The organism is Trichlorobacter sp. (genome assembly GCF_030247655.1).
In the GTDB taxonomy this organism is placed as follows: domain Bacteria; phylum Desulfobacterota; class Desulfuromonadia; order Geobacterales; family Pseudopelobacteraceae; genus Trichlorobacter.
The window spans coordinates 1-41,949 of record NZ_JAOTRZ010000006.1; the positions used below are offsets into that span (position 1 = coordinate 1).

Genomic DNA, 41,949 nt, shown 5'->3' on the forward strand with positions numbered 1-41,949 from the left:
CTGTTGGCGAGGGCCCGAATCTTCACCATTGGCTGACGATTCATTTGCAGGTGATGCGATTACAGGTTTTTGGGGCTGTTCAATGATCGTTTTAGTTTGGGATGTTGTGGTTACACCGGCAGCATTGGTCCTGTTGGTTACGGAGGCGGTTTCTACTTTGCCGGACTGTGTTTCTGGTTTGCCGATCATTCCTTGCAGGGACTTTTCCAGGGATTCCCAGAAGTCAAATGCCTTGGTATCGCTTTTGGTTGTCTGGGTGATCGTTCCTTTGATATTTGAAGAACCGCCGCCTGAACCGCCAGCAGATAGTGCTGCACCGCTACCTAGAATATCGCCGCCCACTTCAACGTTAAAACCTTGCACCATGGCCGGGTGCCCCAGTTCAAACGACTTGGTTCCGGTTGCATCTACCGTGATAGTGTTGTCTTTGATCGTGTAATAGTAGTCTGCCGAGTTTAGCAGGATTGCCAGGGCATCATCAGCAGTAACTTTCTTGAGTGTAAGGGTGACGGGACGGTCCTGATGCACGCCGTCGTTAATAATCAGGTTCAGTCCGGCAGCATCGGCAATGACATGCAGGATATCTCCCAATGCGCTGTTCCGGGCCTGAATGTTAACCAAACGGGATTTAGCCGGGGATACATCGTCACTTACCGGCTGGTAATCTGGTGTCTTGATTGGAGTCAGTGCTTGCTGGCTCTGAAGTTCCCTGATGTTTTGCTGAATAAACGGATCATGCTTACCCGCAGGGGCAGACAGGGTCGTGTCAAGGGCAGAACGCGCTGGTGTGGCCTGTTTGATGCTACTGGATGCACAGCCGGTTAGTAGTGCCAGGGTAACCAACAGTGCTAACCGTGCAATCGAGGATGCTATTCCATGCTGAGCCATTGTGTTCCTATCCTGCCTGTTAACTGTACCCGCTTTTGTTCGATTTTCGAGACTTTCCATCCGTTAAAACTATTCCCCTGTCGTAGCAGACGCCCATCCAGAATGGCAGTATCCTTCTTAGGATTTCCTTCGTACAGAATAAACGTCAGTTGGGGGAGCTGTGCCGGGTCTGTACCTGCTTGTTTAAGTGCGTGATCTGCCGGGGATGCCGCTATAGCCTGCCTTTCAATCGTCAGTGCTTTAAGCGCTACCGGGCAGGTGCTGGATGCCTCCCGCCAGATCCGGGGGCTAAGCGTGACTGGTGTTGGAGAAAAAGTGACTAATGACCGCTCGTCAGGAGTCTGTTTGAGCGGGAATTTGACCGTCAAAAAGATGAGTGCTGGTACAATCAGGGCGGCAAGCGTGCAGCATACTGCAATGATAGCCTCTTTTGAGAGTTTGACCATCATTGGCTGTCTTCCTGTGGCGCCGGCATCTGCACAATCCCCTCCACAACAAGTTTTAAACCTTGCAGTGTCTCGCTACCGGACTGGTCAACCTGGATGCTGCGAATATTGACAAAGGGAAAGGCCAGCGTTTCCTGGTAGCCAAGCAGGTTGACGATTCTGCTATAGGAGCTCACATCCCGCAATGGCAGAGTAGCAGAAAAATCAACAACTATCATGTTTTCTCTATTTTCAATGGCTTTCACCGTCAGTTCAGTTGTCTGTAGCCGAGACTTCAGGTTATCAATTCTGCTGTAGACCAGCCATTCGGGGGTGCGTGTCCCGTAGGCAGGGGGCAGAAGGGATTTGAAGTCGGCTACTGTCTTGTCCGTATCTTTTACAGCAAGGCGCATTCTACCCACGTTTTGAAAAATGGTTTTCTGGTTGGTAATCGTGCGTGAGGGCATCTCTTTATAGCGAATAACACCACTTAACAGTGATGCTAAGAGCGTAAAACAGGTGAGTATAATCCCTAGTTGGATGAGCTTTCGGCGGGTTTGTCGTTGCATGGCGGCAATCATGGTTTGTGAGTGGCCTCCACGCTGAATTTGTTGTTTTGGGGGTCAAGGGTACGGTTACCCAGGGTAACCCCTTTGGTGTTGGAAAGCTGGGTGGAAAGCGCCTCAAGTTGCGATTGCGCACCTGCAAGAGACGGTTTGAGGATTGCACCGGTTAAAGATAGCACGATAGCGTCTTTATCCCTTTTTGCTGTCATGCCACTGATCGTTACATCCGTGAGAGGTGCAAGGGCAAGCGTGGCCAGTAAGCCGGGGACCGAAGGTTCAGCATGCTGACTGTTGAGTATGCTGATCAACGGCTCAACTGCAGCTCGCTTTTCCATGGCTTTTTGATGCGTTGTAATGACGTTGTGCAGCAAGGCAGGCGGTTGACGCAGGCTATCCAGATCTGCTTGCATTGCGGTAATTAAAAATCCTTGTACCAGTAGCAGAAGGATTACGCAGGCTGTCGCAATAATAAAGCCCAAGCTGGTGTTTTTTATCAGGTCCTGTTCCCGCAGGGCGGAGCAATAGGCCGCGGGTCGCAGGTTTTGAGATGCAGGCAGAGGATACGTCAGTAATGCCAACTGAGCCGGATATTCGGTGATAATGTTGGCAGGAAAACCTGAGGCAATAATCGGTTCAAATGCGACAAAGGGAGGCGGTGGATCTTCACTGTTAATAGCTATGGCACCGCCAGGTCTGACCCGTAGCGTTTGAAAACAGTAATCGATAGTCATGGTAACGTTCTGACGGTCAAGGGTGTTCCAACCACGGCATTCCGAAGGCACCTGGCGGGTAAACAGTACAGCGCCGTTCTCCAGCACAAGCAACGTCTTACGCTCTCCTTCATCGTATGCGCAGAGCAATGTTTCGGGTAGATCTGATGGCGTGTTGATAACCAGTCCGGCGAGAGCATGAGGGGTTGCTGCAATCATCCGTACAGATTTATTATGCCGAATGAATGGCTCAAGCAGCATATCCAGTAATTCATTGGGCATTAAGCAGCAGGCAACTCTGCGGATGGTTCTGCCATCCTGTATGCTGTCGCCAATTACCTGTTAGGCTATGCTGAATGGAGGTAATTCCGGGTGCATCCGTTTGAGTTCTGCATCAACAATGCGAGCAATAAGTTTGTCGTCGACAGGGGGGATGGAAATGGTTTCGTACAGTGCGTCGGGCGGGTTGACGGTTAACAGGTAGGCTTTGCTTTGATCTTGAGAAAGAAATCCCTCAAGCTCATCGTCGGCTAGCGTCAGAGCTTGTTTACAGATCAAGCTGTCTCGTGTCTTTTGAGCAGTGACGATCCGGATAGCATCGGCGTCGTAGCTGACGACCGCGAGGAGTGACATTAAGCCCCCATAAACTGAAATTGATTGACTTTTTTACCTTATGCGGGGTGTTTCTGTCTAGATAAAACCACTTATCCGGGGCCGTGTTTACGAGGTTTAACAAAAAACGGGCAGAGAAACTCTCTGCCCGTTCTGGTTGCAACAATGACAACTGGGTACGCTGGCTTAGTAATCCATGCCGCCCATACCACCCATGCCGCCCATACCGCCGGGCATAGCAGGCATACCGCCATCCTTCTTGGGCTTCTCGGCGATCATGCACTCGGTGGTCAGCATCAGTCCGGCCACGGAAGAGGCATTCTGCAGAGCACAGCGGGATACCTTGGTGGGGTCGATGATGCCGGCTTCCAGCATATCAACATAGGTGTCGTCAGCGGCGTTGTAACCGAAGGCGTCCTTGCCGTTCTTAACCTTGTCAACCACGATGGATGCGTCGATACCGGCGTTGTCGGCGATCTGACGGATCGGAGCTTCCAGGGCGCTCTTGATGATGGTCACACCGAACTGCTGCTCAGCAGGCAGAGCCACGCTGTTCAGGGCGTTCAGGGCACGGATGTAAGCTACGCCGCCACCAGGGACGATGCCCTCGTCAACAGCTGCGCGGGTTGCGTGCAGTGCGTCTTCAACGCGAGCTTTTTTCTCTTTCATCTCGGTCTCGGTTGCAGCACCAACCTTGATCACCGCTACGCCGCCAACCAGCTTGGCCAGACGCTCTTGCAGCTTCTCGCGGTCATAATCAGAAGAAGTTTCTTCAATCTGGGCGCGGATCATCTTGACGCGACCCTGGATATCAGACTCGGCACCGTCGCCATCGATGATGGTGGTGTTGTCCTTGTCAACCACGATCCGCTTGGCACGGCCCAGCATCTCCATGGTAGCGTTCTCAAGTTTGAAGCCCATATCTTCAGAAATAACGGTACCGCCGGTCAGTACAGCGATATCTTCCAGCATCGCCTTGCGACGATCGCCGAAGCCGGGAGCTTTAACAGCGCAGACGTTCAGCACGCCACGCAGCTTGTTGACCACCAGGGTAGCCAGTGCTTCGCCTTCGATGTCTTCAGCAATGATCATCAACGGACGGCCTGTTTTAGCGGTCTGCTCCAGTACCGGCAGCATATCCTTCATGTTGGAGATTTTCTTGTCGTAGATCAGGATGGTGGCGTTCTCAAGGGTTGCTTCCATCCGCTCTGGATCAGACACAAAGTAGGGGGAGAGGTAGCCGCGGTCAAACTGCATCCCTTCCACGGTCTCAAGGCTGGTTTCCATTGCTTTTGCTTCTTCAACGGTGATCACGCCTTCCTTGCCGACTTTTTCCATGGCCTCGGCAATGATGTCACCGATGGTCTTGTCGTTGTTGGCAGAGATGGTACCAACCTGGGCGATCTCTTTGTGGTCCTTGATCGGCTTGGAGATTTTGACCAGTTCGGACACGATGGCTTCAACAGCCTTATCAATGCCGCGCTTGATTTCCATCGGATTGTGACCGGCAGCAACCAGCTTGGAACCCTGCTTGTAGATGGCTTGCGCCAGTACGGTTGCAGTGGTGGTGCCGTCACCGGCAACGTCGGAGGTCTTGGAAGCAACTTCCTTAACCAGCTGAGCGCCCATGTTCTCGAACTTGTTTTCCAGTTCGATCTCTTTGGCAACGGAAACGCCGTCCTTGGTGATCAGCGGGGAGCCGAAGGACTTCTCGATGATGACGTTACGGCCTTTGGGGCCCAGGGTTACCTTGACAGCGTCAGCCAGTGCATTAACACCACGCAGGATGGCGTTACGGCCTTCCTCATTGAAACGGATCTCTTTTGCAGACATGTACTATTCCTCCAGATTTTAGTTTATTACGAGTGTGTTTTTAGATTCATATTAAAGCGAGGTTTTTTCGTTCCGGGTTTGGTTCGTAAGCAACTGCGCGGAGGCGTACTCTATTAGTACGTCGCACAAGCAGTTGTGAAACGAGACGAAGCCGGGGCGGAAAAAGACCGCTTTACTTCTCGATAACGGCCAGAACGTCGTCCTCACGCATCATCAGGAACTCATCGCCGTCAACCTTTACTTCAGTACCGGCATATTTGCCGAACAGGATTGAATCACCAACTTTTACATCCAGGGGAGCACACTTGCCTTCATCGTTCTTCTTGCCATTGCCCACGGCAACCACTTCACCTTTTTGGGGTTTTTCCTTGGCGGTGTCGGGGATAAACAGGCCGCCTGCGGTCTTCTCTTCGCCCTCAAGGCGCTTAACGATGATACGGTCATGCAGTGGTCTCAGTTTCATTGGTACTTCTCCTTTCGTTGCTATGGTGTGTGGTGTTGTGTGTTGTGTCTGCTAGCACTCTATTGTGGTGAGTGCTAACGAGAGGGAATATAGCGACCGGCTGGTTAAAAATCAAGGGGCAGTTTGAAATTTTTGCTATAGTGTCGTGACAAGGAGCAGGTATGGAACAACTTTCCCTTTTAGATGACGTTGTTGCGAAGAGTGAGGCAGGGTTACGGGCATCGGAGCTGACAGTGCTGATTCGACATCATAACGACTGTTACCATAAATTGGATGCCCCCGAGATTAGCGATGCTGAATTCGATGCCATGATGCGGGAGCTGCTGGAGTTGGAAGAAAAATGGCCGGAACTTGCTACGCCTGATTCGCCAACCCAGCGAGTGGGAGGGAATCCGTTGGAGCGCTTTGCCCAAGTGTTCCATCGATTGCCGATGCTCTCACTTGAGAACGCCATGCAGGAAGACGAGATTCGTGCCTTTGAACAACGGGTTCGCAGCCTGTTGGCCTTGCCGGATGAAATGGTGATTGCGTACCAGTGCGAACCGAAGATGGATGGTTTGGCAATTGAGCTGGTCTATCGTGACGGTTTGTTGGAGCAGGCTTCTACCCGTGGTAATGGTGTTGTGGGTGAGGATGTGACGGCAAATATCCGTACCATTCGCACGATACCACTGCGTCTTTCTGGTAGTGGTTTTCCGGAGTTGCTTGAGGTGCGTGGCGAGGTCTACCTGCCGCTGCAGGCCTTTCAGCAGCTGAATCAGCAGCGGGAAGAAGAGGGGGAGCCGCCCTTTGCCAACCCCCGTAATGCCGCAGCCGGTTCTATCCGTCAGCTTGATCCCGCAGTGGTGGCCAGACGTCCGCTGGCCATGGTCTGCTATGGCGTGGGGATGATAGAAACAGAGTCAAGGACACAAACCGGGCTGATGAGCCAGCTGGCCGCTTGGGGGCTACCGGTCAGTGATCAGGCCAGACAGGTCACAGGTATTGAAGAAGCGGTTGCCTGCTTTCTGGATCTGCAGGAACAACGTGATTCCCTCCCCTATGAGATTGACGGCATGGTGATTAAGGTGGATGACCTGCGTCTGCAGCAGGAACTGGGTGAAAAAAGCCGTTCACCCCGTTGGGCTATTGCCTGCAAATTTCCTCCCCGGCAGGCAACCACCCGGATTAACGAGATTATTCTTTCGGTGGGCAGAACCGGCGTGATCACACCGGTGGCCAATCTGGAACCGGTGGAGCTGTCCGGTGTCACAGTATCGCGTGCCACCCTGCACAACTGGGATGAGATCCGGCGCAAGGATATCCGGGTAGGTGACAAGGTGATTGTGGAGCGGGCAGGGGATGTGATCCCGGCAGTGGTCAAGGTACTGCTTGATCAGCGCAGCGGTGCAGAGCAGGAACTGCCGGAGCCGGAGGTCTGTCCGGTCTGCGGTTCAAAGGCTGCTCGTGAGGCCGGTGAGGTGGCGGTGCGCTGTCAGGGCGGACTGGCCTGTCCGCCTCAGCTGGCAGAATCGATCATCCACTTTGCTTCCCGCGATGCCATGGATATTGACGGTCTGGGGAGCAAGTATATTGAACAGCTGATCAGTCTTGGGCTGGTCAAAGATATTGCTGATCTCTACCAACTGACCCGTGAAGAGTTCATGCAGTTTGAACGGATGGGGGACAAACTGGCGGAAAATCTGCTGGCTGCCATTGCTGCCAGTAAACAGCAGGAACTGTCTCGCTTCATCTTCGCGCTGGGTATCCGCCATGTGGGGGAGCGGACCGCCAAGACCCTGGCAGAGCGGTTTGGCAGTATTGATAACCTGCAGGCCGCCACATTGGAAGAGCTGACCAGCATCCGTGATGTCGGCCCGGCTGTGGCGGTCAGTATCCGTTCCTTTTTTGATGCCCCGGCCAACCAGGCGGTGTTGCAACGGCTGAAAGAGGCCGGCGTTGCACCCACGGTTGAAGAAAAACGGGTTGGTGGTCGGCTGGCCGGTCTGACTTTTGTCTTTACCGGCACACTGACCACACTGGGACGTGATGAGGCAAAAAGGCTGGTTGAGTCTGAAGGTGGCAATGTGACTGGCTCAGTCTCAAAAAAGACCGATTACGTGGTGGCGGGCAGTGAAGCGGGCAGTAAACTGGAAAAGGCCAGGGCTCTGGGAATAAGTGTACTTTCTGAGGATGAATTGCTTGCCATGTTGGCGAAGGATGTTAAAATAAACAAATGATCGCTTTCCCCATGTCCCAACTTGCCCTGTATCTTCTACTGTTTATCTGTGGCGTTTTCGCCTGCCTGTTGTATCGCCGCTATTTCTGTGTACGGATAGAGCACTATCGTAATCTGGCTGAAGCCACGTTTGAAGGAATCCTGCTCTCCAGAGACGGTATCATCTGTGACTGCAATCAGCGAGCAGCTGATATATGCGGTTATACCCGTCAAGAGCTTTTAGGGCGTTCTCTCTACGATCTTTTTGCAGAGCCGTATCATGCCACTATTCGTGAAAAAATAAGCACCGGGTATGATCGTCCCTATGAGGTTGAGGGGGTCTGCAGGAACCGGCATACCTGCTTGTTTGAGGTGCGCGGCAAAACGTTTCAGGTTGGCAGGCATACCATGCGGGCCTCAAGCATCCGGGATATTACGGCACGTAAGGAGGAGGAGGTACAGTTACGCAAGTTGTCAGCCGCTGTAGAGCATAGTCCGGCTTCTATTGTGATTACCGACACTAGCGGAATAATTGAATATGTTAATCCGGCTTTCAGCCGCTTGACCGGTTACAGCTTTGAAGAGGCGATAGGTCAGAACCCTCGAATTCTCAAAGCGGGGGATCAGACGGAAGAGTTTTTTAAAGAGTTGTGGGATACACTTACACGGGGTGAAGAATGGCGTGGTGAATTTCATAATAAGCGTAAGGACGGGTCACTGTTTTGGGAAATGGCATCTATCTCGCCGGTTTTTGACGAACAGGGGCGGGCAACCCATTATGTCGCCCTTAAAGAGGACGTTACTGAACGCAAAGAGTTACTGGATCGTCTGGAGCAGATGGCCCAGTTTGATATGTTGACCGGCCTGCCCAATCGCAGGATGTTCCTGGACCGGCTTGCCCAGACTGTGGCAGTTGCCAAGCGTAGCAGTCATCGCTTTGGCCTTCTGTTTATCGATCTGGATGGCTTTAAACGGATTAATGATCTCTATGGCCATGAGGCCGGTGACCGGGTGCTGAAGACGGTTTCAGCCCGGTTGTCTGCCTGCATCCGTATCTCTGACGCGGCCGGCAGGATCGGTGGTGATGAGTTTACGGTGATTTTGGGAGCACTTACACACTATAGCGATGCCGGGCAGGTGGCGGAAAAGATTTTACTGGCATTACAACGTCCGATTACCCTGCCAAATGGTCAGCAGGACAGTATTGGATCAAGCATCGGCATCAGCGTCTTTCCTGAAGACGCTGAAGATGGCGATGGCTTGCTGGCCACCGCCGATGATGCCATGTACGAGGTTAAACGATCCGGAAAAAACAACTTCCGTTTTTATCGGGAACGGGAAGATATCTAGTCCGCCAGCTTCTTCAGCAACCAGGCCATGTTGCTGCCCAGATCCCGCATGGTCTTGATCCCTTCGTCATCGCCATCCACATCACCGATATTCCTGCCCACCCCGATGTTCCAGTAGCTTGAGCTGACGATGATCATCTGACCAATGGTGAAGAAGTGATTGATGGTGTCAAAGACGTGGATCGCGCCGGCCCGCCGTACCGAAACCACGGCAGCACCAACTTTGCGTTTGTACATGTCTCCATTGGCCCGTGAGACCATGCCGCAACGATCAATCAGCGCCTTCGCCTCCGGCGTAATCGCGGCAAAGTAGGTGGGTGAGCCGATAATAATGGCGTCAGCTGCATCCATCTTTTCTATACACTCATTGGCGCAGTCATCGGTTACGGCGCAGCGACGGTCCTTGCTCGCAAAGCATTTGTAGCAGGCGATACAGCCATGGATCGGTCTGCCGGACAGTTGCATCAGCTCTGTCTCGATTCCCTCTTTTACCAGTTCTTCAAAGGCGTAGTTGATCAACTTGGCGGTGTTGCCATCCTTGCGAGCGGAGCCGTTAAATGCGATGACCTTCATGTGAAACCCCCAGATGTTTTTTAACGCAGAGACGCAGAGATACAGAGAAAAGCATATAAACCCAATTAAACCTAAAAACGGCAGTTACTCACGCGGCGCGGAGCTCGCGGAGAAAATTAAGTAGTTACCCGAAAACAAGGAACAGCCTTACAGGCGAAACCGTTACATGACGTAACCACACGGTTCTACTCTTTGCGCCTCTGTGTCTTGCTTTCAAACTTTGCGTTAGAGCTTGTGTGCAATCCGTTTCAGCAACAGTGAGTTCAGCACCACCGAGACCGATGAAAAGGCCATGGCCAGTCCAGCAAACTCTGCCTTCAGGAAGATACCGTAACCTGCAAACAGACCTGCTGCCACCGGGATGCCGGTCACATTGTAAAACAGCGCCCAGAACAGGTTCTGTTTTACCTTGGCCAAGGTGGCACGACCTACCTTGATGGCTCGTACCACATCCAGCAGGTCATCCTTGATCAACACAATATCGCCGGTCTCCTTGGCCACATCGGTACCACCGCCAATGGCGATGCCAACATCAGCAGCAGCCAAGGCAGGGGCATCGTTAATGCCGTCACCGGTCATTCCCACCACCAGCCCCTTCTGTTGCCATTCTTTAACCAGCTCTTGCTTGCGCCCCGGCAGTACCTGGGCCTCAAAGCTGTCTACGCCAGCCTGGGCAGCAACTGTCGCAGCTACTGCGGCATGGTCTCCGGTAATCATTACGGTGCGGATACCCAGCTGCCTTAATTCTGCAACAGCCTGGCAGGAGGTTGCCTTAATGGTGTCACTGAAGGCGGCAATTCCCACCAAAACCTGATCTGCAGCAACATACATCAGCGAATTGCCCTCTGCTGCCAGCTGTTCAGCTTCCTCTTCAAGGTGGGCGGTCTTCACCTTTTCTGAATCCATCAGACGCAGGTTGCCAACTGCCAGACGGATGCCGTTGTAGCTGCAGGTGACACCATGTCCTTCTAACTCGTGAAAGTCCCCCACTTCGCCGGGAACGTAGCCCCGTTCTTTTGCCGCAGCCACGGCAGCTTGAGCCAGGGGGTGGCTGGATGATGCCTCTGCAGCAGCAAGGCATTCAAGCAGCCGTTGTTCATCAACGCCAGGTGCGGTCACCAGTCTACTCATGGCCAGCTTGCCGCTGGTCAGGGTGCCGGTCTTGTCCAACAGCATGACCTGAAGTTTGGCGATAGTCTCAAGGGCAGAGCCCTTCTTAACCAGAATGCCACGGGAAAGGGCAACCCCGCTGCCCACCATGATGGCGGTTGGGGTGGCCAGACCCATGGCGCAGGGGCAGGCTATTACCACCACCGCAACGCCGAACTTGAAGGCCATCAGGAATGGTGCTTTCAGAATCACCAGCCAGACCACAAAGGTGAGCAGGGCCAGGCCGATCACGGCCGGTACAAACCAGGCCGAGACCGCATCAGCAAAACGCTGGATCGGGGCTTTGTCCCCCTGGGCATCCCGCACCATCCTGACGATCTGGGCCAACAGGGTCTCTTCGCCGATCCGGGTCGCCTTGACGATCAGGCGACCGTTTTTGTTGATGGTGGCACCGGTGACTGTATCACCGACCTGTTTAGACACCGGAAGGGATTCGCCGGTAACCATCGCCTCATCAACACTGGATGCACCTTCCATCACCTGGCCATCCACCGGAATGGTTTCACCGGGGCGGACCGCCACCAGATCGCCCACCCGGATCACCGAGGCTGGCACCTCTTTTTCTCCTTCAGCAGTAACCAGTCGGGCCTTGTCTGCCTGCAGGTGCAGCAGTTTCTTTAACGCCTCACCAGCCTTGCCGCGAGCCCGAGCTTCCAGATATTTACCCAGCCTGATAAAGGTGATCAGCCAGGCCGAGGTCTCAAAAAAGACCTCATGACTATCCCCCAGCAGGCCAAAGAAGGCCAGCAGCGAGTAGCCCCAGGCGGCGCTGGTTCCCAAGGCCACCAGTACATCCATGTTGCTGCTCTTGCTCTTCAGGGCAGACCAGGCGCCACGGTAAAAAGCCAAACCGGCGCTGAACTGGATGATGGTGGCCAGGATCAGGTTCAGCCAGCCCACACTCCGCAGATCATGCAGCGTCATGGTGGCCATGATCGGCATAGACAGCGCCAGTGAGAACAGGAACCAGTTGCGCTGAGTAGCCAGTTCTCCTGCTTCTGCCTCTTCACCGGCTTCTGCCTCGGCTGGCGTGTAACCGGCATCAATCACAATTCTGAAGATTGTACTTTTGTCCAGCAGGGCAGGGTCAAAACGGACAAATCCGCTGGCTGCCGCCAGGTTAACCACGGCAGTGCTGATTCCCGGCTGCTCTTGTAGAATTTTTTCAAGGCGGGCCACGCAGTTGGCGCAGTGCAGGCCGGTGATGGAGAAGGTCAGTTCGCCCGGTGGTTCGGGCTTGAGCACGCCGTAGCCCAGCGATTGCACCTTTTCCATGATACTGTCAACGCTGATGGTGTTTTCATCAAACGCAGCGGTCAACTGGGCAATGGCAAAGTTAACCACGGCTGATTCCACGCCGGGCAGGGCGCTGATCTCCCGTTCAATACGGGCAGCGCAGTTGGCACAGGACATGCCGGTTATTGGGATTGATAGTTTTTTAATGAACCGCTCCTTTAGTGGACTGCGTTCAGGGAAGTGCTCAGGGAAAATAGCTCGTTTTCCTCCAGCCAGTGCTTGACGCGGTTGCTCAGGAAGGTGTCACGCAGTTCTGACAGTTGCAGCTCCTCTTCCGGGAAGAACGACAGAATATCAGCGGTTTTGGCGTAGGGAGGGTGTCCTGAAAGGGCATGATCCAGCAGGCCGCGTAGTTCCAGGTTGGCCTGCTTTGCAAGAAAACCGTTGATGAGTGTACGTTCTGCAGCTGTATCCAGGGCGGGGATCTCCAAAAAACGTCCCTGCTGCTGTTCAATCTGGTCCCAGAAATCATCCTCACTGTCTGATCTGACAGAGAAGATCTCACCGGTCATCCGGTCAAAAAAGTAGACCCGGTCCTGCTCCATATTTGAGAACGCCCTCAGGAGTTCATCCCAGGCGATGGCTACACTGTGTATCATGAAAAGTACTCCCCGTTCTTCTAGCTGTTGACAGTCGGCCCCGGCAACGGCACAATCTGCCCACTATGCGTACTATCTTTCTTGCCGACGCCCATCTGCATCACCCTGATGATGCCAACTACCGTCTGCTGCTGCGTTTCATTCAGTCTCTGCAGGGTACCGCGGACACGCTCTGCATCCTGGGTGATCTGTTTGATTTTCGGGTTGGTCTGCCTGCGCTGGCTTTTGATGAACAGGAGCCGTTGCTGGAAGTCCTGGAGCAGTTGCATGCAGCCGGTACCCGGCTGATCTGGCTGGAAGGCAATCACGACTTCCAGCTTGGCGCTGATCTGGCTGCACGGCTGGGGGCCGAGATTCACCCCGGACCGGTGCTGCTTGAGCTACAGGGCAAGCAGGTCTTTCTCTGTCATGGTGATCTGATCAACAAGGCTGACTGGCGCTATCGTCTGCTCTATCGAACCCTGCGTAGCCGTGTAACCCTGCAGATCGGTCGTATGCTCCCGGCAAAAGCGGTGCAGGGGTTGCGCAGCAGGCTGCAGCGTTCCAGCAAGGGGCGCTACAGCGGAAATCGGAAACGCTGGGATTATAGTAGCATGATTCGCAGCTATGCTGCATCAATTCGTACAGAAGGGGCTGATGCCCTGGTGCTGGGACATTTCCATCAGCCGTTTATCGACCAACAGCAGGACTTTACCCTGGTTTCCCTGGGTGACTGGATCTCCCACTACTCCTATGCCGAGCTGCTTGATGGCAGCTTCCGTCTGCTTACTTACCCTGCCTGAAAAACTCTGCCAAGGCCTGTTCACCCAGCTGTGAGGCCTTGATCTTCCACTTATCACCGTTAATCACCAGTGCCACCAATGCAATTTGCGGTTGATCTGCCGGTGCATAGGCGGCAAACCAGGAATAGTGCCCCTTGGGGTTGTCGCCATCAATGGAACCGGTCTTGGCCGCGATCTTCATATCGCTGGTCAGCCTGCGTCCTTCATAGGTGTGAAACGCCTTGCGAGATGTGCCGCTGGTGACTGTGGTCAGTAACATGCGAGTCAGGCTGTCGGCAGTCTCCGGGCTGATAACCTTTGTCACCTCGCGGCTGGCCGGTACCTTCAGCTCCTTACCGTTACGGGTCGCCTGATCAACCAGCCGGGGTGCCATCATGGTGCCACGGTTGGCAATGGCAGCGGTAATGGCTGCAGCATGTATCGGAGAAACCTGCAGGCCGTGATCCAGACCGCAGCCCTGTAGACGCAGATCGTGGGTGGTTGCAACGGCGGGAGCCGGGCTGGGAGCCGCCGGAACGCCGGGCAATAACAGGCTGCGGTTAAAACCGAAGCGGTCACAGGTCTGTTTGAGCTGCTCTTTGCCAAGCAGATCACTGGCGATCATGCCGTAAACCGGGTTGACTGACTTTCCCATCGCCTCAGTTACATCCATCTTGTTGTTGCGGCCTCTGGGGGATGGGTCCCAATTCTTGGGGGTTTCAGAGACCAGACGCCCCCGGAATTCCAGCACGCTGGCCGGGTTTATCTTGTTGTTTTCCAAGGCAGATGCAGCCGTTACCATCTTGAACAGTGAGGCCATCGGGTAGACCTGATAGGCGGCCTGTTGTTGCCAATTCGGGTCAACAGCTGAATAACCCGTAAGGGATAACACCCTGCCGGTGGTTGGTTCTATGGCAACAAAAACCGCGTAGTTGGGACGGGTTGCGGCAAGAAACCTCTGTAGCCGTTGTTGCAGTTCCGGCTTGATTGAAAGCCGGAGCGACGTGCCGTAGGGGGCGGTGTCGGTCAGGGTCTCTCCCGAGCTAACGGCAGCAGGAAGCAGGCCGCTGGCGGTGGCAAACAGATCATCTCCCAGTGAAACCGGTTGCGGTTTCAGTTCTGTTTTTGCTCTAAAACCTTGCCAGTAGGAAATCGCCTGAGCGCCTTTACGAACCGCTACAACCGTTAGAGGGATTATCAGCAGGGCAAGGGCAGTACAGAGGGCCAGATTTTTCCAGTAACGCTGGAAAAACGTCTTTTGGGGTCGGATCAGATGTTTGAAATCTTGCATTTAAAAACTATAGGCTAATCGTAGGGGTGGTGTCAATCCGTGTCAGGTGCTATTTGAGGGTTCTCCCGATACGATTGGCATCGCCTCCCTCGCCAATCACCCCGCCATATTTTTGCCTTTGTCCGGGATTCCCCGGACAGACAAACCGGTGTGCCTCCTGTATAGGAAGATACGACCCTTCCTAAACCAGACAGAGCAGGAGAACCATGTGGCACGCCTATTTCTGATTGATAACCATCCTGCGGTCCGACAGGGGCTGCAGCTGTTGCTGCAGGAGTCCCACCACGTCATCTGCGGCGAAGCTGGCTGCAGCGCCGAGGCGCAGAAACAGCTGGCGGAGTCCGGCGCTGATCTGGTGCTGCTTGATCTTGTGCTGGGCGCAGAAAACGGGCTTGAGCTGATACCGGCGGCACGCCAACACGGTATCAGTGTGCTGGTTTACTCCATGCTGGAAGATGCAGAGAGTATTTCCGGGGCCTTTGCCGCTGGCGCCACCGGTTATGTAACCAAATGTGAGCCTGATGAGGCCCTGCTTGCCGCTGTAACAGACCTGCTGAGCGGGAAGCGTCACATCAGCCCACGGGCTGCCCAGAGTCTGGCAAACCGGACCTTGTCAGCCGCTAAAAACGATCAGATCTGATTTTTGCATTTTTAAGTTAAAGCCGGGGAGGATGGTATGGTGCGACAATTGAAACTGATGTTGGTGCTGCTGGCTGTATTCTTTGTAAGCTTGATTACTGTTCCGGCACAGGCGGGCATCCCTGCGCTTACAGTTCCGGCCACCAGCAACCTTGGGGCCAACCAGGTCACCCTGACCGTGCAGGCCAGTGAAAACGGCACCGGCTATATTACGCTGCTGCCCGGAAGTAGCACAGCGTGCGGCACCGGCGCGCAGGTGAAAGACGGCCTTGACAGCAACGGCAGTCCGGCTTTTCGACGTGGATCTTTAAAGCTTTCTGCCAATTCCTCCGGCAGCTACACCATAGCTAACCTGATCCAGACGACAAATTACACCGCCTGCTTTACCGCCGATGACGGCACATCCCTGCAGTCGACCCCGGCGACGGCAAATCTGACCACAGTTGCCGCCGCAACCTACAGCAATCCGGTATGGGGGCTGCTGGGTAATCCCGGTTTTACAAGCAGTAGCGACTATCATGCACTTGCTTATGCACCGGATGGCACACCGTATCTGGCGTATTCGTACAATACATCCGGTACGGTGCTGAAGTGGGATGGCGCTGGCTGGGTTACCGTGGGGAGTCCGGGATTTTTCACGAGTGATTATCCCATGTCTCTGGTTTTTGCTCCGAATGGAACCCCCTATATTGCGTATGAAGATTCCGTAAACGGCATGAAAGCCACCGTAAAGAAATTTGACGGCAACGACTGGGCTCCTGTGGGAGATGCCGGGTTTTCATCTGGTACCATGGATTTTATGGCTTTGGCGATTGCCCCGGACGGGACCCCATATACTGCTTTTACTGAATTTGAAAGTAACATTACCAGGGTAATGAGATATGACGGCAGCAGTTGGACTCCCGTGGGTGGGATTGCATTTTCAGATGCGACAAGAGCGGCTCTCGTATTTTCACTGAAATTCAGCCCGGCCGGAGTTCCATATATCTCGTATCTCAACTATGTCCCAGGTGAAGCTTCTGGTATGACAATCGGTGTAAAAAGGTTAAACAGCGATAGTTGGGAGCTGGTGGGAAACCCGGCGTTTCCATATTTCCCCGAAGGGGGGATTGCGTTCCCGTTGGCCTTTGCTCCTGACGGCACCCCCTATCTGGTCTATCCGGATGCAGCAAACGCTAGTAAAGCCACGGTGATGAAGTTTAACGGCAGCAGCTGGGATCTGGTGGGAAGCGCCGGATTTACACCTGTAGCAGGCTGGGATTTCTCCCTGGCATTCGCACCTGATGGCGCCCCCTATCTGGCATATGCAGGTAGCGGCCCCCAAAGCGGTGTAATGAAATATACCGGCGGCAGTTGGATTACGGTCGGGGACGCCGGGATCATGAAAGCTAGATACACATCCCTGGCATTTGCTCCTGATGGCACTCCCACTGTGGCCTTTAGGGACCTTCAATTTGGCAATAAAATTACCGTAATGCGTTTTGCAAACCCTCCTGTCCCGCCGGTGCTCACCTCCATCTCTCCATCCAGCGGCCTTGCTGATGTCAATACAAACGTAACCATAACCGGTGTCGGTTTTAGCAATGCATTGCGTGTGATGTTTGGCAGCAAAAATGCCATAAGTTTTGTCGTCAACTCAGACAGCCAGATCACCGCCGTGGCTCCTACGGCGGCAACTGGTGATGTGGTAGATGTTACGGTTACAACCTACAACGGTACCAGCGCCACCAGCAGCGCCGATCTGTTTACCTACGGCAAGCATGCCCAGAACGCTATCTTTACTGCAGCCCCTGTCATTTTTATTGGGGGAACCGGCGTTGTCAGCGCACATTCTTCGCTTGATGACGCATTGTTACACCTTCCTGCAACCTACAGCTCACTGACCCCGGAAACCTGTACCATAACAAGTTCATACACAATCGATACCCCCTTTACTGGTTCCCCCTTTGAGTACGTTAGTATGTCTCTTCATAAAATTACGGATTACGCAGTGATCAAAGCTGATAAAGAAGGTACCTGCACTATTGCGGTCGATTTTCCTGAAACTACGGATCATGCCGCGGTACGGGGGACTCAATCTATCACCATAATCCCTGCTGTAGCGCCACCCCTCACAGCTCCGACACTATCCAATCTGGGGGCCAACCAGGCTACCCTTACCTTCCAGGCCAGCTATGACAGCATCGGCTGGTTTACCCTGCTCGCCGGCAGCAACGTCCCCTGCGGCAGCGCTAATCAGGTGAAGGCCGGCCTTGACTCCGCCAACAATACGGCCTACAGACGTGGCTCGCTCTCACTTATCGGAAGCACTCCCGGTCACTACACGGTCAGAAACCTGTCAGGTAATACGCAGTACACAATCTGTTTCATAGCAGACAACAGCATGATTCAGCCGACACCGGTAGCCGTCAATTTTACAACCAATGCAGCAAAGAGCTTTGCCCTTCCTGTATGGGTAGTTTCAACGTACCAAGCCGAGTATCAGTTCCCCAGTGTTGGCGGCATCAGCTTCGCTCCGGACGGCGCCCTCTACGTGGCGTATAATAAGGATGATTCAAATACGGTTTATTCTAAGACTCACCAACAAGTAGATCGAATTGTCGGCAACAATGCATATCATCTAAATAAGTTTAATTTGTTAACATGGACAGGGTATATCGGTACTGTCACTCCTGTATTCGCTCCGGATGGAACACTGTCCATCATAGATGCTCGCTCAGTGCAATCATTTATCTCTTACGGCGGGGGCAAGGGATGGAATAAAAAACAGTTAACCACGGAAGATATTTTTAGTGGGAGCGTCGCCTTTGCTCCCAACGGAGAATTATACGTGGGGGCAAAGGTAGTTCCTCATGAGTTTGGTGGTATAGATTTGGATCTGGTGCGCAGATTTGATGGTACAAACTGGGTTGATGTCGGCACGCAGTCGCTATTGCAGAATCCAGGGAAGTATCCTTATAACTTCATTGCTTTTGCCCCGGATGGCAGTCTCTATCTGGCAGGTAACCAAAAAATTCTGAGGTTTGACGGCAGCGACTGGGTCACCGTGGGGGAGTTGTCTGCTGATATTACTGCATTTGCCTTTGCTCCTGACGGAACACTCTGGGTGGCTGCAGGATCACCAAGTAAAATCTACAAATTTAATGGCAGTAACTGGTTCGATATGGGTTCCGATGGTACCACGAGCGGACGTGGGGGGGGCACTTCCATAGCCATTGCTCCCGATGGTACTCCGGTTATTGCCGGAAGCGATGGTATTTGGCCGGAAAAAGTATATGTAAAGAAATTGAGCGGCAGTAGTTGGGTGTCGCTGGCAGATCTGGATTTACCGGATAATATGTCTAGATTGAATAACTCCAGGACTGTTGCTGTTACCTTTAGCCCGGATGGCACCCCGTATGTGGCATACGCTCCTTTTTCTCCTGATACCTACAAAGTACTGCGTCTGGTTGATACCGCACAGTATGTCACCTACAACGGCAATGGCAACAGCAGCGGCACGGTGCCGGTTGACACTACCGGCTATGCCCTGAACGCCACAGCAACGGTTTTGGGTAATAGCGGCGCACTGGCAAAAAACGGTTATGTCTTTAACGGTTGGAACACTGCTGCTGACGGCAGCGGCACCAGCTACCAGCCTGGCGCAACCTTTGTCATGGCTGCCAGCAGCACCCTCTACGCCCAGTGGGCTGCCCCGGTTGCGCCGCCGTCAGGGCTGGTCTCCTGGTGGCGAGGTGAGGGAAACGGGCTGGATGTTCTGGGAACAAACAACGCCACGCTCCATAGTACCACCAACTTTAGCTTTGCATCCGGCAAGGTTGGTCAGGCCTTCAGCTTCAGCGGTGCGATCTCTGAATACCTTGATGCGCCCAGCAGTGCTTCACTCAACTTCGGCACGGGTGGCTTTGCCATCGCCACCTGGATCAAGTCCAACGACAACGACAGCTACCGGCGGCTTGTTACCAAACGTACCGGTGGTACCTGGTACTCTTTAGCTCTTAACGGTGGCAAGGCCTTCTTTGAAATTGCCGCTGGGGTTAATTGTACCTCTTCCACCACTGTTGCCGATGGTAAGTGGCATCATATCGTGGTCAGCAGGGATCAGGCCGGTACTTCTCCCCGCAAATACCACCTGTACATCGACGGTGTTGAGAACACGTCTCTGGCCGACAGCGGCCTGAACCTGGATAACAGTGCCCCACTTGAGTTGGGTAAATGGTATACGGAGTCCCATGGTGGCACCTACGCCGGCCTGATGGATGAGGTGCAGATCTTTAACCGTTCCCTGACCGCCGCAGAAATCCATGGTATCTACAATGCCGGCAGCGCCGGGCTGGCATTAACGCCAACCGTCACCAACATCTCTCCATCCAGCGGCTTTGCATCTGGCGGAACCAGTGTCACCATTACCGGAACCGGCCTGAGCGGGGCTACTGCCGTCAACTTCGGCGCAACGGATGCCACCGGATTTTCTGTCACCTCCGACATCCAGGCAACCGCCACCTCTCCAGCCGGTGTAATCGGCCAGACCGTAGATGTCACCGTCACCACCCCCGGCGGCACCAGCGCCACCAACAGTGCGGATCAGTTCACTTACACCCTGCAGTACCAGGCCAAAAACCAGACTACCGGCAACTCCTACACCACCCTGGCCGAGGCGATCACTGCTGAATCAACATCAATTGCTGAGGATATCCGGGCCTATGGCGGCCAGTTTGATGGCGCCATTACTCTGGCGACATCGCTTAACCTGTACGGTGGTTATGATGACCTGTTTAGCGTTAAGGGCAGCCTGCCCACTACCCTGAACGGCAGCCTGACGTTGAGCGGAGGAACGGCAAAGGTTGATAGCGTCACGGTGAAAGGTGTCTTGACCATCAAGGGCGGCAGCCTGCAGGTGAACGGGGTAACAGTGCAGTAGGGGATAGAAACCTGGAAAAGGTTTCACCGCAGAGGGCGCAAAGATCGCAAAGGACTGAAAGTGCTAACTGACTGCTTTTCTTTTGTTTCCTTGCGTTCTTTTGCGGCTGGACTACCGTGTTCAGATTTATGGGATTACACATTCTTCAGGGAGTTTAGGTATGAAACAATTTAAACTGATGCTGGTGCTGCTGCTTTCCATGCTGCTGTTCTGCAACAGCCAAGCCTGGGCGCTACCCCGCTTTGTGGATCTGAACGACGGGACCGTACTGGACACCAGCAGCAGCCTGCGCTGGCTGCAGAATGCCAACTGTTTCAATCTACAGAACCTGGCTACTGCCATGTCATCTGCTTCCAATCTGTCATCACCTTCCTGTGGATTAACGGATGGCTCAATCTCAGGAGACTGGCGCCTGCCAACCCTTGATGAACTGCGTACGTTCACGAACGCCGGATATTTTGCTGCCTCCCTCAATGCAGCAGGATTTAGCAATGTCCAGGCTGCCACGTACTGGTCTTCCAGTGAGAGTGTCTATGGTGCAGCCTATGGTCAGGTTCTTTACATGAACGACGGCAGTATCACCAATACGTTAAAGACATCTCTTAGTTCCGTGTGGCCCGTTCGTGGCGGACAGTATTGGGCATTAGATCCTTTGGTTGTTTGGGGTGCGGTTGATTTTGGTAGCCAGATTGTCGGCCTTACGTCATCCGGCCATCCGTTTACGCTGAAAAACAGCGGTACAAACCAACTGTCTGTTACCTCAATCAGCCTGAACGGTAGCGATGCCGGACAGTTTACCCTTGCCACCGGTGGAACAACCCCCTGTAGCAGCCTCACGTCCTTCACCCTGACTGGCGGTGCAAGCTGTACTGTGCTGGTCAGCGCCAAACCTACGAGCGCAGGCAGCAAGAACGCCAATCTAACCGTTACCGTAAATGGCGCTAGTACGGATGCCGCACTGAGCGTTACGGCTGTTGCCGCTGTTACTTACAACGATAACGGTAGCACCTCAGGCGTTGTACCAACTGATAGCCAGGGATATCTTTCCGATGCAACCGTTACCGTACTTGCTAACGGCGGCGGGTTGGCAAAAAGCGGCTACATCTTTAACGGCTGGAACACGGCAGCCGATGGCAGCGGCACCAGCTACCAGCCCGGCGCAACCTTCAGCTATGCCGCGCCAGTTGTTTTATATGCCAAGTGGTCTGTGCCCACGGCTCCGCCAAACGGGCTGGTCAGTTGGTGGCGGGGAGAAGGCAACGCTACCGACACCCAGGGGAGAAATAACGGCACATTACAGGGTGGCGCTACCTATGTCCCCGGATTGGTGGGGCAAGCCTTCAATTTTGACAACGCCACAGCCCAGTATGTCAGCGTACCTTCCTCTTCATTCCTGAATATCTACGGCACCCATTCGGTCTCCTTCTGGGTCAAGCTCACCACGCTGCCGCCTGCCGGTAAAGCGTACTATGTGGTCAGTAAGTGGACCAATGCGGCAGAACATAAGCAGATCAACATCAACGCCGACGGAAAGGTTTTTTACCATCTGTTTGGCACAACCGCAGGTTCCGGTGTCACCTCAACCGCTGCCCTGCAAACCGGCGTCTGGACCCACGTAGCCGCAACCTATGATGGCGCAAATATGAAGATCTATATCAATGGGGCGCTAAGTGCCAGTACACCTGCCAATAATGATGTTGGTGACAGCAACGGCACCTTGTATTTGGGCAACAATCCCCAGATTGCAGCCGGCTATTCCGGCGCCAACTTCAACGGGCAGCTTGATGAAGTTGGCTGGTTCAACAGCGCCCTGTCCGCCTCGGACATAGCAAACATCTACAATGCCGGCAGCGCCGGTTGGGCTTTGCCCCGTTTTATTGACCTGAACGACGGCACCATGCTGGATACCAGCAGCAGCCTGCGCTGGCTGAAGAATGCCAGTTGTTTGGGGAAACAGAAATGGGATGCGGCTATCTCCACAGCAGCCGGTCTGGCAGCGCCTGCGCCTGCATGCAGCCTGACGGATGGATCGTTGGCAGGTGACTGGCACCTGCCAACCATTGACGAGCTGCAAACCCTGGTTGCGCCCCCGGACAACCACCGTTATGACACACTCAATGCAGCAGGCTTTGCTGATGTTCAGGCTTACTGGTATTGGTCCTCCAGTCCCTACATAGATATCTCAAATGTTGCCTGGGACGTAAAATTGACCGACGGCAACTCGTATGTCGACGGCACGTTCAATGCTAGCTATGTTTGGCCCGTTCGAGGCGGACAGTACTGGTCATTGGATGCTTTGATTGTTTCAGGAACTGCTGATTTTGGGAGTGTGCCTGTCGGTTCTACATCATCCGGCCATTCATTTACCTTGAAAAATAGCTCGGCAAGCTCACAGTTGATCAGTTCCGTTACCCTGAGTGGCACTGATGCCAGCCAGTTTGCAGTGGCTACAGGAGGAGCCAACCCCTGCGGCAGCCTCACCTCGCTCAGCCTGGCTGGCGGCGCAAGCTGTACCGTGCTGGTCAGCGCCAAACCGACAATCATCGGTAGCAAAAGCGCCAACCTGACCGCTACTGTAGGTGGATTGAGTCTGAACGTCCCGTTGACCGCCACTGGCGCAGCGCTGTCAGTCACCTATAACGGCAATGGCAACAGCAGCGGCACTGTACCGGTTGACAGCACCGGCTATGCCCTGAGTGCCACAGCCACGGTTCTGGATAACAGCGGCGCACTGGCAAAGAGCGGCTACGCCTTTAATGGCTGGAACACGGCAGCCGATGGCAGTGGCACTACCTATCAGCCCGGCGCAAGCTTTAGCATTGCCGCGCCAACCACGCTGTATGCCAGGTGGATTGCCCCCATTGCGCCACCATCTGGGCTGGTCTCCTGGTGGCGAGGGGAAGGAAATGGTCTGGATACGCGTGGAACAAACAACGCCACACTCCATAGCGCCACCAACTTTGCCTTTGCACTCGGCAAGGTTGGCCAGGCCTTCAGCTTTAGCGGTGCCACAACCGAATATGTTGATGCGCCGGACAGCGCCTCCCTCAACTTCGGCATGGGTGACTTTGCCGTCGCCACCTGGATCAAGACAACGCTCCCCTCCGTTGCATATACCTGGAAGCGTCTGGTCACCAAGCGTGGAACCAGCGGTAACTGGTATTCACTGACACTTAACGGCCCTGTTGCCGGTGCAGTAACCTTTGAAATAGCCGCCAACGTCAGCATGTCGTCCAGTGTTGCCGTAAATGACGGGAAATGGCACCATATTGCCGTCAGCAGAGACCCGGCAGGCGCTTCGCCCCGCAAATACCGGCTCTACGTCGATGGGGTTGAGAACAGCTCCATGATAGATAGCGGCTTGAGTCTGGATAACAGCGCCCTGATCGAGCTGGGCAGGTGGTCCACCGAAACAAGCGGCGGCACCATCTACTCCGGGCTGATGGATGAGGTGCAGATCTTTAACCGTTCCCTGAGCGCCGCAGAAATCCAAGGTGTCTACAATGCCGGGCCAGCCGGGCTGGCACTTGTCCCAACCGTCACCAATATCTCTCCAGCCAGCGGTTTTGCCGATGGCGGCACCGCTGTCACCATCACCGGTACCGGCCTGAGCGGGGCTACTGCCGTCAACTTTGGCGCAACGGATGCCGCCAGCTTTTCTGTTACTTCCGACACCCAGGCAACCGCCACCTCACCAGCCGGTGTGGTCGGTCAGACGGTGGATCTAACTGTCACCACCCCTGGCGGCACCAGCGTTACCAGCCCAGACGACCAGTTCACTTACACCCTGCAGTACCAGGCCAAGGACCAGAGCAGCGGCAGCTCCTACACCACCCTGGCCGAGGCGATTGCCGTCGCATCAGCCGGGCATGAGATCCGGGCCTATGGCGGCCAGTTCGATGGTGCCTTTTCGCTGGTCAGGGATATCATTCTGAGCGGCGGTTACAATCTGGCATTCAGCGCAAAGGACAGCCTGCCCACCACCCTGAACGGCAGCCTGACGGTGAACGGTGGTACGGCAAAGGTGGATAGCGTCACGGTTAAAGGGACGCTGACCATCAAGGGCGGCAGCTTGCAGGTAAGCGGGGTAGTGGTGAAGTAGTAAAAATAAAATAAATTCAAGTGGTTTTGTTGCATTACTGGAGTTTTGTGCTTTAATCGATTGGAGCGTTCTTTCTATAAAGAACGCTCTTTGACTTCTACGTAACATCATGAAGGGCGGTTTCTGGATGAGACAATTTACTCTGATGGCAGTAATGCTGCTTATGGCGCTGTGTTTAACCAATACCCCTGCTTGGTCGGAAGGTACGGAATGGCGCTTTGTTGATCTGAGCGACGGCACCGTATTTGATACGAACAGCAACTTGCGCTGGCTGAAAAACGCCAACTGTTTTGGCAAGCAGAATAGACCTAATCTGGAGATATATTCAAATTCACTGGCTGCAACTTCATGTGGTTTGAATGATGGTTCGATTGCCGGTGACTGGCATCTTCCAAACAGTACTGAGTTAAATGTTTTCCGTGGATACTATGCGGATGGTCTTAATACCTACGGGTTTGTTAACGTCCAATCAGACAGGTATTGGTCAAATACCAGGCAAACGGATAGTGGTTATTTTTGGTACGTCGACATAAGCGACTACACCACAGATATAGAATTTCAGAATTACCTTTACTATGGCTGGCCCGTTCGTGGCGGACAGTATTGGTCGGCTAATGCGAATAATTTTTTCATGGCGGTAACGACCGGTGGTTTTGGCACCCTGGTTGTTGGTAAAACTTCCCGTAGTCAGATATTCACCCTGAAAAACAGAGGTACAGTATCGCTGCCTTTGTCTGCAATTTCGCTGGCAGGTGCTGATGCCGATCAGTTTGTTCTGGCCACCGGGGGTGGCCATCCCTGTGCCAGCCTTGCACCAACCCTTGCTGCCGGGACGGTCTGCACGGTGACTGTTACCGCCAAGCCGACATCCATTGGCAGTAAAAGTGCCACCCTGAGTATCACGGCGGCGGGATATCCTCCTTATGTTGAGGCCCCGCTGACTACCATCGCTGTTAGGTCTGTTACCTACAACGGTAATGGCAACAACGCCGGAAGCGTGCCGAGTGACAGCACAGCGTATGCAAACGGTGCAACAGTTACCGTTTTGGACAACAGCGGTGCATTGATAAAGAACGGTTATCTATTTAAGTGTTGGAACACAGCCGATGACGGCAGCGGTACAGACTATGCTGCCGGTACGACGTTTAGCTATGCGGGGATCACCACCCTCTATGCCAGATGGGTAACCCCCGTTTCACCGCCATCGGGGCTGGTCAGTTGGTGGCGGGGGGAAGGCAATGGCATTGACATCGCTGGCGGTCTGACCGGGACGCCGTCTACGGGCATGGCCTACTTATCCGGCAAGGTTGGGCAGGCGTTTAGTTTGAACGGTTCGACCGCATCCATTGCCGTGCCTGACAATGTAAAACTGAATTTTGGGATACATGAGTTTTCCATAGCGGTCTGGATCAAGACAACCGACAACCACAACTGGCAACGCATTGTAACCAAGCGCGCTGCCACTGGTTCCTCCTATTGGTATTCCCTGTTTATTGCAGGTTATGTGCAATTTGAAATTGCTTCCGGTGTTTCGATGCATTCTACATCTCCCTCGCTTAACGATGGAAAGTGGCACCATATAGGCGTAACCAGAGACCCTACCACGACCTCTCCTCGGAAGTATCACCTGTATATTGACGGTGTTGAAAACACAACCATGCCCGACAGCGGCTTGTCTCTTGACAATAGTGGCCCTTTGGAGTTCGGTAAATGGGGCACAGAAATTGATAACGGAAGTATTTACTCCGGTCTGATCGACGAAATCCAACTGTTCAACCGTTCCCTGACAGCCAGCGAGATTATAAGCATCTACAATGCTGGCAGCATCGGTCTGGCGATACCCCCCACTATTAGCTCTGTCACCCCCTCAAGCGGCTTTGCTTCTGGCGGCACCGCCGTCACCATCACCGGCAGCAACCTGACCGGGGCTACTGCCGTCAAATTTGACGCAACGGATGCAGCCGGTTTATCTGAGGTTTCCGATACCCAGGCAACCGCCACCTCACCAGCCGGTGTGGTCGGACAGACGGTGGATCTGACCGTCACCACACCTGGCGGCACCAGCGCCACCAGCAGCGCAGACTTGTTCACGTACACCCTGCAGTACCAGGCCAAAAACCAGAGCACCGGCAACTCCTACACCACCTTGGCCGAGGCGATTGCCGTTGCATCAGCCGGGCATGAGATTCGGGCCTATGGCGGCCAGTTTGACGGTGCCTTCTCGCTTGTCAGGGATATCATTCTGAGCGGCGGTTACAATCTGGCATTCAGTACCAAGGACAGCCTGCCCACCACCCTGAACGGCAACCTGACCGTGAACGGAGGAACGGCAAAGGTGGACAGTGTTACGGTGAAAGGGACGCTAACCATCCAAGGCGGCAGCCTGCAGGTGAACGGGGTAGTGGTATCACCGTGAATTTTTGAACGGGCTTGGGATAGTCTGCAGGGGCATCGCAACCGGGATGCCCCTGCAGAGAAACGATTCTGTTTGAATAGCCAGAGGGCATTGCCTATAGTGCCATAATCATGACCCACCGTGCCTTGACCCTGATACTGCTGTTCACCCTGCTGACAACGCTCTGCCTCTGTAGCGGGTGCAGCACCAGCAATGATACAGCGCCCCGTGCCCACCAGGGGGTGATTGACCTTTCCGCAACTGATCTACAAAAATCAGATCCGATTCGCCTGGACGGGGAGTGGGAGTTTTACTGGAAGCAGCTCTTGACCCCACAGGATTTTCAGGAAGGGCATGCTGCCACGGCAGCTGCCTACCTGACGGTTCCCGCTGCCTGGGATGACCTGCCAATTAAGGGGGAAAAACTGGAGGCAGCGGGATATGCCACCTTCCGTTTGCGGATTCTGCCCGGCACGGCCAGGCAGGAGTTACGGCTTCAGCTTGGAGAGATCTACTCTGCCTACCGGCTCTGGGTAAACGGCGCCCTGCTGGTTGAAAACGGTCTGGTCGGGAAATCTGTTTCAGAAGAAGTCCCTGCTCAATCTGTCCAGCAACCCCGTTTACTGCTTGATGGCCAACCGGTTGAGCTGCTGCTGCAGGTCTCCAATTACCATTACCGCTCCGGCGGGCTGCGCGCCCCGATCAGGCTGGGGGATGCTGAAAAGCTGGCAACAGCGCAGCTGAAGCAGTGGGCACTGGCCCTGTTATGTGTCGGCAGTCTGCTGGTGATGGGGCTCTATCACTGCGGTCTGTACTGCATCAGAAAAAAGGACCGCGCCCCGCTTTATTTCGGGATCTACAGCCTGTTGTGGGCTGGCAGTTCTGTTGCCTCAAACGCAACGGACTGGGCCGTGAACCTGCTGGTGGTCCAGTATCCGGCTGTGCTTGTCAATCGTTTTGACCTGCTCTGCTTTGTGCTGTCGCTGCCGGTTGGCTACAGCTTCTTCCGTACCCTGTATCCCGCTGAATTTTCCCGCCGTCTGCAGCAGCTTACCCTGGCTGTGGCCCTGCTGTACACCGCATTGGGGCTGCTGCTGCCCACCCTGGCGTTCACCCGTCTGATCCCGGCGCTCTACCTGTTTTCCATGGTGATGATCCTGTATTGTCTGGTTATGCTGTTTCGTGCCATGCGCAGCAACAGGGAGGCTGCGTCACTGATTCTGGCCGGTTTTGTTGTGATGGGGGCGGCTGGTGTCAATGATATGCTGTATGATCTGCAGTTGATACGTTCGGTCTATCTGATCCATATCGGCATGTTTGTCTTTATCCTTTTTCAGGCAATCGCCCTCTCGATCCGCTTTTCCAGGGCCTTTGTCGCCGTAGAGCAGCTTTCCGCTGAGCTGTCCATCAAAAACCGGAATCTGGAAGATGAAATGGCAGAGCGGACCCGGCTGGAGCGGGAGATCGTCAATATCAGCGAGGAAGAACGCCGCAGCATCAGCCATCAACTGCATGACGGACTCTGTCAGCTTTTGACCGGCACCCGGCTGCATTTTTCATCCCTCAGACGCAAGCTGTCCGATGCAGACCGCCAGCAACCGGAAGTGGCAGAGGTGTCGTCGCTGCTGGAGGAATCGGTTAACCATGCCTATGATCTCTCCCGCGGGCTCTGGCCGGTGGAGCATGACAGCAACGCACTCAGCCCTTCGCTGGAGGAGCTGACCCGTCGTATGGCCGAGACAAGTGGCGTCCTGATTGAGTTCAGGCAGCAGCGTGGCTGCCAGGTCTGCACAAACAAAGGGGTGACCCAGCTCTACCGTATCGCTCAAGAGGCGCTGACCAATGCCGTCAAGCATGCCAAGGCCCGCCGGATTGTTGTGGAGCTTGCCTGCCGGAACCAGGGGCAGTTGACCCTGACGGTTCAGGATGATGGCGTTGGCAGAGACCAGGCCAAGCGGACCAACGGCGGTCTGGGGATGGGGATCATGCAGCATCGCGCCAGGCTGATCAACGGCAACCTGACGGTGACTGATGCAGCAGGCGGGGGAACTCTGGTCAGCTGCAGCATCCCCTGTGACCTGCAGACAACGGAGGGCTGTGTCCCATGACGGATAACGTGCAAGCCGGCAACATTTTTTTGATTGATGACCACCCGGCGGTGCGGAAAGGGTTGACGTTGCTGCTTACCCAGGAGGCGCACACCATCTGCGGTGAGGCCGGCAACGTTGCAGATACCTTTCAACAGATCGGTGGATCAGGTGCAGAGATCGCCCTGTTGGATCTTTCTCTGGGGGATGAGAGCGGGCTTGATCTTATTCAGGATATTTGTGCCCTTGACATAGGCGTGCTGATTTATTCCATGCACGAGGATGCCGATACGATCCAGAAGGCCCGTGACACAGGTGCCCTGGGCTACGTCTCCAAGCGGGAACCGGAAGAACTGCTGCTGCTGGCAGTGACAGAATTACTGGCAGGCAGACCGTACCTGAGCCCCCGCATTGCACAGGCCATGGCAGACAGCCGGTCTTTCACGCGGCCGGAAGTGCTGCTTAGTGAGCGGGAACAGCAACTGCTGGGCATGCTGGGCCAGGGCGATACCAACCCGGATATGGCCGCTGCCTTCGGCATCAGCGGTCGCACTATTGAGACCTACTTTGCACGGATCATCACTAAACTGAACCTGGAGGGGATGAAAGACCTTAGACGGTTCGCCATAAAAAATCACCGATAACAAAACCTCCCGTTCACCTCCCACCAACCGATGCCTCTTGTTTTTGCCTTGTCCGGGATTCCCCGGACAGACAAACCGATTTTTTACAGTATAGTAGGATAAGCATGTCGTTCGTAAAGCGGGCAGGGCAGGAAAATCCTGTCAGCCTAGACAAATAATCAGATTTGGAATTTGGTTTTTTCAGTTTAAGCCGGGAGGATGGTATGGTGCGACAGATAAAACTTTTAGTGGTGATGCTGCTCTCAATGCTGCTGTTGTGCAGTGGTCAGGCCTGGTCACTGGATCGTTTTATAGACCTGAATGACGGCACCATGCTGGATACGGCCAACAGTCTGCGCTGGTTGAAAAATGCCAACTGTACTGATACCGCCGGAGGTATTACGAATGCTGGTGGAACTCTTAACTGGGCTGATGCACAGACCTGGAGCAACAACCTGGCTTCCGGCCTGTGTAGTTTGAACGACAGTTCGGTGGTAGGTGACTGGCATCTGCCAACCATTGACGAGCTGCAGACCTTGGTTGCTGCACCGGACAGCTATCGCTATGACACCCTCAATGCCGCTGGGTTTAACAACGTTCTGGATCTCGCTTACTGGTCTTCCAGTACCGACGCAAGCTACACAGGCTACGCCTGGTTCGTGTACATGGACGTCGGCTACGTGTACAACAACAGTAAGGGCGACCTCTACTACGTCTGGCCCGTTCGTGCCGGACAGTATTGGTTATTGGATTCTTTGGTTGTTTCAGGAACTGCTGATTTTGGAAGTGTGCCTGTCGGTTCTACATCATCCAGCCATTCATTTTCCTTAAAAAACAGCGGCACAAGTTCGCTTTCTGTTACCTCAATCGCCCTGAGCGGAACGGATTCAGGGCAGTTTACCCTTGCCACTGGCGGAACAAACCCCTGCAGCAGCCTTACTTCGCTCACTCTGGCAGCCGGTGCAGGTTGCACCGTGCTGGTCAGTGTCAAACCAACAACCATCGCCAGCAAGAACGCCAACCTGACGGTTACTTCAGGTGGCTTGAGTGTGAATGTTCCGTTGAGCGCCACTGGCGCAGCGCTGTCAGTTACCTACAACGGTAATGGCAACAGCAGCGGCAGCGTACCGGTTGACAGCACCGGCTATGCCCTGAACGCCACCGTCACGGTTCTGGATAACAGTGGCGCATTGGCAAAGACCGGTTATATCTTTAACGGCTGGAACACGGCAGACGATGACAGAGGTACCACCTATCAGCCCGGCGCAACCTTAAGCATTGCCGCGCCAATCACGCTGTATGCGCAATGGGCTGCTCCCATTGCGCCGCCGTCAGGGCTGGTCAGTTGGTGGCGGGCCGAGGGTAATGCCCTTGATACACGCGGGACAAATAATGCTACACTTCATAGCGCCTCCAGTTTTGTCTTTGCATCCGGAAAGGTTGGCCAGGCCTTCAGTTTCAATGGCGTAACAACCACATATATTGATGCGCCGAACAGCGCCTCCCTCAACTTCGGCACAAGTGATTTTGCCATCGCCACCTGGATCAAGTCCAGCGACAGCGGCAGCTACCGTCGGCTTGTCACGAAACGGGGAACAGGAAACTGGTACTCGCTGGCTCTTCATAACGGCAAGGTTTTTTTTGAAATATCACCCTACATCAGCATGTCGTCCGTTGCCGCCGTGAATGACGGTCTATGGCATCACATTGTTGTCAGCAGAGATCCGGTCGGCACCTCGTCACGCAAATACCGCCTGTATATCGACGGGATTGAAAATACCTCTCTGGCTGATGGCGGGCTGAATCTGGACAACAGTGCCCCGCTTGAGTTGGGTAGATGGTCTACGGAATCCTATGGCGGCATCTACTCCGGCCTGATGGATGAGGCGCAGATCTTCAATCGTTCCATCACCGCTGCAGAGGTTCTAAATATTTACAATGCCGGCTCTGCAGGTCTGGCAGTTGTTCCTACCGTTACCGGCATTTCTCCAGCCAGAGGTCAGGCAAGCGGAGGAAGCCAGGTGCTGATCTCCGGGGCTAACCTGGCCAATGCCAGTACAGTGAAATTTGGTGCTACGACCGCCACCGGTTTTACCATTGTCTCCGATACCCAGATTACCGCGATTGCTCCTGCTGGTACAGTTGCCAGCGTCGTTGATATCAGCGTAACCACCCCCGGCGGCACCAGTGTCGCCAGCAGTTCCTCCAAATTTACCTATACCGGGCTTGTCAGTTGGTGGAAGGGTGAAGGAAACGCCCTTGATGCGGTGGGTGGTCTTAACGGTACGGTTGGTTTGTATCCATATTACACTCCCGGCAAAATCGGTCAGGCATTCTTTTTTACCGGCAATCCGACTGAATATATCACCGTACCTGATAATCAGAAACTACGCTTCGGGGTGGATGAATTTTCCCTGGCTGTTTGGGTTAAGGCATCAGATGTCGTTACATGGACACGGGTTCTGACAAAACGTCCCGCTTCCGGTGCCACTGCCTGGTATTCACTGGGGGTTTCCGGAAACAAGGCAATCTTTGAAATTTCCGCCAGTGTTACGCTTACCTCTTCAAAGTCGGTTGCCGATGATGCATGGCATCATATCGCCGTAACCAGAGACCCTGCAGGCGCCTCACCTCGAAAATACCGCCTGTACGTTGATGGTGTTGAAGATGTTGCCATGGATGACACTGGCGTGAATCTGGATAATAACGGCCCGCTGGAGATCGCCAAATGGGCCAATGAAACCCCGGGCGGTGCAATATTCTGGGGATCTGTCGATGAAGTGCAACTGTTTAATCGCGCTCTGACAGCCACCGAAGTTCTGGAGAATTACCATGCGGTCCCAGGGATTGCATGGCCACTTAGCGTCACGAAAACTGGCAGCGGCACAGTAACGACCAATGTCTCTCCCGGCACCTTAAGCTGGTCAGACAATACCGGTATGGCAAGCTATCCCGATAGTACTTCGCTCAGGCTGACCGCCATTCCTGAAAACGGGTCCGGTTTTGGCGGCTGGGGCGGTGATTGCAGCGGCACTGATACCTCCTGTTCACTCAGCATGTTTGCCAGCCATACGGCAAGCGCCAGTTTTTTTGTAAACGATTATGTCCGGCTTGGCGCTTTGACAACCCCCTATGGCACCCTGCACCACGCCTATGCAGCGGCACACCCCGGTGATCTCATCAAGGCGCTGGGATTGACTTTTATGGAGGATCTGACTCTTGATCGTGACCTGAGCGTCACCCTGCAAGGCGGGTATGTGGCCGGTTTTGGCAGTCACAGCGGCAGTACGACACTGAACGGCAGGCTGACAATCAGCAGCGGTAGGCTGGTGGTGGATCAGTTGATAATACGTGGCCCCATCCCTGATTGAAGACCGCTGCGGCAGGGGCGTTAATCTGACAGCCACTCCGCAAGCCGACTCCACCTTCAATTGCTGGTGGGATATTGCACAGGCCGCTCCTGATCGGATCGGCCTGTCTTTATGTTAGGGAACGTCTGTTTGAGCTTGAAACGAGTCGTCTGCCTCAGGCCAGAATCTACGTTTTAATTCATCCAGTAGCGGAGCAAGAGATTTGCGGTCAACCGCACAGATGCTGATGGCGTTGTGACTATCAGGAACAGCCGCCTGCAGGTAAACGGGTAGTGGGTTAATAGAAATAAATCCAGGTGGTTTGGTTGCATTGTTGGAGTTTTGTGTTTTAATCAACAAATTGTTCATTCTATTGTCAGGGTAAGCAGTTTACCGCAGGAGACAATCAGGCAAAATGGCCGTTTAACCGGAGTTCGTTGCCGGTGGACGGCCATGTTTGGTAAGGAGGATGGTATGAAAAGGCATCTTGTTGTATGTCTGGCAGTAACGATTTTGATTCTGACAGGGTACGCCACGGCTCAGTGCGGCTCATGGTCATTACTGTTGGGCGGCAATAATAGTGACTCTGCTGCCTCTGTCCAACAAACAGCCGACGGTGGCTTTATTGTTGCCGGAAACACCTCTTCATTCGGCACAACTGCGCAGGATGTCTGGGTACTGAAGCTTAATGCCTCTAGCGAGGTGGTGTGGCAGAAAACCTATGGCGGCGAAGGGTCCGATTCAGCCAGTGCCATCCAGCAGACCGCTGATGGCGGCTATATTGTGGCAGGTTATACAAATTCCTATGGCGCAAATAGCAATGGAGATGCCTGGGTGCTGAAGCTTGATGCCTCTGGCAACGTAGAGTGGCAGAAAACCTATGGCGGCGAAGGGTATGATTCAGCCAATGCTATCCAGCAGACCACTGATGGCGGCTATATTGTGGCAGGCTTCACAAACTCTTTTGAAAGTAACGGTGATGCCTGGGTACTGAAACTGGCTTTAAACGGCACCATTGAGTGGCAGAAAACCTATGGGGGAACCACTGACGGCGATGAGGCTATTGCCATTCAGCAGACAACAGACGGCGGTTATATTGTTGCCGGCGTTACATACTGTTTTGGCGCTGGCAACACTGATGCCATGATACTTAAACTGGATGAGAACGGGGCACTGGAATGGCAGAAAACATATGGTGGAACCGGTTTTGAAAATGCTACTGCTATCCGGCAAACAGCCGACCAGGGGTATATTGTGGCTGGCGTTACTACCTCATTTGGCGCGGGTGGTCTTGATGGCTGGCTGTTGAAGCTGGCGGATAATGGCACAGAAAGTTGGCAGAAAGCCTGGGGCGGGTCAGGGGGAGACAGTTTTTCTTCAGTCTGGCAGACAGCAGATGGTGGCTATATTGTTGCCGGATCAACAGGATCTTCCGGCGCCGGCAACGGGGATGCCTGGGTGCTGAAGCTGAGTGAAAACGGCAGTGCCGTGTGGCAAAAGACCTATGGCGGAGCAGCCGGCGATTTAGTCAATGCGGTTCAGCAGACATCCGACGGCGACTACATTATTGCGGGTGCTACAGCCTCTCTGGGGGTGCAGACCTTTGATCTCTGGGTGATGAAGCTTGAACAGGATGGCGGTTTGAATGGGTGTTATAGCATTGGTGAAACCGCAACAGTGCCGCAGAACACCGCAGCGGGGACGCTCTCTTCGTTAACTCTGACGGTTGATTCATCTGCAGTAGAGCCTGGTGCTTCTCTGGCCACGACAACCACTTCGACAGCGTCCCCTTCTATTTGTTCTGCAACGCAACCTCAGCTGACGCTCTCGGTTTCAAAATCAGGACAGGGAGCTGGAACGGTAACCAGCTCACCATCCGGCATCAACTGCGGCACGAAATGCTCACATACCTTTAACAACTATACATCTGTAATCTTGTCCGCTTCCCCTTCCAGCGGTTCTTACTTTAGCGGATGGGAGAGCGCGGAAGGTTGTACCACCGGCACCTGCACGGTAACGTTCTCAGGTTATAATCGTGGTGTCACAGCTGCGTTTGGCCTGATTGTTAACGGAGCCTGTGGCAGCAGCCAGGGGAAAACATTTGATACGGCCCCGACTCAAAATCTCTGTCTGACCGGAACCCCCACAGTTGTAGGTTATAACGATGGTAAGTGGGTCTGGAGCTGCAATGGATCGCCAGGCGGTTCTACGGCCAGCTGTTGGGCCCACATCACCCAGGTTGGTCTTTCGGTTTCCAAAACGGGCAATGGCACGATCACAAGCAATCCGGCAGGCATCAACTGCGGAGATGACTGTGATGAATTGTACCCGTACGGAACATTGGTAACCCTGACGGCAACCCCTGAAGCGGGGTTTACATTTAGCAGCTGGGGTTTTTTTGGCCCGTGCCCAATTGGTGAGACTTCCTGTGGACGTGCAATGACGTCACCCGCAATCGCCAATGTCACCTTTCTCCTTGATCCAAAGGCACGAATCGGCAGCACAGCTTTTGGTACGTTGCAAAGCGCCTATAGTGCCGTCACCAATACAGGCACTATAGAAGCCAAGGCCTTGACTTTTATTGAAAATTTAAGTCTTGACCAGGGAACCTATTTTACCTTGAAGGGCGGCTATGCAGACGATTATCTCAGCCGTACCGGCTCTACCACCCTGGATGGCACTCTGATCATCAGTAGCGGCGGCCTGACGGTTGACCGGCTGGTGGTGCGGTAGCCGGATGAGGATCAATAGTGATTTGCAGTGATATATTGTGTTTTTTTAATGTTTGGCGTAAATAATCGGCTGCTTTGTCTGATACTGTTTGATGGTCTTGAATATACGTAGGGGGGGATGAACATGGTGTTACGGTTATTGATCGGTATGATGCTGGGGGTTATCTGCTGGGTAACGACTGCAGCTGCTACGGTTCGTGTGATGAGTGCTGGCACGCTTTCAACTGCCAGAAGCAGCCATACGGCAACATTGCTGCACAATGGTAAAATCCTTGTAACCGGTGGCTATAATGGCAGCACCGTTTATGGAAGCGCTGAGCTGTATAATCCACAGACCGGTGAAACCCAGGCCATAGGCACTATGTCCAGCCCCCGTTTTGCCCATACCGCCACACTGATGAGCAACGGCAAGGTGCTGATTGCCGGTGGTTTTAGTTCCCTGACCGGTGATGCCAGGCTGAGCAGCACAGAACTATTTGACCCGGCAAACAACAGCTTTACCCCTGCGCATGGTATGAACCTGCCACGAGCGATGCATGCTGCTTCATTGATGAAAAATGGCAAGGTGCTGATTACCGGTGGACGGTCAGCTTCCCCCTATACAGGGATTGAGATCTATTACCCGTCAACCAATACCTTTGATATGCTGGATGACATCGATATTGAGATGGCCCAACATACCTCTACCGTGCGGAATGACGGCAAGGTACTGATCAATTCAAACCTCAAGACATATCTCTATGATCCCGATGACAATGAGGCTACTGATCAGTGGTCCGCTTTTTCGTTGACTACCTATGCCCAGAGCGCCACCTTGCTGCCAACTGGCTCAGTGCTGCTAGCCGGGGGACATTCCGCCGGAACCAGCCGTGAGGAGTATTACCTGTATGGTAGTTCAATGAATTACATGGGAATTATGGGCACCCGACGGTCTTACCATTCATCGACCCTGCTGCCTGACGGCCGGGTGCTGATCTGTGGCGGTATAAATTTCTCTAGTTCGACGGTTCATTCCTCTTGCGAGGCATACACGCAATCCAGCAACAGCTTTGCAGCTGTTGCCACCATGCTGAACGCCCGTTATAAGCATACGGCCACCTTGCTGCCCGGTGGAAAGGTGGTGATCATTGGCGGTGAAAATGCCAGCGGGACAGCGCTACAGCAGATTGAGGTGATTGATGCCTACGATGCAGCTACATCCACCACCGGTGCGATGGTAACAGCACGGGCCTACCATGCCATGACACTGCTTGCCGATGGCCGGGTACTGCACAATGGCGGCAGCAATGCCAGCGGCACACTGGCTACCTCAGAGATTTTCAATCCCCAATCTTCAACATATACGGCAACCGGCGCCATGACTTCGCGCCGCACCGGCCACACCAGCACGCTGCTGCAAAACGGTAAGGTTCTGGTAGCTGGTGGCGGGTATACCAGTGGTTTGCCAGGATTTGTCTATCTGGACACAGCAGAACTCTTTGATCCGGCCACCGGAGATTACACCGCTGTTCCAGGCAGCATGACCAGTGCAAGAAGCAGCCATACCGCAACCCTGCTCTCAAACGGCAAGGTGTTGTTGACCGGTGGCCAGAATGCCGGGTCAACAGCCCTTAGCAGTGCTGAGCTGTTTGACCCGCTCACAAACAGCTTTACGGCAACCGGTGCTCTGAGTTCGGCACGAAAAGACCACAGGGCCATCATACTAGCCACCGGCAACGTGTTGTTTGCGGGGGGCGTAAACGCAAGCAGTCAGACCTTGAGCAGTACAGAGCTTTATAATCCGACTACCGGCCAGTTTAGCGCAGGTAACGCCATGAACTCTCCCCGTTCAAGCCATGCCATGACGGTTACTGCCGGTGGGAGGGTGCTTATCACCGGCGGCTATCATAGTAACGCCCTGAGCAGCGCCGAGATGTACAACCCGGTCAGCGGTATGTTCTATAGTGTGGACAGTATGCTTACAGCCAGGACAAATCATACTGCCGTAACGCTGCAAAATGGCAAGGTGCTGGTTGCAGGCGGGTATGATGGCAGCAACTATCTGGACTCGACAGAGCTGTTTGACCCTGTTGCTGAATCATTTGTCACATCTGCCGCCATGGCTAACCGTCGCCAATACTTGCGTTCTGTGCTGCTTGCCGACGGCAGGGTTCTCCTGTCTGGCGGGAGAAGCGCTGCAACCACGTATGTCGGTACATCTGAACTGTTTGACCCGGCCAGTACCGTACCGGCCCAGCGTCTTAAACCGGTCATTACGGAAGTCAGCAGTTCAGCGGCAGGCGTCATAAGCTTTAAGGGGAGTACGTTTACCGGAGACAGTGAAGCCGGTTCCGGTTCAACAAACAGTTCATCGGCAGCTGTTCCTGTGCTGCAACTGCAAAAGCTGGATAGTGGCGCAACCGTTGCTATTTTGCCACTGTCAACGATCAACTGGAGTTCGACGCAGTTCAACCTGGCTGAATCCCCGCTGACCACGCTGGTGTCCGGACAGTATCAGGCCACCATTGCCGCAAGCGGCATCTCATCAAAGGCATGGACTGTCCAACTTATGCCGCTTTCATCAGTCAGTCCTGCAACGTATAATTTTGGCAGCGTAAACTCCGGTAGTTCTTCCGCTGCATATCTATACACGGTTTCCAATCCTGGTTTGTGGTCGCTGTCCATAACAGGGATAAGTGTCGGTGGTGCTTATAGCGCTGCATTTGTCAAAGAGGACGATACCTGTAGTTCCACCGTGTTGACTCCGTTGTCTTCCTGTCATTTTAAACTGTATTTCAGGCCCCAGTCGGCAGGGGCACAAAGCGCGGATATCACCGTGAATTCAAATTCAGCCGCTGGTCCGGCCACCGCAATCGCAACAGGCACCGGAGTAGCTGTTTACTACACTCTGACCGTCACCAAGTACGGTACCGGTAACGGAACCGTGACTTCCGATGCTGGTTCAATCTCGTGGAACAACAACATCGGCACCGCCATCTATAGCAGCGGCAGGGGGGTCAACCTGACCGCCACCCCGCAAGCCGGTTCCACATTCAGCAACTGGGGTGGTGATTGTAGTGGTTTCAGCTGTTATCTGGAGATGAATGCAAACCGGTCGGTAACGGCCAGCTTTATCATGAAGGACTATGTGCGGTTAGGAACAACAGCAGCAATAGGAGCAACACCCTATGGCACGTTGAATCTGGCCTATACTGCTGCCCAGGACGGCAATGTTATCAGGGCATTGGCAAGGGTGTTTGAAGATGATTTGTCCCTTGATCGAGCTGTTAACGTAGCCCTGCAAGGTGGGTATGTTTCCGGATTTGGCGGCAGCCGTAGTGGAAGCACAACGCTGAACGGTACGCTGACGGTTGGTCAGGGCAGTCTGGTGGTGGATGGGTTGGTAATAAAATAGAAACAAGCTGACAGTTGTTGGTGGGATATTGCACAGGCCGCTCCTGATCGGGGCGGCCTGTCTTTATGTCAGGGAACGTCTGGTGGCGCTTGAAAAGGGTCGTCCGCCTCAGGCCAGAACCTTGACTTCAGTTCATCCAGTAGTGGAACAAGAGATTTACGGTCAACGGCAGAGATGCTGATGGCGTTGTGGCGGCGTTTGGCCTGGGCGATCCGCAGGAAGGCGATGGTGTCTTTTTTCTTCAGCCCTTCCAGTTGGTCGGTCTTGTTAAAGACCACCAGTTCCGGTTTTTCAGTCAGCCCCAGTTCGGCCAGGATGGTGCGGACCTGGGAAATCTGGTCTTCAAAGCGGGGGTTGGAGGCATCCACCAGATGCAGCAGCAGATCGGCATCCTGCAGTTCTTCCAGGGTGGCCTTGAAGGCCCCCAGCAGTGAGGCAGGCAGGCAGCGGATAAAGCCGACGGTGTCGGTGATGATAACTTCCCGTTCACGGGGCAGGCGCAGTCTGCGGCTGGAGGTGTCCAGGGTGGCAAACAGCAGGTTTTCGGTAAAGATCTCGCTCTGGGTCAGTCTGTTAAGCAGGGTGGATTTGCCGGCGTTGGTGTAGCCGACAATGGAGATGATCGGTACGCCGGAGCGCACCCGACGGCTGCGGCGCTGTTCCCGGTCCCGCGAGAGCGCTTCAAGTTCCCGCTCCAGTGCGGTGATCCGGTCCCTGATCCGGCGACGGTCGATCTCCAGCTTGGTCTCACCCGGCCCACGGCCGCCGATGCCGCCCATCAGGCGGGACATCTGGACACCTCGTCCAATCAGGCGTGGCAGCAGATATTTCAGTTGCGCCAGCTCTACCTGCACCTTGCCGTCTCTGCTCTTGGCCCGTCCGGCAAAGATATCCAGAATCAACTGGCTGCGGTCGATAACCTTCAGCTCGGTCATGGTGGAGATGGCACGGACCTGGGCCGGGGTCAGTTCCTGATCAAAGATCAACAGAGTAGCCCCCCGCTGCAGGGCGCGAATGACCACTTCCTGCAGTTTGCCTTCTCCCATCAGGGTGCGGGGATTCAACTTGCGGGGTAGCTGGATAAAGCTGTCCAGTACCTGTACCCCGGCGGTGCGGGCCAGTTCCTGCAGTTCTGCCAGTGAATCATCCACCTCGCGCCGTTCGCCACCGGCCCTGACTGAGATCAGGATCGCCCGTTCCTGGCCATCCTTGGCCTGTGCCTCTACCTGTACCGCCTTGTCAAGACTGCGTTCCAGTGCGTTGATAAAGTTACTATCGTAGTCAACCGCCTTTTCCAGCAGTTGCGGAGGCAGTACGCTGATGCCGCCCGGTTCGGTGGAAAGGTGGGCCAGATGTACGATGCTGCGGTGGCTGTCTAGGGGGCCGAGGGCAGCGATCAGGTCAAGTCTGAGCAGTTTCAGGTCGGTCAGGTCGTCTTCGGTCAGCGGTTCAGATTTCAGGTGGGTGTGGATCAGGCGTAGGCCCCGCAGCCGCTTGCGGCCCAGGGGGTAGTCTTTCAGGTCAGGGATCAATAGCCCTTTTTCCGTGCCGATCAGGATCAGCTCTATAACGCCTTGGCGGTTAACCAAGAGGCCGATCTGACGGCGCAGTTCAAAGGAAAGTTCAAGCAGGCGAGAGGCCAGCTCTGCGGTGCAGAGCTCATCAGCCGGAATACGGCGGCGGTAGAGACGTTCTACCGCCTGAATCTGGCTCTGTTTCAGCCCTGCAAGGTTGCCGTGGAGTTCGTTAATGGGATGGTCCTGCTAAATGCCGGTGATGTTGTAGCCGGCATCAACGTAATGGATTTCACCGGTGACCCCGGAAGCAAGGTCGCTGCAGAGGTAGAGGGCAGACTTGGCTACTTCTTCCTGGGTTATGTTGCGGTGCAGCGGAGCGCGCTCTTCTACGGTGCTGAGGATCTGGTTGAAGCCGTTAACGCCGGCTGCAGCAAGGGTCTTGATCGGGCCGGCCGAGATGGCGTTTACCCGGATGTTGTCTTCTCCCATACCGGCAGAGAGGTAGCGCACCGATGCTTCCAGAGCGGCCTTGGCAACTCCCATCACATTGTAGTTGGGGAATACCTTTTCTGCGCCGTAGTAGCTCATGGCCAGAGCGCAGGCATTGCGGCCGGTCATCAGTGGTTGGGCGGCCTTCAGGAGGCCGATAAAGGAGTAGGCGCTGATATCCAGGGCGGTGGCAAATCCGGCCCGGGTGGTGGATAGGATGGTGCCTTTCAGTTCTTCCTTGTCGGCAAAGGCCACGGAGTGGATCAGGATGTCGATCCCGCCCCAGCGCTGTTGTGCCAGATCCATCAATGCTGTTATTTCATCATCACTGGTGACGTTGCAGGGGGCCACATCGGCACCGATTGATTCGGCCAGGGGGCGCACCCGCTTTTCAATCGCCTCACCGGCGTAGGTCAGCATCAGTTCAGCACCTTCGGCCTGAAACAGTCTGGCCATGGCCCAGGCAATACTTTTTTCATTTGCAACGCCCAGAATAAGCGCCTTTTTACCTTCCAACAGTCCCATCAACTCCTCCGGATAACGTATCAATGACCTTTGCCGATTGGTTGGCTGAGGCCTGATGGTGTAGTATCTGCTGCTCAAGACGGGCAATCCGTCCTTCAAGCCGTATAAGTGTCGTGTGTGATTCCATGACCTGGCGTCGTAAACCCAGCAACAGCAGGGGCAGTCTAAGCCAGATCGCCGCAAAGAAGAGGCCCAGCAGGATCGACATGATCATGAATCCGCCAACAAATTCCATCGAGCCGAATGCCCCTTTCTGTGTTTAATGATAATCGGATAGGCTATACCACACCTGAGCCTAAATGGCAAACATGCAAAAGACGTGAAAAAACAGGACCGCTATGCTACAAGTCGTGATTATGCACACACTTATTCCGATTACATCCCCTCTTTTTCTGGTCGGTGCGGAGCTTGACGAACAACCGGCATGGTCTATGATCCTGTC

General features: G+C 54.2%; 26 protein-coding genes. 12 read left to right on the forward strand and 14 right to left on the reverse strand.

The window, feature by feature from the left end; translation table 11 throughout:
• The 7 genes from OEL57_RS00985 to groES form a co-directional block, all read right to left on the reverse strand.
• A partial coding sequence (locus tag OEL57_RS00985) for an STN domain-containing protein (protein ID WP_300735894.1) occupies positions 1 to 888 on the reverse strand: 888 nt, incomplete at its 3' end.
• On the reverse strand, positions 870 to 1,337 hold the full coding sequence (locus OEL57_RS00990; RefSeq protein WP_300735896.1) for a hypothetical protein: 468 nt from the start codon (positions 1,335 to 1,337) through the stop codon (positions 870 to 872). The genes OEL57_RS00990 and OEL57_RS00985, both read right to left, overlap by 19 nt.
• Complete coding sequence (locus OEL57_RS00995; protein ID WP_300735898.1) at positions 1,334 to 1,726, reverse strand: hypothetical protein; 393 nt, start codon at positions 1,724 to 1,726, stop codon at positions 1,334 to 1,336. The genes OEL57_RS00990 and OEL57_RS00995 overlap by 4 nt, the downstream gene beginning before the upstream one ends.
• A 164-nt stretch (positions 1,727 to 1,890) precedes the next feature.
• Positions 1,891 to 2,871, reverse strand: coding sequence for a hypothetical protein (locus tag OEL57_RS01000; protein ID WP_300735900.1), 981 nt, complete (start codon positions 2,869 to 2,871; stop codon positions 1,891 to 1,893).
• A 60-nt stretch (positions 2,872 to 2,931) separates the two neighbouring features.
• Positions 2,932 to 3,222 carry a hypothetical protein gene (locus OEL57_RS01005; protein ID WP_300735902.1) on the reverse strand — a complete coding sequence of 97 codons (291 nt, stop codon included), beginning with the start codon at positions 3,220 to 3,222 and terminating at the stop codon, positions 2,932 to 2,934.
• A gap of 165 nt (positions 3,223 to 3,387) precedes the next feature.
• The gene (gene groL, locus OEL57_RS01010) at positions 3,388 to 5,034 is read right to left on the reverse strand and encodes a chaperonin GroEL (RefSeq protein ID WP_300735904.1); all 1,647 of its coding nucleotides are present in this window, start codon (positions 5,032 to 5,034) and stop codon (positions 3,388 to 3,390) included.
• A 172-nt stretch (positions 5,035 to 5,206) separates the two neighbouring features.
• Positions 5,207 to 5,497: a co-chaperone GroES gene (groES, locus tag OEL57_RS01015; protein WP_265551421.1), complete on the reverse strand. Its 291-nt coding sequence runs from the start codon at positions 5,495 to 5,497 to the stop codon at positions 5,207 to 5,209.
• 161 nt (positions 5,498 to 5,658) lie between these two features.
• Between groES and ligA the strand changes: the two genes are divergently transcribed.
• Together ligA and OEL57_RS01025 are read left to right on the forward strand one after the other, a co-directional pair.
• Complete coding sequence (ligA, locus tag OEL57_RS01020; protein ID WP_300735912.1) at positions 5,659 to 7,716, forward strand: NAD-dependent DNA ligase LigA; 2,058 nt, start codon at positions 5,659 to 5,661, stop codon at positions 7,714 to 7,716.
• A gap of 11 nt (positions 7,717 to 7,727) precedes the next feature.
• Positions 7,728 to 9,044 carry a sensor domain-containing protein gene (locus OEL57_RS01025; RefSeq protein ID WP_300735914.1) on the forward strand — a complete coding sequence of 439 codons (1,317 nt, stop codon included), beginning with the start codon at positions 7,728 to 7,730 and terminating at the stop codon, positions 9,042 to 9,044.
• Here OEL57_RS01025 and OEL57_RS01030 read toward each other — a convergent pair.
• The 3 genes from OEL57_RS01030 to OEL57_RS01040 all read right to left on the reverse strand — a co-directional run bounded on the left by OEL57_RS01030 (position 9,041) and on the right by OEL57_RS01040 (position 12,681).
• The gene (locus tag OEL57_RS01030) at positions 9,041 to 9,616 is read right to left on the reverse strand and encodes a flavodoxin family protein (protein ID WP_300735916.1); all 576 of its coding nucleotides are present in this window, start codon (positions 9,614 to 9,616) and stop codon (positions 9,041 to 9,043) included. The two genes, OEL57_RS01025 and OEL57_RS01030, sit on opposite strands and share 4 nt — an antisense overlap.
• A 225-nt stretch (positions 9,617 to 9,841) precedes the next feature.
• A complete protein-coding gene (locus OEL57_RS01035; RefSeq protein WP_331489746.1) occupies positions 9,842 to 12,277 on the reverse strand; it encodes a heavy metal translocating P-type ATPase in 2,436 nt (811 codons plus the stop codon).
• Entirely contained in the window at positions 12,241 to 12,681 is a 441-nt protein-coding gene (locus tag OEL57_RS01040) for a UPF0158 family protein (RefSeq protein ID WP_300735918.1), read from the reverse strand. The genes OEL57_RS01035 and OEL57_RS01040 overlap by 37 nt, the downstream gene beginning before the upstream one ends.
• A 65-nt stretch (positions 12,682 to 12,746) precedes the next feature.
• On the opposite strand from OEL57_RS01040, the gene OEL57_RS01045 reads away from it, so the two are divergent.
• Complete coding sequence (locus tag OEL57_RS01045) at positions 12,747 to 13,463, forward strand: UDP-2,3-diacylglucosamine diphosphatase (protein WP_300735920.1); 717 nt, start codon at positions 12,747 to 12,749, stop codon at positions 13,461 to 13,463.
• Here OEL57_RS01045 and OEL57_RS01050 read toward each other — a convergent pair.
• Positions 13,447 to 14,733 carry a penicillin-binding transpeptidase domain-containing protein gene (locus OEL57_RS01050; RefSeq protein WP_300735923.1) on the reverse strand — a complete coding sequence of 429 codons (1,287 nt, stop codon included), beginning with the start codon at positions 14,731 to 14,733 and terminating at the stop codon, positions 13,447 to 13,449. The genes OEL57_RS01045 and OEL57_RS01050 overlap by 17 nt on opposite strands.
• Positions 14,734 to 14,941: 208 nt before the next feature.
• On the opposite strand from OEL57_RS01050, the gene OEL57_RS01055 reads away from it, so the two are divergent.
• From OEL57_RS01055 to OEL57_RS01095, 9 genes are all read left to right on the forward strand, one after another.
• Positions 14,942 to 15,373: a response regulator gene (locus tag OEL57_RS01055; RefSeq protein ID WP_300735925.1), complete on the forward strand. Its 432-nt coding sequence runs from the start codon at positions 14,942 to 14,944 to the stop codon at positions 15,371 to 15,373.
• 36 nt (positions 15,374 to 15,409) lie between these two features.
• Positions 15,410 to 20,293 carry a LamG-like jellyroll fold domain-containing protein gene (locus OEL57_RS01060; RefSeq protein WP_300735927.1) on the forward strand — a complete coding sequence of 1,628 codons (4,884 nt, stop codon included), beginning with the start codon at positions 15,410 to 15,412 and terminating at the stop codon, positions 20,291 to 20,293.
• 160 nt (positions 20,294 to 20,453) lie between these two features.
• Complete coding sequence (locus OEL57_RS01065; RefSeq protein WP_300735929.1) at positions 20,454 to 24,395, forward strand: LamG-like jellyroll fold domain-containing protein; 3,942 nt, start codon at positions 20,454 to 20,456, stop codon at positions 24,393 to 24,395.
• 127 nt (positions 24,396 to 24,522) lie between these two features.
• Positions 24,523 to 26,811, forward strand: coding sequence for a LamG-like jellyroll fold domain-containing protein (locus OEL57_RS01070; RefSeq protein WP_300735931.1), 2,289 nt, complete (start codon positions 24,523 to 24,525; stop codon positions 26,809 to 26,811).
• Between the two features lie 110 nt (positions 26,812 to 26,921).
• Entirely contained in the window at positions 26,922 to 28,898 is a 1,977-nt protein-coding gene (locus tag OEL57_RS01075) for a 7TM diverse intracellular signaling domain-containing protein (RefSeq protein ID WP_300735934.1), read from the forward strand.
• On the forward strand, positions 28,895 to 29,521 hold the full coding sequence (locus OEL57_RS01080) for a response regulator transcription factor (RefSeq protein WP_300735936.1): 627 nt from the start codon (positions 28,895 to 28,897) through the stop codon (positions 29,519 to 29,521). Before OEL57_RS01075 ends, OEL57_RS01080 begins: the two co-directional genes overlap by 4 nt.
• Before the next feature lie 203 nt (positions 29,522 to 29,724).
• Positions 29,725 to 32,871, forward strand: a complete 3,147-nt coding sequence (locus OEL57_RS01085; protein WP_300735937.1) for a LamG-like jellyroll fold domain-containing protein — start codon at positions 29,725 to 29,727, stop codon at positions 32,869 to 32,871.
• A gap of 453 nt (positions 32,872 to 33,324) precedes the next feature.
• Complete coding sequence (locus OEL57_RS01090) at positions 33,325 to 35,583, forward strand: InlB B-repeat-containing protein (protein ID WP_300735939.1); 2,259 nt, start codon at positions 33,325 to 33,327, stop codon at positions 35,581 to 35,583.
• A gap of 123 nt (positions 35,584 to 35,706) precedes the next feature.
• Positions 35,707 to 38,976, forward strand: a complete 3,270-nt coding sequence (locus OEL57_RS01095; RefSeq protein WP_300735942.1) for a kelch repeat-containing protein — start codon at positions 35,707 to 35,709, stop codon at positions 38,974 to 38,976.
• A 68-nt stretch (positions 38,977 to 39,044) separates the two neighbouring features.
• On the opposite strand, the gene hflX is transcribed toward OEL57_RS01095, so the two are convergent.
• The 3 genes from hflX to OEL57_RS01110 are packed head-to-tail and all read right to left on the reverse strand — an operon-like array spanning position 39,045 to position 41,742.
• Positions 39,045 to 40,727 (reverse strand): GTPase HflX, encoded by a 1,683-nt coding sequence (hflX, locus tag OEL57_RS01100; RefSeq protein ID WP_300735948.1) that lies wholly within the window; start codon positions 40,725 to 40,727, stop codon positions 39,045 to 39,047.
• A 12-nt stretch (positions 40,728 to 40,739) separates the two neighbouring features.
• The gene (locus OEL57_RS01105) at positions 40,740 to 41,507 is read right to left on the reverse strand and encodes an enoyl-ACP reductase FabI (protein WP_300735943.1); all 768 of its coding nucleotides are present in this window, start codon (positions 41,505 to 41,507) and stop codon (positions 40,740 to 40,742) included.
• A complete protein-coding gene (locus OEL57_RS01110) occupies positions 41,488 to 41,742 on the reverse strand; it encodes a hypothetical protein (protein WP_300735944.1) in 255 nt (84 codons plus the stop codon). The genes OEL57_RS01105 and OEL57_RS01110 overlap by 20 nt, the downstream gene beginning before the upstream one ends.
• Positions 41,743 to 41,949 lie beyond the last annotated feature (207 nt).

Bases quoted from the DNA above. Each gene is read 5' to 3' on its own strand.
- OEL57_RS00990 (WP_300735896.1), bottom strand. From the start codon at position 1,337: ATGATGGTCAAACTCTCAAAAGAGGCTATCATTGCAGTATGCTGCACG.
- OEL57_RS00995 (WP_300735898.1), bottom strand. From the start codon at position 1,726: ATGCGCCTTGCTGTAAAAGATACGGACAAGACAGTAGCCGACTTCAAA.
- OEL57_RS01000 (WP_300735900.1), bottom strand. From the start codon at position 2,871: ATGCCCAATGAATTACTGGATATGCTGCTTGAGCCATTCATTCGGCAT.
- OEL57_RS01005 (WP_300735902.1), bottom strand. From the start codon at position 3,222: ATGTCACTCCTCGCGGTCGTCAGCTACGACGCCGATGCTATCCGGATC.
- groL (WP_300735904.1), bottom strand. From the start codon at position 5,034: ATGTCTGCAAAAGAGATCCGTTTCAATGAGGAAGGCCGTAACGCCATC.
- groES (WP_265551421.1), bottom strand. From the start codon at position 5,497: ATGAAACTGAGACCACTGCATGACCGTATCATCGTTAAGCGCCTTGAG.
- ligA (WP_300735912.1), top strand. From the start codon at position 5,659: ATGGAACAACTTTCCCTTTTAGATGACGTTGTTGCGAAGAGTGAGGCA.
- OEL57_RS01025 (WP_300735914.1), top strand. From the start codon at position 7,728: ATGTCCCAACTTGCCCTGTATCTTCTACTGTTTATCTGTGGCGTTTTC.
- OEL57_RS01030 (WP_300735916.1), bottom strand. From the start codon at position 9,616: ATGAAGGTCATCGCATTTAACGGCTCCGCTCGCAAGGATGGCAACACC.
- OEL57_RS01040 (WP_300735918.1), bottom strand. From the start codon at position 12,681: ATGATACACAGTGTAGCCATCGCCTGGGATGAACTCCTGAGGGCGTTC.
- OEL57_RS01045 (WP_300735920.1), top strand. From the start codon at position 12,747: ATGCGTACTATCTTTCTTGCCGACGCCCATCTGCATCACCCTGATGAT.
- OEL57_RS01050 (WP_300735923.1), bottom strand. From the start codon at position 14,733: ATGCAAGATTTCAAACATCTGATCCGACCCCAAAAGACGTTTTTCCAG.
- OEL57_RS01060 (WP_300735927.1), top strand. From the start codon at position 15,410: ATGGTGCGACAATTGAAACTGATGTTGGTGCTGCTGGCTGTATTCTTT.
- OEL57_RS01065 (WP_300735929.1), top strand. From the start codon at position 20,454: ATGAAACAATTTAAACTGATGCTGGTGCTGCTGCTTTCCATGCTGCTG.
- OEL57_RS01070 (WP_300735931.1), top strand. From the start codon at position 24,523: ATGAGACAATTTACTCTGATGGCAGTAATGCTGCTTATGGCGCTGTGT.
- OEL57_RS01075 (WP_300735934.1), top strand. From the start codon at position 26,922: ATGACCCACCGTGCCTTGACCCTGATACTGCTGTTCACCCTGCTGACA.
- OEL57_RS01080 (WP_300735936.1), top strand. From the start codon at position 28,895: ATGACGGATAACGTGCAAGCCGGCAACATTTTTTTGATTGATGACCAC.
- OEL57_RS01085 (WP_300735937.1), top strand. From the start codon at position 29,725: ATGGTGCGACAGATAAAACTTTTAGTGGTGATGCTGCTCTCAATGCTG.
- OEL57_RS01090 (WP_300735939.1), top strand. From the start codon at position 33,325: ATGAAAAGGCATCTTGTTGTATGTCTGGCAGTAACGATTTTGATTCTG.
- OEL57_RS01095 (WP_300735942.1), top strand. From the start codon at position 35,707: ATGGTGTTACGGTTATTGATCGGTATGATGCTGGGGGTTATCTGCTGG.
- OEL57_RS01105 (WP_300735943.1), bottom strand. From the start codon at position 41,507: ATGGGACTGTTGGAAGGTAAAAAGGCGCTTATTCTGGGCGTTGCAAAT.
- OEL57_RS01110 (WP_300735944.1), bottom strand. From the start codon at position 41,742: ATGGAATTTGTTGGCGGATTCATGATCATGTCGATCCTGCTGGGCCTC.